A 57,671-nucleotide genomic window follows, 5' to 3' on the forward strand; every position below is an offset into this window, starting at 1 on the left:
GATCACAAGGCGCGAGCTCATCACTCAGATGCGGAACAAGGATGGCGGGGGACACGGATATGAGACGCCGCTCCAAGCCTATATCGAGGTCGCGTTGAAGAGCGCAGGCTGGAGCGCAGGCGGAACCGCGTCCAACGAAGCCACGCCACTTGGCATGCATTTCGCGATTATGCGCCACATCGCCCATGAGACACTCGTGTCCCTCGTGCCGGCGCTGCCCGATTTCCCGTCCCTGCCCTATGATCCATCACACTCCGGACTGGAGAAACAATTCGCTTACGTGCTGCCTCCCCTGCTGCCCCTGGTGGGATCCCAATCGCCGGGGAACCTATCCATGACGCTAGGCAAGGATGGCGCTTCCTCGACCTATACATTTGACTTCAAGGCCTCGACGGGCTCCTAGGGCGGGCAGCGCTCCGTGCCCCGCCAATTCCGCCGACGACACCAGCTTGGTCGGCTCGGCTCGGCTTGGCTTTAGCCTCGTCCACTTGACCCCAGTCTCACCCGCGCACGGGTCAGGCGAGGCACATGAACCCTCCCCTGTCGAACTGTCACCCGTGCCTCACACATTCGCATCAAAGCAGCCAATTTCGGTCTCGGGCCTAAAGCAACAGATATGGATCATCCCCAAGTCCCTGCTTGCTGAGGAATTTGCTTCGTGCAACGCTTCCATCTGGGAGGGGGCAGATGGGAAAATTGCCTGCGTTTGTTCGATCGGGAGAGGCTGCGCGCCTCTTCCCCGTACTCGCGGATACGTCCAAGGAAGGTCGAACGTTATCGATATTCTTGGCATGCCTGGAGAATGTCAGCGGCTTTGGCCGGGCAATGCTCGGAGGCTTGGGCGTGCGCGTCGGCTCTCGCGGGCGAATAGATACATTCACCGAAGTCATGCTCGCCAAGACCGCTAGCGACGCGAAATATCGGCCCGACGGCCTGATCGTGGTTAACACCGGCAAGTCCACATGGACAGCCCTGGTCGAAGCCAAGGTCGGGGCCGCGGAGCTTACCAACCCCCAGATCGAGGCTTATCTGTCGCTCGCGAAGCTGAACGGTATCGATGCCGTGATCACCTTGTCGAACCAGTTCACGCCGCTCCCGACCCACCACCCGCTCAGCATCAGCTCGGTGCTGACTCGCAAGGTGGAGCTGTTTCATTGGTCGTGGGGCAATGTAATCACCCAAGCGCAATTGCTGCGCGAACTTGGCGAGGTCGAGGATCGCGAGCAGCTAATCCTGCTCGCGGAGCTGCAACGTTTCCTCCTGCACCCGAGCTCGGGGGTGAAGGAGTTCGACCAGATGCCGGCGGCATGGTCGGACTTCTGCGCGAGCGTGGCAGCCGGCGGCACAATCAGCGCCAAGGATGCGAAGTCGCAGGAAGTCGTGGGCTCCTGGCATCAGGCCCTGGATCGTGTGACCACCGTGCTCAGCCGCCAGATCGGCGATCATGTGCAGATAGCTATGGGGCGCGCAGAAGCCACGGATCCGACCGAACGGATCAAGAAGGCCCTTTCGGGCTTAGCTTCCGACGCGTACCTACAGAGTGACATCCTGATCCCGAATGCCGCAGCGCCTGCGCAGATCTGCATCGACTTTCGAAAGCGCGTGGTAACTCTATCAATGCGGTTGAAGGCGCCGGCCGATCGCAAATCGACGAAAGCGCGACTGAGCTGGCTGATGCGCCAGCTCGCGGACGCCGAGACCAAGGACGTGCACGTCCGCCTACTTTGGCCCGGCCGCGCCAACGCGACTCAATATCCGCTGAGCATCCTGGTGGGCAGCCCAGAAAGCGCCACTACCGACCGCCCGAATATGGTGGCCGGAGCTTTCGAAGTGCTTCTGGTCAAGGATCTCGGAAGCAAGTTCGCCCAGCGCAAGATCATTGTCTCGGAGATCATCAACGCCGCCAGCACGTTCCACGCCAATATCGGCGAGAGGTTGACCGCATGGCAGGCAAAGCCGCCCAAGATTGCGGAGCAAAAACTCGAGCCAGCTTCCGTCAGCACCGATGCGCTGCGGCAGCAGGTCGAACAGGAAGCGCTGCAACGCACGGGGTGAATGCCTCGACCGAAGCAGGGCGAAATCGCGCCTTGATTGGAAACGAGTGGCAAGCTCTTGGAATCGAGAAAAAACAGGCGCAATCGTTGCGCCGGGGGTGGGAAAAATTGGCACATATGCTTGGGGATGCGTCCGACGATCAGGGCGCGCGTTCCGCGATTGCGAAACTGTTCAACGACACGCGCCGTCGCCTGGTGGAGACCGGCACGCGCAATCGTCTCGTTCACGTCAATCGCGCGAATACACGGGGCAATGTCCTGAGTATCGTCAACGAGAGGTCGGACGATGTTTACCCACTGTTGGCGGACAGCAAGACGATGCGTTTCCTCGCGATCGGCCGCGACAAGGACGACGCAAACGACACGATCAAGTTCGTGGACGCCGAGCATGAGACGTTCGAGGAAGGCCGCTTTACGGATGCGCAGCTCGAGACGCGTCTGGGACCTAACGCACTCCAGAAGAAGCTGCTGAAGATCGCAAGGGAAGCACAGACTGCGGAGGAAGAATCAGGGGTCAACATCTTGTACCTCGCGCTCGGCTTCCTGACCTGGTTCGAGGACAAGACCTCCAGTGTGCCGCGGGAGGCGCCGATGGTGCTCCTGCCGGTCGAGCTGATCCGCAACGCGCGCACCTCCACCTATGACGTGCGTCTACGCGAGGAAGATATCGTCACAAACCTTCCGCTCCAGCAGCGGTTGAAGGACGATTACGGGATCGACCTTCCCGAGCTGGAGATCGGCGAAAACTGGAAACCATCCGACTATTTTTCGCAAGTACAGGCGACGGTAGGACAGCGCGAACGGTGGAAGATCGACGCCGATGCAATGCAGCTCGGCTTCTTCAGTTTCAGCAAGTTGCTGATGTATCGCGATCTCGCGATGGAATCCTGGCCGAACGAAGCGCTAGCCGGCCACAACCTCACTCGGGGACTCCTTTACGAGGGGTTCGACGCGGAAGCGCCCATGTTCGGTGCCGAGGATCGGCTGGACGATGTTCTGCCCCCCGAGAAGCTGTTTCATGTCGTAGATGCCGACGCTTCTCAGGCAAAGGTCATCGAGGAAGTCCGATCAGGACGAAATCTTGTCGTGCAGGGCCCACCGGGCACCGGCAAATCCCAGACTATCACCAACATCATTGCCGCAGCTGCCAAGGATGGAAAGCGTGTCCTCTTCCTGGCGGAGAAGATGGCCGCGCTGTCGGTCGTGCATGACCGCCTGGTCAAGGTTGGGTTACGCGACGTTTGCCTGGAGCTCCATTCGCGGAGCGCGAACAAGAAGGCGGTGCTGGCCGAACTCGCGCGGACTCTTACGCAATCAAGCGCAACGCCGGCCATGCCCGGCCAACCCATCGCCCTGACCGCCGCGCGCGATAAACTGAACATTGTGGCGGAGGCTCTTCACCGACCGATCGGCGCGACGGGTGAGACTGCCTTCAGCGTTTTGGGCCGTCAGTCCCGTTTCATAGGTGGGGGTGCGCCGCCGCCCGCGCTGGAGAGCGAGGCGCTGGCCACCATGTCGCGCGAGCAGGAGAACCGCCTGGTCGAGACGATCGAGCGCTACGGAGCACTGCTCGACGCGGAAGGCGGTGGCGCGCGTCACCCGTTCGAGGGCACGCGCAATCTCGATCTCCAGCCGGTCGATCTCGCCCGACTGCGAGGGCTGCTGGAAAGAGCGCAATCCGATTGTGCGACTCTATCGGAAGCACTGCGTGCACCGATCAATATGTTGTTACCGGAGTGCGCGCAGACCCTCGCGTCGATCCGGCCGCTCGCCGAACTACTTCAGCGCCTTGATGGCCTGCCTGCAGCAGGTGCCGAGCTGGCGCCGCTGATGTTGGCCGCATCCGACATCGCCCGCCTTCGCGAAGCGCTGCAGACGGGTATGGCCTGGCGCGCGATACATGACGAGGCCGCTGCGATATTTGTCGACGCGGCGTTTCAATCCTTTGCCCCGCAACTCCGCGGTCCTTTGGTTGCCGGGACACAATCGCTTTTTACTCGTTGGGGTGGCGCCTATCGTTCAGCCTCGCGCAACCTGGCGGGTCTTCTGCGTGGTGAACTCCCCCGGTCGGCATCCGAACGGGTCGCGCTAGTCGATCAATTGTCCAGCGTGGTTTCGCTCCGGTCAGGTTGGGAGGAGGATAGCGATTATTGCACCCGCATCCTCGGTGATGCGTGGCGCGGCGAAAAAACCGATTTCGCTAAACTGCACGCGGTTGCGCAATGGTGCGAGCGAATGACGGAAGCAACGCTTTCGCCGCTTCAGCAACCCGCGCTCGACCTCGCTGCGCGCGCCGGCGCGGCCGCACGGCTGCGGCAGATGCTCCTCGATGCTGAGCCTGCGGCTCGCGCCGCGATTGGTGAAGTCATGGCACTTCTCAAGCTCGATCTTGCTCAACTGGCGGGCGACGATCTGGAGATGGGAGATCCAGCCGAATTTTCGGCCAGGTTCGCAGAGATGGCGCTTACTACCGACCGTTACGCATCCTGGGCACAGCTCGCTCGGCTCGACAAAAATCTATCCGATGCCGGATTCGGCGATCTTGTAACGCGTATGCGCGGGGGGAAGCTAGGCACCGCCGGTGCTAGCGTGGAGCTTCGTTATGCGCGCGCGGAGCGTCTCTGGAACCTTGCGCTTGCACAAGAACCTGTGCTTCGCGACATCGCACAGGAGCAGCGACACGAATTGGTCGACACCTTCGCGACCCTCGAACGCGAGCGCTTGAAAGAAAATGTAACCATTATTCTCGCCGCCCATCTTGCGCAGGTCCCGCAAGGGGCAATGGGAGAGATGAAGGTTATCCGCGGCGAGATCGGCAAGAAGCGCGGCCATATAGCATTGCGTCGGCTCTTCGAGCGAGCGGGCACCGCCGTCCAGCGCATCAAGCCAGTGCTGCTGATGAGTCCGATCTCTGTTGCCCAATTTTTGCCGCCCAGCGCACTATCGTTCGACCTGTTGGTCATCGACGAAGCGTCGCAGGTACGCCCCGAGGATGCGCTGGGCGCCATCGCGCGCGCAGACCAGATCGTGGTCGTCGGCGACAAAAAGCAGCTACCGCCATCGTCGTTCTTCGATCGTCTGTTGGCGGACGAGGAGGACGAGAGCGAGGGCGATGACGAGAATGCCGGCACCGATCTTCTCGAAGGGGCGGCCAAGCTCGGCAGTATGGAGAGCATTCTCACCCTGTGCGAAGCGCGCGGCCTGGGAGGGCGAATGCTGCAATGGCACTACCGCTCACGCGATCCGTCACTGATCGAGGTCTCAAACCGGGAATTCTACGATAATGGCCTGATCCTGCCGCCTTCGCCGCTGGAAAAGGATCCCGCTTACGGCCTGTGCTTCACGCGAATTGACGGCGTCTACGACAAAGGTGGCAAACGCGATAACCGCAAGGAAGGCGAAGCTATCGTCGCGCGTGTCGCCGAGCACGCACGGATGACGCCCTCGCTGTCCTTGGGCATAGTCACTTTCTCCTTCGCGCAGCGCAATATGATCACCGAGTTGATCGAGCTCGCGCGGCGCGGAGACGCCATACTCGACGCCTTTCTGCGCGAAGGTCAGGCCGAAGATCTGTTCGTCAAGAATATCGAAAACGTACAGGGTGACGAACGCGACGTCATCCTGGTGAGCGTCGGCTACGGACCGGTGGTCGTGGGCGGGCGGTTGACCAGCATGTCGTTTGGGCCGGTGAATGGCGAAGGCGGTGAGCGCCGCCTAAACGTGCTTTTTACCCGCGCGCGTGTGCGATGCGAGGTCTTCGCCTCTTTCGATCCCGGCGATATCGATCTCACCCGCACCGGTGGAGAAGGGCCGCGCATCCTCAAGCGCTTTCTCGAATTTGCCAAGAACGGTCGCGTCGATGAAGTCTCTATAACGGGCCTGGATGCCGACACGCCCTTCGAGGAGGACGTCGCCGAGGTCGTCCGAAGCTTCGGCTTTCTTGCGGACCCCCAAGTCGGCTCTGCCGGCTTTCGCATCGATATCGGCGTTCGCCATCCCGACAAGCCGGGCACCTATATTCTGGCGGTGGAATGCGACGGCGCAACCTATCATAGTGCGCTGTGGGCGCGTGAACGAGATCGCTTACGTCAAGACGTGCTTCAACATCTTGGCTGGCAGTTCCATCGCATCTGGAGCACCGATTGGTTCTACAACCGCCGTACTGAAATCGAACGGTTGCGCATTGCTTTGTTCGCCGCCCGCGAAATGGCAAAGCTGGGTGTACGGATCGACGGAGCGAACCGAACGCGCCCGATTGTCGTCACCTCTGAGCCCATCACTACCTTCGAGATTCCAGAGGTTGTTCAGCGGCAGATGCCGGCCTACGAACGAGCGGTGTTTCCGATCTATGGCTGGCAGGAACCACATGAAGTTCCGATTTGGACCCTGTGCGACGTCGCCAGGCGCATCGTGGATGCCGAGGGCCCCATTCACATTGAGGAAGCAGCCCGGCGCATCGCTGCCTGCTACGGCAAGGAAAAAGCGGGTTCGCGCATCCTGACCGCCACTCGGCTCGCGCTTAAGTACGCGCAGTCGAGGAACGCCGATTTGCTGTCGGACGGCACATTTTGGTTCAATCGCGCCCAAGCCGGCGCGCCACCCGTCCGCGACCGATCGTCCGAAAGCGGAGCAACCTTGAAGGCCGCATCCATTTCCATGCTCGAAATCGCAGCGGCGATTGCCATCGGGCGCGACGACAATGCTGGTGGAGATGATGCCGACATAATTAGAACTGCCGCAAGGCTGCTAGGCTTCAGGCGCGTTGGGCCCGATCTCCAAGCGCGGATCGCGGCGGCATTGTAAGTTACTTAGATTGCCTCGAATTGGGGGCTCTAGCCAACGCCGAGACGGCTAGAGCCCTTGGTCGACCGATTTTGCGGCCGCGAAAGATCAAGTGACCGCATCTTATGGTATGCTCAGATTGCGGCTGTCAGTCTTAAAGCGGTCGGCTTCAGTCGGCACGTTGCATCTGACGCAAGCGCCAGAACGCTGGCTCCGACGCGATGTCGGGGGCGGCTTCGAGTAACCGCTCAATAACTTCGCCAAGATCGCGCGGAGGTGGCGCCGAACGATCAAGAATGGAGCCGATCAACAGTAGTGAAGCCCGCGGTTGCTCTGTCAGCAGGTCCTCATCACCCTCAAGGCCAAGCCCGTAGCACAACTCGTGCCGCTGAATTGGGCAAACCAGATCAAGAACAACGGGAACGGCACGTTCAAAGGCCTTACCAGCCAGCGCAGGCAGGTGGGCGAGGTTTTCCGACACCTCGGACGTCCGCGCCGACACATCGTTTGGCCAGTAGTCACGCAAGAAGGGTAAAATCGCTGCGTCCCAATACGCCGCTTTCTCGCCGGCGTCCTTCTTGTCTCGAAGCAATGATCCAAGCTCCCACGCCATGCTCGAAAGCACCTTGTTGGGCATGCGGGTAAGGGCTTGCCGGCATTCCACACTCGTCAAATCGAAACCGCCCCGACCTTCGATGATCGCAAAGGCTGCACCGACCAACGCCCCGGAGAGATGTTCCCTGATCGCTTCGTCGGTGCGCTCATGCTCAAGCGCGTGGAAGATCGCCGCCTTCAAAAGATTGAACAGTTCAGCATATTGCGGCGCGACCGAGCGTGCGACAACGCTCATGAGGTCAATCGCGTCGTCGGTCTGTTCGAGCAAACCGGGCAGAAGGTTCGCGTCGACCCAACCCGGCGCAATCGTACGCAGAAAAGCTAGTTGCTGCAGGAGAGCGCCTCGAGCAATCAACCCGGCGCGCCCTTCTAGTCCAGCCAGGAGGTCGAAACGGCCCGCGAGTGCCTCCGCAATGCCGTCGTCTGGTGCGAGGTTCATCTCATCCAGCATACTGACAAGGCTGTCAGCAATCGTACCCAGTGGGTGCGAGAAGACCAACTCGGACAGCGGCCGATCGCGCTCGTCCTGTTCCGGCGATGCGGCAATCGGGGCCAACTGATCCCATAACGCGAGAATTTGTGGGAACAGAGGATCGTGGAGCGCACGCGCGTGGCGTTCGATGATGCGCGCAAGCTGATAGGTGACGGATGCAAGGGCGTCGCTCGGCACCTGCGCGATAACGCCCAGCACGTCGCCAAGCCGTGGGCAATCCTCCGACGCCGGCTCGGTTTCTGGAGAAGCATAGAGGCTTAGGAAAGGCTGCCACCGATACGGAGAAAACTCGCCCTTCGCTTGCGCATTCTGGAGCGCTGCAAACGCACGAACAGGTTCGCTTCGGACAAATACTCGCCACAAGTCAGCCTGCTCTATGCGATTGCCTGCTTCGAAAGCTTCGGTGCTCTCAAGCAATTGAGAATCAGTGACTTCGTCCAGCACTCGGATATCGGCTGAATAGCCCGATCCTGACCAGCTCGGATTGTAGAGATGAGCATAGATCGGCATCTCGCGCGGTAGATCGGGAAAGGCACGATAATAGTGGCTCAGTCGCCGACTTGCTTCACGTGACAGCCGCCCACCCGCTGTTCGGATGCGAGCGAGTTCGCGCGTAGTATATAGCGCGCGCGCATACGCTCGGCTCCCGCGCTGAGCGATCCGTTGGATGACTTCGGGGAGCATGCCCGCCAGGATCGCGTGTTCGACCGCCTGTCTCGTTCTTGAAGCGAGCTTATTCCAGCGTTTGCAGTAGAACCGCACGAGCTCAGGGCTATTGTCGGATTCCCAATATCGCGTTCGCGTCGTATCGCGCAGGTAGAGCTCAATCACACGGGCCGGGGCGCTGTCGCCCTCTATCGCAGTCCATGCAGCGAGCCGCTTGAAGATCAATGCATCGCGTTCAGCCCAAGCTGTCGCGATTCGCGCTGCGCGGTGAGCGTCGCGACTGACAAGTCGCCGCCACAGTCCCGTCATCGTCCGCACGAGCGGCGCGAAGTGATCGTTATGAGCGTCGGGCTGATTAAGCCGCCAATTGCCTTTGTGCCGATCGTTTGGATCAACAAGCCCTTCGTCAGGTTCTGGAGCGTGAACAAGCGCCAGGTCGAACGACATCAAATCACCGTCGGGCTGAACCAGCCCGGCATCGTACCCGACCTCGATTGCTTCACACAGGCTTCGATCAAGCGCGAGAAGCAAGCGCTCTTCGGCGCGCGCGTCCTCCGGCCAGCGTTCGAGACGTCGAAGCCAATCTCTGTCGCTGGCCTGGAAACTGAACTGTGCTAAATCGTGGACGTTGACGGGCGCGGCTAGAGGTTCATCACTCTCTCGCCAGCGAAACCTGCCCTCAACTTGCAATCGAGGTTCGATCAGACCCACAAGCTCTTGAATTCGGTTCGTGGTGACTGCGTCCCCCCCACGTATCCGCCCAAGTGCACTAGGAAGCGTTCGCAGATTAGCCTGAACGTAAAGCAGCCAATATTGCTGATAGAGTTGGGGTAGGGGTTCGTGCCGAGTGCGCAATAGAACGTCTACCGCATGCGCGATCTGCAACTTAAGGGAGCCACCAGCAGAAGCTGCATACCGCGCTGTCTCGGCCGATTGAAGCCGTTCGCGAAACCAAGCGATGAACGTCCAGCTCTCTTCGCTATCGGCCGGCAGGATCTCTTCAATCCACGCCGGATCGGCTGCATGCGCCGCGGCAACCGTGACGCTCGAGACTTCTCTGGTGAGATAGGAGAAACTTTCCTTATCTGCAGCTGCAGCTTCTTCACGGGTGTGGCCGCCAATACGAGCAAGCTGGCCCTCGGACCATTCCAGGGGTGCACGTGCCAATTGCGCCCAAACGCCCAGTGTACGGTACAACGCGCCATGATCGTGGTCAGGCGCGGGATAGACCAGAGGTTGAACTCCTTTGCCGCGCCACGCCTCGCGTAGTGTGCCCGCATCGTTTGCCGTGTCGCCGACGAGAGCGAATGCCGGCTTCAGGTCGGGAAAATTGAGGCGACCGTCCTCGGTCGCTTCGAGCATGTAGCGCATCGGGGGGTCGTCCGCAGAGTAGCCCACTAGCACGAGCGAGTATCGTCGGAGGAGGTCGTACACGAAGCGAGAAGCCCACCCGCTGCGCATATAGGCTTCGCCAAAATTCGCCGAGGTCAGCACCAGATCGGTTTCGCTCAGGCCGTAGCGACGGTCGGCGACCCTTCCGTGAAGGTGCAGAACGCCTGTGAAATCTTGTGATCCAACCGCCGGCATCCCTTGCCCAGCGCTACTGGTCAGATGCTGGTTGGTGCGCCGGCGCCAGGCCCTCTCAAACAGTGTATCGAAATTCGTAGTGATAATTCGCGGTCGACCGTCAGCGGCCCTTGATAGGTCAAGCAAGTCGGCGTGCGCCGCGATACGGGCCCTCGGGCCCGGCTGCACTAACGCCGCGACGGCTTCGCGAACGCTGTTATGAGGCTGTCGCCAATCAACGCCACGATACACCAAACGTTGTTCGAGAAGCCCGATTAGCCGGTCGTATTGCCCAGCTTGCCGTGCCTCAAACTCTGCCTGACTGGCAAGACTGCCGGGAGCGCCTGGGACCGCTTGTCCGAGGCGAGCATAGACGAGATCAGCGAGCTCGCCGAAAAGTGGAAGTCCGGCCGCCTTGGATACACCGGCGCCGACGATAAACAGCAAGTTGCCTGCCCGCTGCGCACGCAGGAGCGAGATTGGAATGTCTGGCCCGCTATCGTCGAACAACATCGCGGCACCATAGCGCCGATCTGCTCGATCGCGAGTGAATCTGGAGACGGCAATGCCGCAACATGGGTGCCACCCACAAGGACGCTTCGCGCCTCCGACAGGTGCAGTCGACCAACCCCTTGCTAACGGAAACCGGCTCGCGTGGCGCAAAGCGTCCGCGGGCGAGTTGCCAATGGATTCTCATCGCGACGCGATAAAAGGCTTCCAAAACGCAAATTTTTTGCGGGCGCGATAAGGGGCAGTCGAAACACGCGAACCTCTGCGCGCACATAAAAGGGTGGTACCCTTCGGGCCTATAGGACCGCCCTAGGAACGGCACCCAGCAGCAATCCAAAATCTCGGTGCACCGGCGCGACAGGGCGATTGCCGGCTCGGCTTACTCCTTCAGCAGTTCCCATGCTTCAACGACGAGCGCGGCACTGATCCGGGCGATGTTGTCGATCGAGACGTTGGTTTCGGCCCGCTCTACGGCTCCGATAAAGGTGCGATGGACCTGAGCCCGATCAGCCAGTTCCTCCTGGCTGATGTGCAGGCGCTTGCGCTGTTCGCGGACACGCAACGCGAAAACACGGCGAAGCTCGGATGTCGGGGCGGTCGGCACACCGCCATCGGTCGAACGATGATGCTTTTGACTCTACAGCTTATACCTAGCATTTCAGCTTTGATTGCGTCAGAAGCAGCCTTGCAAAATGGGGAGGCACAGGCTTGAAGCGCTCGACGAAGATTTGGATCGCCTTTGGTGCTTTCCTCCTGCTGGCGGCGATTGGATCCACTCTCCCTCATGGCCCCAAGCGGCAACTTACCGATCAGGAAATGATCGACGAGGCTGCAGCCCGGCTCGAGCTAGTTGACTACTGCAACAAGTACCCGACTGCGCTCCGCTGTCGTTAGTCGCGGACAACATGTGGCCAGGGTTGGCGACCTTCTGATTTCGCCAACGCTCGGCCGGTGCTCGCACATTTTGGCCCGCCATTCGCATCGTAACTAGGTTTCGATGTCCGCCGCTCGATACAGCGCGGCATTTTCTGTGCTTTTGGGGCGCTCCATTAATAAACACGGAGTTTACCCCTTGATTGCTCGCTTTTCATCTGCCGCCGCATCTGGGCTGCGTGTCTTTCCCGTAAGGCCGCGCAGCAAGATGCCCGCTCTGCCGTGGAAGCAGTTCCAAAACCGGGCACCGACCGAGGAAGAACTGCGGGCCTGGGATGGCAGTGACTTCAACATCGGGATCGTCACCGGTGCGCCGAGCGGCATCGCCGTGCTTGATCTCGATAGTCCGGAGGCCATTGCCCATGTGGAGAGCCTAGGACTGCCTCCCACCCCCACCGTGCGGACAGCCCGTGGCCTGCATCTGTACTTCCGCCTCTCGGTCGACGGCATCCGCAACTCGGTGAACGTCGGCGGGCGAAAGATGGACGTCCGCGGTGACGGCGGCTTCGTCGTAGGGGCGGGTTCGGTGCATGAGAGCGGCGCTGAATACCAATGGCTGATTTCGCCCACCGATGTCCCCTTCGCGGAGTTTCCGACCGTTCTGGCGCCGAAGCCGAAGGCGGCGTTGGTCTCATCAGCAACTGCGCGAGGTGTGCGCACCCCTGTCGAACCTGCGCCCAATGGCGTCGATCGTTACATGGCGCATGTCCTGGCAGGGGCGCTGAAGAAGTTGTCCGCAGCCGAGGAAGGCACTCGCAACGACACGCTATTCCGCGTAGCTGCAAGCGTTGCGCGCGACTGTGCTGGAGCCGGATCGGACTGGGGGATTTGTGCAGACGCCCTCGCGGAAGTTGCAGCTCAAATTGGGCTGGAGCCCATTGAGATCCAGCGCACACTCGAGAATGCACGCCAGGCTGGCGCACAGGAGCCCACTCGCTGGCTGCAGGTTGCCGCGGAGCATGTCTACCTGGGCGCACAGGACCAGTTCTTCCATCCAGCGAGCGGCAGCTATCTGAAGCGGGTCGGTTTCGACGGCCAGTTTGGCGACCTCTGCCCAGCCGAGAAGTCGTTTTCCGGCTTCCTGCTCAACAACGGTTTCATCCAGAAGGTGCACGACATCACCTACCGCCCACTCGAGCCGCAAGGCGTGATTGAGCGGGACGGCGTTGTCTGGCTCAACACGTTCAAGCCGTCGGATGTCGTCGCGGTGGAGGGGGACCCCTCTCCATTCGTGGACTTCGTCTCCCACCTAGTTCCCAATGAGGAAGAGCGCGATCATCTGCTCAAGATGATGGCGTATGTCGTCCGCAACCCCGGGCGTAAACTTGGACACGCCCTTCTGATGCGCACCCGCGAGCAGGGTGTCGGGAAGTCCATGTTGGCGTCGATTTGGTCTGCCCTGGTCGGCGAGCACAACGCACGGAAGACTACCTCGTCTGAGCTTGAGAGCGCGTATCAGGGCTTTCTGCCCGGTCACCTCCTCATCGTTTGTGAGGAGCTTAACGTCGGCAAGGGACACAAGATCTACAACGACTTGAAGGACCTCATCACCGGCGAGACGGCGCTTGTGAACGAGAAGTTTCTTCGCCAGCGGATCTGGCCGAACTACGCGACGTTCGTCTTCCTGACGAATCTCGATGTGCCCATTCTGATCGAGGACAAGGATCGCCGCTTCTTTTACATCGACTCCCCGGCGAGCCGGCGCGACCCGGGATACTATGCGGAATTTTCCGCTTGGTGGCGCAGCAACCTAGGCGTGATCCGGTATCACCTCGACCAAGTGGACTTGTTCGCCTTCGAGCCGTTCGCGCCACCACCCGTTACCGCGTCGAAGCTGCGCCTGGCCGAGAACAGCCGCTCGGAACTCACTCAGGATCTGGCACTCGCCATCAGTGATCGCGTGGGTGTGCTCGATCGAGATATCGTAACGCTTGACCAGGTGACCTATGAACTTGGCCACATCGCCCGCCTCAAGAGTCGTAAACAGCTCACCAAGGCGTTGCAGGAAGTCGGTGGGATCCCTCTGGGCCAGCAACGGACGGTCGGTAACGCGCGCGCCAGCGTGTGGGCAGTCCGTAACGGTGGCCTCTGGCCGTTTCTGACTCCGCAGGAACGGGCTGAAGAGTTTGGCCGCGCAACGGGGGCATTCGCGCAGTTCGATGCTCCGGGCATTGTCGTGGCTCATGCTGAGCACTGGGACGGCGACATGACCGGGCGCTTCGGAGCCATCCTCGTCGGCGAAATCCCCCTTCCCAATGAGAATACGCAAGGAGTGGAGGAAGACGACCCGTCTAACGTCTAACGTCTAGGTTGAAGTACAGCCCTCATCAATTCTTCGTGCATTGATGAGGTTTTTTAAAAAGTATTCTATGTAATTTGGAAAGATCCTAGACAGATAGACAAGTAGACGTACCATCTAAGATGGTTCTCAGATGAACTGTTCCCGGACTTTCGTGGCAGGGCTGTTGGTTGAATGGCCCGACCACACCGCAGACACTTGCGAGGAAGATTTCGCCGCTCGTTCTCGGAGGCAGTCGGGGCGAGGCGCATTGTGGAATTTCATCTCATAATCTGATTTCGAATGATTTTCCGGCGTGGATCTGTTGACCGCGGACTCAGCGGAACCTATTTCCCAGAGCGGACCGACCCAGCGCGCCAACGCCGAGCCGGCCCTAACCAACAACCGATCATGGAAGGATCGAGTCGATGGCTGTTGAGCCGCATAGCGCGCCGGATGGCGCGTGGAACACCCAATACGAAAACTACTTGAGCCTGACCCAGAAGCTGGACCAGGCCAAGGCGCACGAATGCGACGCGCTTGAGCGCGCGATCGCGGCGGCTCAGGATGACCTTCTCGACACTCCGTCGCCGAGCTTCACCGCGATCGCGCGGAAGCTCGAGATCCTGTTCGAGGGCGAAGTGGACGGCCTCGATCCCGACTCGGAAGCGAAGCGCCTGATCCTCGAGGATCTCACGAACCTGATCCAGGAGCAGAGCCTGCTCTTGGGCTGCCACCTCTCCGCATAAATCCAATAGATGCGCTTCCTGCTATCCGCCGCTCGCCGGCGGAGGGCGGGCGCGCGAGTCCGAAAGGTCAATCCATGCTCCCAGCCTATGCAATGCAGGAAATCGTCCGCCGTCTTTCGCCGGAACGCGCTCGCATGCTCGCCAAAAACCTCAAGTTTGAGATCGATCAGCCACTGCCCGAACTCGAGCCGCAGTTTTATGAACGCCTTGAGTTCAGTGGGAACCTTCAAATCGATCTGACGATCGTTGCGTTGGGTCAGAGCGCTTCAATGCCATGTCGGCTACATTGGACGGCGAACCTGACCACCGATGAGGACCAGGAAACGGGAGAGACGATCCGCGTCCTCGACCAGATGCAACAATCACTGTTTTGTCTAATCCCGACGGGTGAAAAAGACCCGGCGTTTGAGTGGGCGCCCATGTCCGTGCGTGTGCTGCCCGCGGCGGCCATCGCCCAGCTTGACGATCAGGTCGAGGAGCTGGCCCGAATGATGGAAGAGACTCGGAAATCGTAGGCATATCTAGGCTTCGATGCTCGTAGGACCTGTAGCCGCGCAAGTCCTGCGAATATCTGGCCCGCTCTTTGGAAACAACATGGAGCGTCAGATGCGAAACCTCCTCTACAATTCGGCTATCGGTGCGTCATTCTTCAACGCACGTGCAGACCTGCTGGTATCAGGTGGCGTCGGTCGCCCATGACGATCCACGCCGATCTAGCCGAAAGGCTGCGCAAGGCAGCTCGGAACGGCACTCGACTTCACCTCGAGCCTGCACATGTCAAGGCCCTGCTGTCACCAGGGATCTACGGCGTCATTTCCACTCTAGAAGCTGAAGAACTCAACGCCTTATGCGATCAGGACAATCAACTGGACGAAACAAGCAAGCTTCGAGCACGGCCCGACATCAGCTCGGGCCGTACTGGCTCTGGTATCGTGCCGACCGCGACGACTGGGCGATCTGTTGGCTCGATGGTCGAACAACGCGCCGCAGAAGCATTGGCATCGGAGGAGGCACTCCGGATCTGCCGCCGGAAGAAGCGCAGCACGAACTAGCGAAGCACTATCTGCAATCTCAGGCGGCTCCGACCGTCACGGTGTCTGATACTGTACGCTTACCAAGCGAAGTCCTTCTCGCCGATGTCACGAGGTTGTGGCTCAAGGCCCACGTCTCCCAGCTGGCAGCCGGCGATCGCTACGCTGACTCAGTGCTGATCCTTCAGAAGTTTTTTGACGAACGACGTGCGAAGGGCCTTCTCACAGGACCGCTCTGCATCAGAGCCGTCACACGCGATCTCGTGTCTGACTTTGTGGAGTGGCGCTCCGACCAAGGAATGAGCCCGGCGACGATTAGCCGCGATCTAGCTGCGCTTCGCGGCCCGCTCAACTGGGCTGTGAAGGAGCAGATTATCGCCTATGCCCCGCGCATCCCCGAGGTACGGGGGAAAAATCGCAGGCGCGAACTTGAGTACTGCCCAGAGCAGGTCGCTGCGATCCTGGATGCCGCATGGGCCACGCCAGAGCGCAGACATGTGCATCTCTACGCAATGATCCATCTGAGTACGCACGGCCGCTCGGAAGCGATCCTCGAACTAAACTCGGATCAGATCCGCGACGGTCGGATATACTTCAATGCGCCGGGCCGCGAGCAGACCCGCAAACGACGCTCGATCGTTCCGATCGCACCTACATTGGCGCCTTGGTTAGCCGACCGAGACGGCAAATTGATCCGCTATCGCGTGCCCACATCTGGGAAAACCAGGCGCGAGGGGGGGCCTGAATGGTTCGAGCGCGAAACCTCCGACATTGGACGCGCCTTCGAAGCGTGCCTAGTGAGCGCGCATCTCGCGAAGCCGCATCTCAATCTTGCTCAAAACGCCATTGATGGAGACGGCTCACTGATCCTACTTCCGGTTCGGAAGAAGCTTGGTGAGACAGAACCTCGACCAAAGCTAGTTGGGATCGGCACGCCCAACACCCTTCGCCATACGATCCACACCTGGCACCAGCGGCACGGCGTTCCGCAGGCGCAGATCGACGCTGCGGCAGGCCACACCAGCGAACGTGGTTCGGGCGCTAACTATACGCACCTACGCCCCGAATACCTCCGCGAGTTCATTGACTCGACAGAAGCGTTTTGGCGAGCCGTTGGAGAGCATACGGATGCGCACTTGCGATACCAGTGCGATACCAGGAGGCGGTCGCCACGCGAAGACGGATCGGCGCAGCTCGCCTAAAAGCGCGCATTTCTGCGGCTGGCGGCTGGTGGAGCTGAGGGGAATCGAACCCCTGACCTCTGCAGTGCGATTGCAGCGCTCTCCCATCTGAGCTACAGCCCCGCCACCGATCCCGGCGCGCCGGGAGGCGCACCCCTTAGCGAGACCGATGGAGCGATGCAACCGGCTTGCGCGCGCGTCGTCCAGTGGTTTTCCGATCGCGTCGAAACGCACGCGGATCGCTTGCAAATGTCGGAACTGATTGGCCGTCCGCTCGGTTGAATCCGCGGAAATCGGGCGCGCGGCCTTCGCCGCGCGCCGCCGCCAAACCAGGAGATTTGGAGATGGATGACCGCAACAGTCCCTATGGTCCGCGGGATAGCTTCAACAGCCGCAGCTCCGGCGATTATACCCAGGATTACGGCTCGGGCCGCGACTACAGCTATTCCAGCGCGCGCGAATATGCCGCCGCCGGCGAGCTCGGTTATGGCCGGAACCGCGGGTTTGGGCGCGATCGCTCGGCCTATGGCAGCGGGCGCGACTATCGCGACGAGTGGAATCGCAACCGCCCGGACCATCGCAGCGGCCCGCGCGCGGACTATGGCCAGGATCGCCAGCGCAGCTACGGTCCCGATCGGGACCGCGGCTATGACCAGGATCGCGGCTTTTTCGACCGCGCCGGCGACGAGGTCCGCTCCTGGTTCGGCGACGAGGAGGCCGAGCGCCGCCGCGAGCGCGACCAGCGCTATGACGAGGGGGTCGTCCGCAGCGGGCGCGGTGCGCATCCCGACGATCACTATTCCGCCTGGCGCCGCAGTCGCATCGCCGAGCTCGACCGCGACTATGACGAATATCGCCACGAGAATGCCCAGCGCTTCGAGAATGAATTCAACGCCTGGCGCAGCGACCGCCTGGGCCAGCGCGACAGCCTGAACCGGGTGCGCGAGCATATGGAGGTCCTCGGATCGGACGGCGAGCATGTCGGCACCGTCGACAAGGTCCGCGGCGACCGCATCCTCCTGACCAAAAGCGACAGCGACGCGGGCGGCCATCACCATTCGATCCCGTCGCGCTGGATCGCCTCGGTCGACGACAAGGTGAAGCTGCGCAAGACCGCCGACGAGGCCCAGGCGCACTGGAAGGACGAGGAGCGCTCGGGCGCATTGTTCGGATCGGAGCACGATGATCAGTCGTCGTGGCGGACCGATCACAACCTCAACCGGAGCTTCTCCGGCACCTATTGAGTTTAATCATAAAGAACGTGAGCAAACTGGGCCCCGGGGTTACCCCTCGCCGGGGCCCTTTTGTGTCACTTTGCGGCGAAGGCGAGCAGCGCCGCCTTGAACGCCTCGGGCTGGTCGAGCATCGCGAAATGGCCGCTGTCGCCGATGCCCTTGAAGCTGATGTTCGGCGTGCCGGCATATTCGGCCTTGTAGAACGCCAGCGTCGGCTCCTCGCCGCCCCGCGCCGCGGTCCAGGGCACGATCACAGTGATCGGCGTCGCGATCGATTTCATCTCTCCGCGCAGGTCGATCAGCATGTCCTCGTACATCGCCTGGCCGGCCACCCGCATGTCCGCCGCCGCGGACCAGGCCGCGACCTGCGTCTGCGATTCCGGCTTCAATGCGTTGCGCTGGGCGATTGCCTGCCCCACCGCTGCCGGAAATGGCTTGCCGTACAGGCCCGCCATCTGCGCTCGCGCGCCCTCGGCGAAGGGCTTGATCGTCTCCGCCGTCGATCCCGGCACGAACGCGCTGCCGACAAAGGGAAGCGCGTCGACGATCAGCGCCTTGCCGACATCGCCGGGATGCGCTTTGGCGAGCATCAGCGCCGCCAGCCCGCCCATCGAATGGCCGACCACCGCCGCACCCTGCAGCTTGTGATCAACGATCAGCTTGTGCAGCTCGTCGATCATCCCCGGCAGGATCCCCGGCTGCAGATTGCCGCGCGGATCCTCGCCGCCGAAACCATTGACCTGTACCAGATAGACGGTGTGGTTCTTCGCCAGGTCGGGCGCGACGCCGTCCCACACCGCGCGGGGGCTCGAGAGGCCGGGGATCAGGATTACCGGGCTGCCCTTGCCCATCACCTGCACCGAGATGTGCTCCATCTGAATGGCGGGCGAGGCGGCGACGGCAGGCGCCGTCTGCGCATGGGCGTGGGTCGCGGAGCCGATAGCGGCGCAGAGGGCAACGGCGATGGCGATCCACCGAAGCGGCGTGTCGCGGCAATCGGCGAAGGGAAGCAGGCGACGGATCATTGCAAATTCTCCTTGGACGGGTTCATGAAAATGGCTTCGATTGGCATGTCGAATAGGTCGGCGATCTTGAAGGCGAGCGGCAGCGACGGGTCGTAGCGGCCGGTCTCGATCGCGTTCACGCTCTGGCGCGAGACTTCGAGGCGTTCGGCCAGGTCCTGCTGGCTCCAGGCGCGCTCGGCACGCAGCACTCTCAGGCGGTTGTTCATTCCCCGCCTCCCCGCGTACGCGCCGAATACCAAGTCTGGGTGAAGCCCATCCCCATGCACCATAGGATATAGGCCCAATAGGCCGGCATGTGCGGTAGCTGGCCGGCTTCCTCGAGAAAGCCCCAGACGGTGGTTATGACGAGCATGAACCCCGTGCCTCCCAGCGACGCGATCGCCAGCCGGTGGCGCAGATACTCGTCCTTCTCCTCGATGAAATAGAGACCCATCACCGCGATCGAGACGACCAGCGCGAGCGCCGGCAGCAGCGCCAGCACGATCAGCGTCACGCCTTGCGGGTGGTAATGATTGTCGATCCAGTTCGTGCCGAGGATCAGCACCACATAAGCGAGCATCGTCGGAATGAAGCGCTTCGTGTAGCGCTGGCCCGCAGCGGTATGGCTCCACTGTCCTTGCATCATGTCAAGCTCCCTTTCGAATCAGTAAAGGGAGCTTTACGTGCGTCGCGCGGTTATGTCAACTCTACTTTCCACAAAGAAAAGCGAGCCATACTAAACGTCGGCCTCGCTTTCCTTAGATGGGGTTAATTGCCGAGCCGCGTCGACCTCAGGATCTGTGATGATCGGCGCGCGCCGATTGGCTTCAACCTATACCGGCCGACCAGGCCGGTAGGCTCGCCTCCTCGTGCTGCGATCCTGCTGCGATGGATGCTCAAGCCGGGCGCGCCTGATCCGCAGACCGATGAACAGCACTGTCGGCCAGAACACGGTGTTGACCACATCGCTGAACGTGTCCGGCATCCACTGCCCGTGATTGACGCGATCGAGTATCTCGTTCGCCAGTTCGGCCAGATAGACGCAGCCGAGCGGAATGGGTGTTGCGAGCGAGCGGCGGCTGACGACGCGCGCGACGAACAGCACCGCCATGCCGGCATGGATGTGGAGGACCGTGTCCGGAGCGCCGGTCCCGTCGCCCACCCAATGGATCAGGCGACCATATAGCTCGATTGGATTCATTCGGTGCCCTTAGCGCATAATCTCCCAACCTCGCCAGAACACGCTATCGGCTCACCCGCTTCGATCCATCGCGTTGCCGATTCCCTCCACTGATCGCAACACGAGCAATATCATCCGCCGCGCCCACTTTTCTCTGCGCCGCGGGGGGCGGGCTGGTTGTCGACACGCCAACCGTCGAACGTGCGGATCATGGGTGTGCCGCAGCCGACGCATTGCGAGCGGAAGCTCGTGCCGTCGCTATGGGCAAGCCTGCTGTTTCGAAGGTGCTTGCCGCGCACGCATCCCAGAAGCTGAAATATTTTCACGCATCCCCCACACGCCGTGAGTCGGCGTTGACGTCATGGTGGCGGCGCTTGAAGACAATCCCATTATCACGGGGCAATGTTTGCGAATAAATGCAGACGCAGCCTAACTGCCGAGCCGCTCCAGCATGTCCTGGGCGAGCAGGCTCAGCGTATCGTCGCGCGCGCCCATCACCACGATCCGATCGCCGGCACGCGCCTCGGCCACAAGATGCGCGGCGGCGGCGGCGCGTTCGGGGATATGCAGTGCGCTCCGTCCGGTCGCCGCGATATCCGCGACGATATCGGCGCTGGTCACCTCGCGCGTCACCGTGCCGCCCTGATAGACCGGATCGGGCAGCACCAGCAGATCGTCGACCCCAAGCTTCTCGGCGAACATCGCGACCAGCTCGCGCCGCATCACCCTGAGCGGGCCATAACCGTGCGGCTGGAACAGCAGCAGCAACCGGCCCGGAAAGGCGTGGAGCGTGTCGAGCGTCGCCGCGATCTTGTCCGGATTGTGCCCGAAATCGTCGATCACCGCGACACCGCCGGCGTCGCCGACCAGCTCGAAACGCCGCTTGAGCCCCTCAAACCCTTCGATCGCGCGCGCCGCATCCTCGATCGTCACGCCCGCCGCCTTTGCCGCGCCGATTGCTGCAAGCGCATTGGAGACATTGTGCCGCCCGGGCACCCTGAGCGTTACGCGGTGCCGCGCCCCGCCGCGCTCGACCAGGTCGAACGCCGCGCCGAAGCGCCGCGCCTCGATATTTTCCGCCGCTAGGTTCGCGTCACGCTCGATCGCGAAGGTCAGCAGCCGCTCGGCCGGCAGCGTCATCGCCAGCGCCGCGCCTTCGCCATTGTCGAGATTGACCACCGCGGTTGCCGCCTTGGCGATGAACCCGCCGAACAGGTCGCGCAGCTCCTCGAGCGACTTGTGATCGAGGCTGACATTGTTGAGCACCGCGACCTTGGGCCAATAGAGCGCGATCGAGCCGTCGCTCTCGTCGACTTCGCTGACGAACGCATCGCCCTCGCCCACCAGCGCGCTCGCGAACGGCGTGTCGGGCGTGGCGAAATTCTTCATCACCGCGCCGTTCATCACCGTCGGATCGCGGCCGAGCGCATGGAGGATCCAGCCGATCATGCCGGTCACGGTCGATTTGCCGCTGGTCCCGGCCACCCCAACCGACAGCGGCGCCGCGTTGAACAGGCCGGCGAGAAGCTCGGCCCGGCTCATCCGCTCGCTGCCCAGTTCGGCCGCCTTCATCATGTCCGGCACGGTCAATTCGATCGCCGCGGAGGCGACCACGATCTGCTCGGGCGCGACGATCCCGCTGCCGTCCTGCGGGAACAGCGCGACCCCCATCCGCTTGAGATAGTCGAACTTGGCCGGTAGCCGCCCCGAATCGAGGCTGCGGTCCGATCCGGCGACGGTGGCGCCCTGCCCCGCCAGGATCATTGCCAGGGGCATCATGCCCGATCCGCCGATGCCGACGAAGAAGTAGGGTTTGCGGTGATGCATGGCCCCGCGCTATCGGCAATTCACGGTCAAGGGGCAAGTGTATGCGGATTGGAGTGGTGGCACCGGCACGAACGGTCAGCAGGGAGTCCGCGCTGCGGCTCTCGGCGTTCATGGCGCTCACCTATCCCGACCATGAGATCGTGTTCCATCCGCAATGCTTCATGGAGCTCGGCCATTTCGCCGGCCCCGACGAAGTCCGCGCCCGGGCATTCCTCGAATTCGCCAACGATCCCGGCTTCGACGCGATCTGGTTCGCGCGCGGCGGCTATGGCTCGAATCGCATCCTCGAGCACGTCATGCCCCAGCTCAACGTCTCGGCCGGGCACAAGACCTATATCGGCTTCTCCGACATGGGCTTCATGCTCGGCGCGCTCTATGCGCGGCGGATCGGGCGCCAGGCGCACGGATCGATGGCGTCGAGCCTGGGCAAGAACGACAAGGGCGATGCGGCCGGCTGGGTGCTCGGCTGGCTGATCGACGGCGACAAGCGCGGGCTGGAGCCCAGCCTGGCCGACGGCCGCCCCGCCGCTGCCTTCAACCTCTCGATCCTCGATGCGATCATCGGCACCAAATGGCTGCCCGACCTCACCGACCACGTGCTGATGATCGAGGAGGTCGACGAGCCACTCTATCGGATCGATCGCATGCTCTTCAACATGGCGCATGCGACCCAGCTCAAGGGCATCGCCGGGGTGCGCCTGGGCGCGGTCACCTCGGTGGTCGATAATGGCGAGAAGGACGGCAATTATGGTTTCGGCGAGACGATCGACCAGATGATCGTCCGCTGGTGCCGCGAGATGGGGGTGCCTTATCTCGGCCGCGCCGAGATCGGGCATATAGAGTTGAACAAGGTCGTGCCGTTCGGAGTCGGGTGATGCCCGATGCCGCCGCACTCCGCACCCGCTTCGGCGCTGTTTCGCTGTTCACGCAGCCCTCGCCGATCGAACGGCTGGAACGGCTGGAACAGGCGCTCGGCACCCGGGTGCGCATCCATGTGAAGCGCGACGATATCGCCGGCATCGGCGGCGGCGGCAACAAGCTGCGGAAACTCGAATTCCTGCTCGGCGACGCGATAGCCCAGGGCTGCGACACCTTCGTCACGACGGGCGGCATCCAGTCCAACCATGCCCGCCTTAGCGCCGCCGCGTCGGCACGCATGGGCCTCGCCTGCGAGCTGGTGCTCGCCGATCTCGTCCCCCGCCACGACCCGGACTATCGCACCAACGGCAATGTCCTGCTCGACGGGCTGTTCGGCGCGAAGGTCCATCTGGTTTCGGGTGACACCGATGCGTTCGCCACCGCGCATGCCCGCGCCGACCAGCTCCGCGCGGAAGGCAAGCGCCCCTATGTCGTCGGCGCGGGCGGCTCCTCGCCAGTCGGAGCGCTTGGTTATGCCGCCTGCGCCTGGGAGATCCTCGGACAGGAACGCGCGCTCGGCGTCTGCTTTGCCCGCATCCTGATCCCCAATGGCAGCGCCGGCACCCATGCCGGCCTCGCCGCGGGCATGGCGGCCGCCGGCGAAGATCCGGCGCGCGTCAAATCCTTCACCGTGCTCGCCACCACCGAAGCGGCACACCCCGCCACCGTCGCCCTCGCGCGCGCCGTGCTCGAACAAGGCGGCCTCGAAGGCAGCCTCGACGACGCTGCGATCCGTATCGACGGCAGCCAGCGCGGTCCCGGCTACGGCATCCCCACCGATGCGATGCTCGAAGCCGTCCGCCTGCTCGCCCGCACCGAAGGGCTGCTGCTCGACCCGGTCTATAGCGGCAAGGCGTTCGCCGGCCTGATCGCCGCGATCCGCGCGGGCGAATATGCCCCGGGCGAGTCGGTGCTCTACGTCATGACCGGCGGGGTGCCGGGCCTGTTCGCCTATCGCGAGGCGTTCTAGCCCGCGTTCACCCCCGCGTCGGATCGATCAGATATTTCTCGCCGGTCGCCTTGCGCTCATAGGCGCGCAGCACTTCGGGATCGAGCGCCTCGGCCAGGCCGATCGTGTGGCTATAATGGCTGGCGAAGGTCGTGGTCAGCGCATCGGCCACGCGCTGGCGAAGCCGCATTGCGGTTTCCTGCCCGGCCTTCATCAGGAACGGCGTCAGCAGCCAGCCCGATACGCTCCATTGGAAGCCGAAGGCGAGCCGGTTGAGCGACGTCGGCGCGAGATCCAGCGCGCCATAGATATAGAGCTGCTTGAAGCTGTTCGAGCCGTAGCGGCTATATTCGGTCATGCTGCGGGCCGCGCCCTGCTCCATCGCCTGCATGATGTCGCTGCCCAGCGATCCGCCGCCGATCGCGTCGAAGGCGATCGTCGCGCCGGTCTCGGCGATCGCGTCCACCAGCTTCGCCCGGAAATCCGGGTCGCGGCTGTTCAGGACGTGCGTCGCCCCGATCGCGCGCAGGATCGCCGCCTGCTCGTCGGAGCGCACAACGTTCACCAACGGTACGCCGTCCTCCAGGCAGAGCTTCTGGAGCATCTGGCCCAGATTCGAGGCGGCGGCGGTGTGGACGATCGCCTTGTGCCCCTCGGTCCGCATCGTCTCGACAAAGCCAAGTGCGGTCAGCGGATTGACGAACATCGACGCGCCGTCCACCGCGCTCGCGCCCTCGGGCAACAGCACGACGTCGCGCGCCTTGAGCTTGCGATAGTCGGCATACATCGCGCCGCCGATCATGCCCACGCGCCGACCCAGCAGCGCCGCGGCGTCCGGCCCCGCCGCGATCACCGTGCCCGCGCCCTCATTGCCGACCGGCAGCGACTGGCCGAGCCGTCCCCTCACCGCGGCAAGGCGCGCCGCCGGCACGTCGAAGGTCAGGATCGGCCGCTCGCTGGTGCCGCTCGCGCGGAGCGACGCGACATCGGCCGGGCCGAGCAGCAGCCCCAGGTCGCTCGGATTGATCGGCGCGGCTTCCACCCGCACGATCACCTCGTCGGCGGCCGGATCGCCGAGCGTGACATCCTCGAGCGTAAGCACGAGCGCCCCGTCCTCGCGCACCATCGATCGCAATTCCCGCCCGCTCACCATCCTCGCCTCCATCGTCATTTTGACCTGCAGGGATGGAACGCAGGGGTCGGCGGGTCAATCGCTCTCGACCAGCTCGACAATGTCGAAATCATAGCACTCCCAGCCGCGCTGACCGGCGGCATCGGCCGCGGCCGTCTTCTTCTTTCGCGCCTCGGCGAGCGACTTGGTGTGGCCCCAGAACACCTCGGTCCGCCCGCCGCCGAGATGCGCGACGATCCGCCAGTAATGGGTGAAAGCCGTCGAGGTCGGCCCGATCGTCTTGACGTAACCGTCGGGCAGGGTCGCGGTGAGGAAGCGCTTCTTCTTCGCCATCGTCTCAGCCTCCCGCCGGCCTGCACCAGAGATGGTACATCCCCGCAAAGAGCAGCGGATGCTCGGCTTCCACCGCATCCCAGGCATCGAGATCGAGTGGATCGCCGCGAAACAACGCCACGGCGTCGCTCGGCGCATCGAACCGCGCCAGTTCCAGCCCCGCGTCGCGCAGCATCGCCGCGATCTGTGGCAAGCGATACCAATGCTCGTGCGCGTGGAAGCACAGGTCGCGGCATCCGCTCAGCGTGTAGAAATCGTCGCTTTCGCGAAGCCGCGCCAGCGGCGCCTCCGCCGGAAGCGCCAGCACATGCGCTCGGAACGCGCGGATGCCCTCCGCCGTCGCCTGCCAGCTTCGCTCGGCGATCAGCTGATGCGCCGTGCGCACCCATTCGCGCGCGCGTTCGCTGTAGAGCGCGATCCGCAGGATACCGCCCGGCTTGAGCACGCCCGCGAGCGCCGCCAGCCCCTCCTCCGGCCGCGCCATATGGTGCAACACGCCGGTGCTGCTCACCAGGTCGAACGCCTTGCCCAGCTCCGCCACGTCGAGAATATCGCCCTGGACGAAGCGCACATTGGCGACGTCCAGCATCTCCGCCATCCGCCGCCCATAGGCCAGGCTCGCCCGGCTCAGATCGAGCGCGGTGATCGACAGCGAAGGATCGGTCCGCGCCAGGTCGATCGGCTCGTACCCGGTCCCGCATCCCGCGATCAGCACTTCGGCCGGATCGTCGGGCCTGCCGCCCAGGCCGCGCAGCAATTCGCGCACCGCTGCCGCCCGTGGCGCGGGCGGCGCCCGCCAGCGCGGATAGGGATTGACCTCATATTGCGCGCGCACCGCGGCCGAGACGCCGTCCCGTTCGTCCCCGATGCCCGGCAGCGTCTGCGCCAGCGCATGTTCTGCGGTCAGTTCGGCTGCGGTGCGCTCCGACAGCCCCAGCCACTCGCCGCCCCAGATATATTCGCTGGCAAAGGCCTGCTCCGCCAGGGCCTCGCGCAGCACGCCGGGCGCCTCCGCCACGCGCGCCAGCCGCGCCTCCATCTCCGGATCCACATTGATGCAGCGAGTCAGAAAGGCTCGCCAGAGCGGATCGTCTCGCACCGGCGTTGCCGCGTCCGGAAATTTGAGCAGCAGCAGCCGCGCCGTCACCCGCGCCAGCACCTGCGAATCGACGCTGTCCGCCGCCAGGCACACGCGCAGGTCGCTGTCGAGCTTGGCGAAATAGCCCTTGGGCCGGATCTGCGAGACCAGCGCGGCATAGGGCGCCGCCGCAGCCCCCGGTGCCAAATCGAGCGCGCGGCTCAGCGCCTGCAGCGCCCGCCCGTCGTCACCCGCCCGGGCAAGCCGCCGCGCATGCCCGATCAGCCGCTCCGCCTCGCCGTTCAAGCCGGGGACCGTCCGATAGGCGCCGGCACGCCTTTGCATGGCAGGATTGCAGTGACGCGATATGCAATGGTCATACGGCTTGCCTATATTATGCGTGCGAAGGCATAAGCCGCGCTCTTCCAAGTCCAAACCAGAAAGTCTGATCCCGTGTCCGAGATGTTCCGCATTACGCTGCCCGACGGTTCCGTCCGTGAGGTAGCCCCGGGGACTACCCCGGCGGACGTCGCCGCGGCGATCGGTCCGGGCCTGGCCAAGGCAGCGCTGGCCGCGCGAATCAACGGCGAAGTGCGCGACATCATGCGCCCGTTCGAAGGCGACACACAGCTCGCGCTGATCACGTCGAGGGACGAGGCCGACGCGCTCGAGCTCGTGCGCCACGATTACGCGCATATCCTCGCCGAGGCGGTGCAGAACCTGTTCCCCAGCACGCAGATCACCTTCGGCCCATCGACCGATGACGGCTTCTATTACGACTTCGCGCCGAAGGACCGGCCCTTCACCGAGGAAGACCTCCCGGCGATCGAAGCGGAGATGCGCAGGATCATCGCCGCCAACGAGCCGCTAATCCGCGAAGTTTGGAGCCGTGAGGACCTGATTTCGCGCTGGAAGGCGCAGGGCGAGAGCTTCAAGGCCGAATGGGCCGCCGAGCTTCCCGAAGGCGAGGAGCTGACCGTCTATCGCGCCGGCAAAGGCGACGACGCATGGCTCGACATGTGCCGCGGGCCGCACCTTGCCTCCACCGGCAAGGTCGATCCCAACGCCTTCAAGCTGACGCGCGTCTCGGGCGCCTATTGGCGCGGCGACCAGAACAACCCGCAGCTCTCGCGCATCTACGGCACGGGCTGGCTCAACAAGAAGCAGCTCGACGAGCATCTCGTCCGTCTCGAGGAAGCCGCCAAGCGCGATCACCGCAAGATCGGCCAGGAGATGGACCTGTTCCACCTCCAGTCCGAGGCGCAGGGCTCGGTCTTCTGGCATCCCAAGGGCTTCATCCTGTGGCGCCAGCTCGAGGCCTATATGCGCCGCCGGCTCGACGCCGCGGGCTATCAGGAAGTGAAGACGCCGCAGCTCATGGACGCGCGCCAATGGGAGCAGTCCGGCCATTGGGGCAAGTATCGCGAGAACATGTTCGTCGTGCCCGACGAGATTCCGGGCACCGAGGAGGAAGGGCCGATCCTGTCGGGCAAGAGCGACCTGATGGCGCTCAAGCCGATGAACTGCCCCGCGCACGTCCTGATCTTCCGCCAGGGCATCAAGTCGTATCGCGACCTGCCGATCCGCATGGCCGAGTTCGGCTGCTGTCATCGCAACGAGCCGCACGGCGCGCTGCACGGCATCATGCGCGTCCGCCAGTTCACCCAGGACGACGCGCATATCTTCGTGCGCGAGGACCAGCTGATCGAGGAGGTCCGCCAGTTCTGCGACCTACTCGACACGGTCTACAGGGATCTCGGCTTCGACAAATATGCGATCAAGCTCGCGCTGCGCCCCGATAATCGCTTCGGCTCCGACGAAATGTGGGACCAGGCCGAGCAGTATCTGCGCGACGCCGTGAAGGCCGCCGGACGCGACACCGAGGAATATGGCTGGGAGGAACTCCCCGGCGAAGGCGCCTTCTATGCGCCCAAGCTCGAGTTCCACCTCAAGGACGCGATCGGCCGCACCTGGCAGGTCGGCACGATCCAGGCCGACGAGGTCCTGCCCGATCGCCTGGATGCAAGCTATGTGGGCGAAGACGGCAACCGCCACCGCCCGGTGATGCTCCACCGCGCGATCCTCGGCACGTTCGAGCGCTTCATCGGCATCCTGATCGAGCATCACGCGGGCCGCTTCCCGCTCTGGCTCTCGCCGGTGCAGGCGGTGGTTGCGACGATCGTCTCGGACGCGGACGATTATGCCGAGCAAGTCGCCACGAAGCTGAAGGCGGCGGGCCTGCGCGTCGAGACCGATCTTCGCAACGAGAAGATCAACTACAAGGTCCGCGAGCATTCGGTGGCCAAGGTCCCCAATTTGCTCGTCGTCGGCAAGCGCGAGGCCGATGAGGGCACCGTCGCGCTCCGCGTCCTGGGCAGCCAGGGCCAGCAGATGCTGACCCTCGACGAGGCGGTGGCGAAGCTCGTGGCCGAGGCAACCCCGCCCGATCTGCGCTGACCGATCTCCCGCGGACTTTCACCAGTCCGCGGGCAGGACTCCGCAGTCCGCGGCCACCAATCCCGACGGATGGCCCTATCCGCTCGTCCATTTGCGCTATAGGGGGCCGGTGCCGCTTTCAAATCGGGCGCAGGACGCCTATATTGGCAAGCTGTAACAAGAATGATTCAGGAGCAAGTCTTATACGTCCTCCCATGACCAGGCGCCCGATGACGCCACAGACACCGCTAAATGGTCCGCGGTTCAACGAATTCATCCAGTCGCCCAAGGTTCGGGTGATTGATCAGGACGGCGAGAATCTCGGCGTGATGTACACGCGCGAGGCGATGGAGCAGGCGCAGTCGGTCGGGCTCGACCTTGTCGAAGTGTCGCCCAACGCCGATCCGCCCGTCGCCAAGTTCCTCGACGTCGGCAAGTTCAAGTACGAGGCGCAGAAAAAGGCGAACCTCGCCCGCAAATCGCAGAAGACGCAGGAGATCAAGGAGATCAAGATGCGTCCGAACATCGACGATCATGACTATGATACGAAGATGAAGGCGATCCACAAGTTCATCGGCGAAGGTGACAAGGTGAAGGTCACCCTGCGCTTCCGCGGCCGCGAGCTTTCGCACGGCCAGCTCGGCATGCTCCTCCTCCAGCGCGTTCAGGGCGACACCGCCGAGATCGCGAAGATCGAGAGCTATCCGCGCATGGAAGGCCGCCAAATGCTGATGGTGATCTCGCCCAAATGACCTGCATGCGGGGGTTGCTGCTGGCGGCCCCCGCCGCATTGCTGCCGCTCGCCGCGGCCGCCCAGACGATCCAGGCTCCTATGTCCACCGCCGCCGCCGACGAGCCGATGGCGGTGCCGCCGGGCTATACCCGGGTCTGGGCCGACGAGTTCGACCGGCCCGGCCTGCCCGATCCCACGCGCTGGGCCTATGACACCTCCCGCAACAAGGAGGGGTGGTGGAACAACGAACTTCAATATTATGCCGCCGCCCGGCGCGAGAATGTCCGCGTCGCCGGCGGCCATCTGATCATCGAAGCGCGCCACGAGCAGCTCAAGGACCGCGCCGATCATGGCGGGCAGGACTATAGCTCGGCCAAGATCTACACCCGCGGCATCGCCGACTGGACCTATGGCTTTGTCGAGGTCCGCGCGAAGCTCGCCTGCGGCAAGGGGATGTGGCCGGCGATCTGGATGCTCGGCTCGGACGAACGCGCCGATTGGCCGGGGCTCGGCGAGATCGACATCATGGAGCATGTCGGCTGGGATCCCGGCCGCGTCCACGGCTCGATCCACACCAAGGCCTATAACCACGTCATCAAGACGCAGAAGACCGCGCAGGCGATGGTTTCCGATGCCTGCACCGCCTTCCACACCTACCAGCTCGACTGGAACGCCGATCGGATGCTGATCGGCGTCGACGGCCGCGCCTTTCTCCGCTTCGACAACGACCATAAGGGCAACCACGACACTTGGCCCTTCGCCAGTCCGCAATATCTGATCCTCAACGTCGCGGTCGGCGGCTGGGGCGGCGACAAGGGCATCGACGCCAACGCCTTTCCGGCGCGGATGGAGGTGGATTATGTGCGGGTCTGGCAGAAGAAGTAGCGCCGCTCAGCCGCGATAGCGCAGCGCCTCCAGCAGCACCGTGAAGGCCGGCGATGCCTGGCGCCGGGTCGGATAATAGAGGTGATAGCCCGAAAACGGTTCGCACCAGTCGTCCAGCACCCGCATCAGGCTGCCGTTCGCTATTCCGTCGCGCACCTTGTCCTCCATCACCATCGCCAGCCCGAACCCGGCCGCCGCCGCCGTCACTATCATCGAGGTGCTGCTGAAGACGAGCTGGCCGTCGACCCGGACGTTGAGCTCGCGGCCGCCCTTGCTGAACTCCCAGACATACAGGCCGCCAAAGGTCGGCAGGCGCAGGTTGATGCAGCGATGCTCGGCAAGGTCCTGCGGCACCCGCGGTATCGCCCGATCGGCGAAATAGGCAGGTGCGCCGACGACCGCCGCGCGCACGTCCGGCCCGATCCGAGCGGCGATCATGTCCTTGGCGACCTGCTCGCCCAGCCGGATACCGGCATCGAAGCGTTCCTCGACGATGTCGGTCAGCCCCTGGTTGATGCTGATCTCGACCCTGAGATCGGGATAGTCGGGCAGAAGCCGCTCCAGTACCGGCCACAGGATCGTGCGCGCGGCATGTTCCCCCGTCGTGATCCGGACGGTGCCCGCCGGCTTTTCCCGCAGCTCGCCCAGCGCGGCGAGCTCCGCATCGATCTCGTCGAGCGCCGGCCCCAGCGTGCGGAGCAACCGCTCGCCCGCCTCGGTCGGCATCACGTTGCGCGTGGTCCGGGAGAGCAGCCGGATGCCCAGCCGCGTCTCCAGCCGGCGCACGACATGGCTCAGCGCCGATTGCGAGGTACCCAGCTTCGCCGCCGCGCGCGTGAAGCTGCGCTCTTCCGCCACCGCCAGGAACGCGTTCAGATCGACCAGGTCGTCGCGCTGCATTCATGAATATCCGATATGACTACATGCACGTTTAGCCGTCTAATCGCTGGAAGTCATCGGGCCCATATGCGTTCCCGGACAATGCCCGCGTGGCGGGCGAAGGAGGATTTATGCAGAAGCGGATATTGGGAACCAGCGGCCTCGAGGTTTCGGCGCTCGGGCTCGGATGCATGGGGATGAGCACTTCCTATGGCCCGCCCAAGGACAAGGCCGAGATGATCGCGGTACTTCGCGGCGCGGTCGAGCGCGGGGTCAATTTTTTCGACACCGCCGAAGTCTATGGCCCCTTCACCAACGAGGAACTGCTCGGCGAGGGCCTGGCGCCGGTGCGCGACCAGGTCGTCATCGCCACTAAGTTCGGCTTCGACACCGGCACCGATCCGCGCGGCGCGCCGGACCTGAACAGCCGACCCGAGCATATCCGGGCAGTCGCGGACGCTTCGCTCAAGCGGCTCAAGACCGATGTGATCGATCTCTTCTACCAGCACCGCGTCGATCCCGACGTGCCGATCGAAGAGGTGGCCGGCACGGTCAAGGACCTGATCGCCGAGGGCAAGGTGCGGCATTTCGGCCTGTCCGAGGCGGGCGTCGAGACGATCCGCCGCGCGCACGCCGTCCAGCCGGTCGCCGCGCTGCAGAGCGAATATTCGCTCTGGTGGCGGCCGCTGGAAGCCGTGATCCCGACGCTCGAGGAATTGGGCATCGGCCTGGTGCCGTACAGCCCGCTCGGCCGCGGCTTCCTCACCGGCAAGCTCGATGCGACGACCAGCTTCGCCAGCGACGATTTCCGCAGCAAGCTGCCGCGCTTCCAGCCCGATGCGATGCAGGCCAACCAGGCGATGGTCGATCTCCTCGGCCGGATCGCCGCCGCCAAGCAGGCGACACCCGGGCAGATCGCGCTCGCCTGGCTGCTCGCGCAGAAGCCCTGGATCGTGCCCATCCCCGGCACGACCAGGCTCAGCCGCCTTGAGGAGAATATCGCTGCCGTCGATGTCGTGCTGACGCCGGAAGATCTCCGCGAGATCGGGGATGCCGCCGCGGAGATCGCCGTCGAGGGCAATCGTTACCCCGAGCGGCTGGAGCAGATGACCGGGCGCTGACACAGCTAGGGCGGCCGCCCCGCGAGGAGCGGCCGCCCTTGGCTCGGCTGGCGGCCGTCAGGCCGCCGACGCGATCCAGTTGCCGTGGAAACCCGGCGGGATGCGGTGCGGCAGGTGGACCACCGCCTGCGGCTCGCCCTCGAAGCGCGTGGTGTCGAGGATGACGAGATCGGTCCGCTCGGAAAGCGTGTCGATCACCAGCCCGACCAGCCAGCCCTCTTCCTCGGCGCTGTCCGGCCCCTTGGGCACGAACACGAACTCGCCGGGCACCCGGCCCACGCCGAAGTCATGCACCTGCCGCGCGCCGGTCTCCAGGTCGTGCCGGTAGAGCTTGCTCTCGCCGAGGAACCGCGCCGCGGGTTCGGCGGGCAGCGCCATCGTATAGGCATAGCGATAGGCCTGGCCGAAGCGCCGCTCGTCGAGCCGCGGAAATTCCTGCGGCGAAGCGTCGATCGTGCGCACCGCGACGCTCCGCGTCTCGGGATCGACCGTCCAGCGCTCCAGCCCGCGCGACCGCGCATCCGGACCATGCGCGCCGTCCGAGAACATCGAGTCATAGACGCACAGGTCGATCACCACCTTGCCGTCGGCACGGTCGTACGCATTGACAACGTGGAAGGCGAAGCCGGGCTCGACCGGGCACCAGAGGATGTCCTGCTGGCTGCCGCCGCGCGGCATCAGCCCGATCCGCGCCGGCTGGGCCGGGTTCCAGTTATAGGGGAAGGTGCTGCCGTTGCTCAGCGCCGCCACCGAGAAGGTGACGGGGAAATCGAGCACGACGACGAAGCGCTCGGTGATCGCGCTATCATGGATCATCGGCGCGTGCGGCAGCGCGATCGGCTCCTCGCGTACCACCTTGCCGCTGCTGTCGACCACGACATGGCTCAGCTTGCCCGGCTCGAAGCCCTCATAGCAGATCGCGTGCATCTCGCCGGTCCTGGGATCGAGATGCGGGTGCGCGCTGAACGCGCCGGCCAGCGTGCCGTCGAACGGGTTGGACGCCTGCTCTTCCATGTCCTGGGACAGCTCGACCGGATAGCCCCCAGCCTCGACCAGTGCCCAGATGCGCCCGCCGATGCCGACGACATTGGTGTTGACCGTATCGAAGCTGTGCCGCGGCCCGGGCGCCGCCTCGACGCCGCGCGCCTTGGCCACCGCTTCCGAGCGGATCCAGCGGTTGCGGTACCAGAGCGCCTTGCCCTCGGCGATCGCCAGCCCATGGACCATGCCATCGCCGGTGAACCAGTGATAGCGCTCGGCGTCGGGCGCCGCCGCCGGATTGGGCCCGATCCGCATATAGCGTCCGTCGAACCCGGCCGGGATCTCACCGGTCACCGCGAGTTCGGTAAGCTCGAGCTCGTCAGTCATCGGCGTGTGGATGCCGTCCAGGAATGGGTTCGCCGACTTAATTTCGGCCGCAACAAGGGCCGCTGCGTCCGCCTTGGTTTCGAGGATAGTAACGTCTTGCATGTCTGCCTCCAATGTTTACACTGTTAATATGAACTCCGATGGTAACAGTGTCAACATTGAAAAAAAGCCCTATCATCATGGAGATCTGCGCGCTGCGTTGATCGAGGAAGGATTGCGATTGCTCACCGAGCGCGATGCCGAGTCGTTTTCGCTGCGCGAGGTCGCCCGCAACACCGGAGTCAGCGCGACCTCGGTCTATCGCCACTTTCCCGACAAGGACGCGCTGATGACGGCGCTCGCGCGCGAAGGCCTGGCGCAGCTCGGCGCGGCGCAGCTCGAGGCGGCGGAGAAAGCGGGAGGCGGCCTGGCTTCCTTCGCGGCGACGGGACGCACCTATGTCCGCTTCGCGCTCGCCAATCCCGCGCTGTTCCGGCTGATCTTCGCATCGCCCGCGCTTGACGGCGAACACTATGATGCGTGCAACGAGGCGGATCCGATGACCTTCCTGCGCCGTAACGCCGCCGCCGCGGGCAATGCGTCGACCGACGATCCTGCCACGGCGATCCGCGTGACGCGTGCCTGGTCGCTAGTACATGGCCTCGCGATGCTGATCCTCGACGGCCAGATTCGCGCCGACGATGCGCTGATCGATCAGGTCATCTCCGCCGATATCGTGTGACGGGCGGGCGCTCGGCGCACCCGCGCAATTCCGTCAACCGATCCGCGTCAGCTCGCCGGCGGCTCCCACAATTCGATCGGATTGCCCTCGGGATCATGGATCCGCGCGAACCGTCCGGTCTCGGGCGTATCCCATTCGTCCTTGGTGATGATGTCGATGCCCAGCGCGTTGAGCTGCTCGAGCAATCCGTCCAGATCGCGCACGCGCAGGTTGAGCATCACCTGCTTGTCCGCGGCGAAATAGTCGCTGTCGGCCTTGAACGGCTCGAACACGATCGGGCCCGGTTCGGGATGCCAGAACCATTCGCTCGACTCGCCGGTCTCGTCCTTGCCGCAGCCGCCGCCCACGCCCAGCGTCTCGCGATACCAGCTCTTCAGCCCTTCGGGGTCCTTCGCACGGAAGAAATAGCCGCCCAATCCGATTACCGGCATGCAAGCTCCTTTCGTCTCAGGCGGCCTGGGCAACCTCCTCGCCCGCGGCGGCCTCGAGCAGGCGCCGCTCGATCGTCTTCAGTCGCGACGCCGAGGTGATCTTATCACCGATCAGATCGGTCAGGTAGAAGGTGTCGACCGCGCGCTCGCCATAGGTCGCGACATGCGCCGAATGGATCGTCACCTTCGACTGGAACAGCGCATGCGCCAGCCCGTAGAGCAATGCCGGCCGGTCGCGCGCATTGACTTCGATCACGGTAAATCGGTTCGACGCCTTGTTGTCGATGAACACATTTGGTTCGATGGCAAAGGCGTCGGAACGCAGCCGCGGCGCCGCCTTGGTCTTGAGCCGCTCGGAAAGCCGTGCGCGGTTTGCCAGCGCGTCGGCAATGCCGGTCTTGAGCCGGTTGAGCCGCGACTCCTCGTCGAACGGGCGGCCGAGCGGGTCCTGGACCAGGAAATTGTCGAGCGCCATGCCGTCGCGGGTCGTGTGGATGCGCGCGTCGATGATGTTGCCGCCCGCGACATGGATCGCGCCGGCGATCCGGTAGAACAGCCCCGGATGGTCCGACGCATAGACTGTCACCAGGGTCGCGCCGCGATCGGGATAGACCTGTGCCTCGATCGAGAGCTGCGAGTTCCCCGCCGCGTCGACCAGCCGGGCGTTGCGCTCCAGCACGTCGAGCGGCTCGGCGATCCAATAGGGCTCGGTCATCCGCTTCTTGAGCGCCGCCATCCGCGGTTCGTTCCAGCCGAGCGCCTGCGCAAGCGCCTCCTGCTTTGCGGCGATCCGCTCGTTCCGCCCCTTCTGCTTGTGCCCCAGTCGCAGCACTTCCTCGGCCGATTCGAACAAATTGCCAAGCAGCTGCCGCTTCCAGCTGTTCCATACGCCCGGCCCCACCGCGCGGATGTCGACGATCGTTAGGATCAGCAGCATGCGCAGCCGCTCGGCGCTCTGCACCTGCTCGGCGAAGTCGAGGATCGTCTTGAAATCCGACAGGTCACGCTTGAACGCGGTCGCCGACATCAGCAGGTGCCAGCGCACCAGCCAGGCGACATTCTCGGTCTCGGCCGGCGTCATTCCCAGCCGTGGGCACAGCCGCTCGGCGACTTCGGCGCCCAGGATCGAATGGTCGCCGCCGCGTCCCTTGGCGATGTCGTGGAGCAGCACCGCGACATAGAGCGCGCGCCTGGACGCGACATGTTCGAAGATGACGGAGGCGAGCGGATGATCATCCTTCAGCTCGCCCTTCTCGATCGCGTTGAGCAGCCCGATCGCGCGGATCGAATGCTCGTCCACCGTGTAATGGTGGTACATGTCGAACTGCATCTGGGCGACGACGCGGCCGAAGTCCGGCACGAACCGCCCGAACACCCCCGCCTCGTTCATCCAGCGCAGCACCGTCTCGGGATCGCGCTTCGAGGTCAGCACGTCGAGGAACAAGGCGTTGGCGCGCGGATCGTCGCGGACATCGTCGACCAGCTTGGCGTCGCGATTGGCCGTGCGCATCGCCAGCGGATGGATCTCCAGCTCGTGCAGGTCGGCGAGCTGGAACAATTCAACCAGCCGCACCGGATCGTCCCGGAAGAAATGGTCGTTCGGCAGCGCCAGCCGACCGCGATCGAGCACGAAGCCCTTGAGCTTGCGCTGTCCCCGCCACAAGGCCGGCAGCCCGAAGCGACGCCCACGCGCGGCGAACTTCTCGTCCAGATGCGCGAGAAACACACCGGTCAGGTCGCCCACCACCTTCGCCTGGAGGAAGTAGAAGCGCATGAAGCGCTCGACCTTCGACATGCCCGGCCGGTCCGAATAGCGCATCCGCTCGGCGATCTCGCGCTGGACGTCGAAGGTCAGCCGGTCCTCGGCGCGGCCGGTGATCTGGTGGAGCTGGCAGCGCACCGCCCACAGGAAATTCTCGGCGCGGCGGAACTGGCGGAATTCGAGCTTGGTCAGCAGCCCCGCCTCGACCAGTTCGGCCGGCTCGCGGACATTGTACGCGTACTTGCCGATCCAGAAGAGCGTGTGGAGGTCGCGCAGCCCGCCCTTGCCCTCCTTGATGTTGGGCTCGACGACATAGCGGCTGTCGCCCATGCGCTTGTGCCGCGCGTTCCGCTCGTCGAGCTTCTGCGCGATGAAGCCGCGCGCGGTGTCGACCTGGACCTCCGCTTTGAAGCGCTTCGCCGCCTCGTCATACAGATCGGTGTCGCCCCAGACGTAGCGCGCCTCAAGCAAGGCGGTGCACACCGTCACATCCGCCTTGGCCTGGCGCACCATCTCGTCGAGCGAGCGCGACGAATGCCCCACCTTCAGCTGCATGTCCCACAGCGAATAGAGCATCGATTCGATCACCTGCTCGCACCAGCCGGTGACCTTCCACGGGGTGAGGAAGCCGATATCGATGTCCGAATGCGGCGCCATCTCGCCGCGCCCGTATCCGCCCACCGCGATCAGCACCATGCGCTCGCCGGACGAGGGATTGGAGTTGCGGTGCAGCCGCTCGACGGTGAAGTCCCACAGCAAGCGCAATATCTGGTCGGTCAGGAATGCGCCCGCTGCGGCGATCTCGATCCCGCGCGAAGGATGCTCCTGCAGCCGCCGCTCGATCTCGGCGCGCCCGGCATCGAGCGCGATCCTGAGCTCCGCGGTCGCCGCCTTGCGCAGCGCCGCGGTATCCTTGCCCTTCACCGCCGCCAGCCGCTCGGCGACGCCTCGCCGGTCGATCAGCAAACGGCGATTGGGAACGGAATCGAAGCGACCGGACATAGTGGGGCAGATAGGGAGAAGCGGTTAACGGCGCCACTATCTTCGGCGCTCGCTACCCCTCTATCCGTCATCCCCGCGAAAGCGGGGATCCAGAGTCACGGGGGACTGTCCTGTTTGGCCCTGGATCCCCGCTTTCGCGGGGATGACGACCAAGTTCAATCCGGCTTCTTCGCCACCGCCACCAGCGCGGGACGTAACAGCCGGTCGCGGATCATATAGCCCGTCTGGATTTCCTGGACGACGGTGCCTGGCTCAGCATCCGCCGAGGGCATCTCCATCATCGCCTGGTGGCGATTGGGATCGAGCGGCTCGCCGACCGCGACGATCTTCGAGATGCCATGGCGGCCAAACACCGATTCGATCTCGCGCCCGGTCGCCTCGAGGCCGGTCACCAGGCCCTTGAGCTTCTCGTCGGCGCGCAGCTCGGCGGGGATCGCCGCCAGCGCACGGCTGAGATTGTCGGCCACCGACAATATGTCGCGGGCGAAGCTGGTCGCGGCATAGTTGCGCGCGTCCTGCGCTTCCTTCTCGGCGCGGCGGCGGACATTCTGGAGGTCGGCCTGGGCATAGAGCACGGCGGCCTGCGCGTCGGCGAGCTGCGCTTCCAATTCGCCCAGGCGATCATGTTCCGCCACTTCGGGCGCTGCTTCCGCGGTTTCCTCGCGGAGGTCGTTGTCCGCGTTCTCGACGTCCATCTTCTTATCTTCCGACATGTTCTTCCAAAGTATTCAGGCCAGCAGTCGGGCCAATGTTGCAGCGGTGAAATCCACCATGGGCACGACACGCGCATAGTTCAACCGCGTGGGGCCGATCACCCCCACCACGCCCACGACCCGCCCGTCCAGTGCCCGCACGGGCTTCGCGATCACCGACGAACCGGACAACGCAAAAAGCTTGTTTTCCGATCCGATGAATATTCGCGTCGCCTCGCCTTCACGCGCGCTGTCGAGCAGGCGGGCGATCTCTTCTTTCCCTTCGAGTTCGTCAAGCAGCTGGCGCACGCGGTCGAGATCCTCGGTCGCGGCGGCGTCGATCAGCCGCGCCTGGCCGCGCACGATCAACACCGGGCGGTGCCCGTCCTCGCTCCACACCGCCAGCCCGCGCTCGACCAAAGTCCGCGCCGCGCTGTCGAGCGCCGCGCGCTCGTCGCGGATCTCGCGCTCGATCCGCCGGCGTGCCTCGCTTAAGGTCGAGCCCGCGAGCGTCGCGCTCAGATAATTGGCCGCCTGTTGCAGCGATGCCGGGTCCATCCCCAGCGGCAGCTCGACCACGCGGTTCTCGACCGAGCCGTCGTCGCCCACCAGCACCGCCAGCGCGCGATCACCGCCCAGCGGCACGAAGCCGAACTGGCGCAGCACCGGCTCGCGCTTGGGCACCAGCACCAGCCCCGCACAGGCCGAAAGCCCTGAAAGCGCCAGCGTGGTGCTCGCCAGCGCCTCCTCGATCGGCCCTGCCTGGCCCGCGCGCTCCTCGATCGCCGCGCGTTCCTCGGCACTCGGCGCGCTCGCCTGCATCATCCCGTCGACGAACAGGCGCAGCCCCGTCTCGGTCGGCATCCGCCCCGCGCTGGTATGCGGCGCGGCGAGCAGGCCCAGTTCCTCCAGGTCCTGCATCACGTTGCGGATCGACGCCGGCGACAGATTGAGCCCGGAGATCTGCGCGATCGTCCGCGATCCCACCGGCACGCCCGTCTCCAGATAGGAATCGACCACGATCCGGAACACGTCCCGCGCGCGGTCGGTCAGCTCGTGGATGGGGGGCGTGGTCATGCCACGCTTATGTAACGCTTGGCGGCCCAGCGCCAACCTTCCCCGCGTCCCTCACCCCGGTGAAGGAATTATGGCCGCGCCCCGATCAGCTCCGCGATCGGCAGCGCGTCGGGCGCATGCCCCAGTGCATCCCGCATTCCGGGATTGGCCGTTCGGCCACAGCCGAAATAGAAATACAGGTGTTGGCTGTCGCCGATCGCGCGCGTCCAGGTCACGTCGACGCTGGGCATATCGGTCGGAGCGTTCTGGCAGTTCGGCTCGCCTGGCGCATAGCGCACGCCGCCGCTCGCAGGGCGATAGGGCGCCAGCTGCCCGGCGAAGGCGTCATATTGCGCCCGCGTCAGCGTGAAGCCTCGCTCCCCGGTCACTGCCGTGAAACGCTTGCCGGTGAACACGCCGCTGCCGTCGGGCCGCACCGTCACCGAATAGACCGGGCAGGCGCCGAAGCACGGCCCCGTCTCATAGGTAATCGAATCGCCCTCGATCGGCACCGGCCCGCCCGGCGCCTGCGGCCGCCCCGGCGGAATGCATCCGCCCAGCGCCACTGCCACCACCCCCATCAACACCCATTGCCGCATGTCACACTCCCCGAGGATCGCCCGCCAAGGCTGGCTTGTTTGGTTACCACCGTCTACGTCGCTGGACCGACCTTACAGGAGACTGAAGCAGATGCGCCCATCCGGCCGCGCCCCCGACGAAATGCGCACCGTCACGATCGAGCCCCATTTCACCCGCCATGCGGAGGGCTCCGTCCTGATCGGCTTCGGCGACACGCGCGTGCTCGTCACCGCCAGCGTCGAGGAGCGCCTGCCGCCCTGGCTACGCGGCAAGGGCGAGGGCTGGGTCACCGCCGAATATGGCATGCTCCCCCGCGCCACCCACACGCGCGGCCAGCGCGAGGCGGCCAAGGGCAAGCAGTCGGGCCGCACCCAGGAGATCCAACGCCTGATCGGCCGCAGCCTGCGCGCCGTCACCGATCTCAAGCTGCTCGGCGAGCGCCAGATCACCCTCGATTGCGACGTGATCCAGGCCGATGGCGGCACCCGCACCGCGGCGATCTCGGGCGCCTGGGTGGCGCTGCGTATCGCGGTCAACAAGCTGATTGCCGAGGGCAAGCTCGAGCAGGATCCGATCCGGCAGCAGGTCGCGGCGGTCAGCTGCGGCATCTATCAGGGCAATCCGGTGCTCGACCTCGACTATGACGAGGATTCGAACGCCGATGCCGATGCGAACTTCGTCCTGCTCTCCGACGGCAAGATCGCCGAGGCCCAGGCCACGGCCGAAGGCGCCTGCTACGACGAGGAAGGCCTGCTCCGTTTGCTCCGCCTCGCGCGCATCGGATGCAACCGGATCTTCGAAGCGCAGTTAAAGGCTGTGCAATGAGCGATCCGGACGAAGGCATCGGTGGCGACACCCCCCAGGCGATCCGCAAGCTCGCCCCCGGCAGGCTGGTGATCGCCAGCCATAATGAAGGCAAGGTGCGCGAGATCCGCGCGTTGCTCGGGCCCTATGGCATCGAACCCGTCTCCGCTGCCGAGCTCGACCTGCCCGAGCCCGACGAGACCGGCACCACCTTTGTCGCCAATGCCGAATTGAAGGCGCTCCAGGCCGCCGATCTCTCCGGCCTGCCCGCGCTCGCCGACGATTCCGGCCTGTGCGTCGAGGCGCTCAACCTCGACCCCGGCATCTTCTCCGCGCGCTGGGGGCTGCCGAATCCCGGCCTTCCGGGCATTGAGCCAAGCGATGGTCCCGGCTTCGACGGCCGGGACTTCGGCCTCGCCATGCACCGCGTGAACGAGAAGCTCGAGGCGCTTCCCCCCGAGACCGGCCGCGGCGCGCATTTCGTCTGCGCGCTCGCGCTCGCCTGGCCCGACGGCCATGTCGAATGGTTCGAGGGCCGCGTCGACGGCACGCTGGTCTGGCCGCCGCGCGGCGACAAGGGGTTCGGCTATGATCCGATGTTCGTGCCGATCGGACATGACCAGAGCTTCGGCGAGATGGATCCCGAGGCCAAGCACGCGATGAGCCACCGGGCGGATGCCTTCCGGCAGCTGGTCGCCACCGTATTGTAACGCAAAGATAACGAACGCGCCGTTTACCCCCTATCTTCGTTGCATCGGCCGCCCGGACATAGTTTTGCACCCGCTCTCTAGGGGAGGGGCAGCTTTATGCAGACGAGACCGGGCAGACAAATCAGGGCTCGGCGCCGCGCGCCGGCCATCGGCGCGGCGTGATCGGCATTCGAACCGGCGCGATGCGGATTCGCGCGGCTCGTTTCGTCTTGGCAGTGGAATGCGCCAGAACGATCCGGGGCACCCAGCAATCTATTGATCTGAGGGGGAATGTCCCGTTACGGTACAACTGGAGCAATCGCGAACGGATCCGGCCCACAAGCCAATGTCCGTTTCGAACTGCCTCTCTTGTCTTGAGAAGTGACGTGGCACGCACCCTTACCTCGATCTGGGCCGGATGCGCGCCTTACCTTCACTCCTGAAATGGAGGAACGAGTGGGAAACCACCGGCCCGATCTACAACATGAATTCGACGAGCGACTGACCGATATCAAGCGGCTGTTCTCGGAAGTCGCGGGCAGGTCGGCGGCTTCGTCGGCGATCACGATCGCGCCCGGGCTGACGCCGCTGGAACTCGCCCGGCTGATCCTCTGGGCGCGCGGGCTGCTGGAAATCCAGCTCAATCCGGAACTGTTCGCCAATCCCGCGCTCAACATCCTGCTCGATCTCTACGTGAATCGTGCCGAGGGTCACCGCGTATCCACCTCGGCGGCCTGCACCGCCTCGGGCGTGCCGACCACCACGGCGCTGCGCTGGATCAATGCGCTGGCCAAGCGCGGCATGGTCGTGAAGCACGGCATGCCCAGCGACAAGCGCTTCACCTTCCTCGAGTTGAGCGAGGAAACCGCTCAGTCGCTCGACAAGCTGCTCGGAGTCATTCTGGCACGGCTTGCGGACCCAGCGGCGAACTGACTTCGTATTTCGAAGTCAGTCGCTCGAGCGACAGGGACAGGTTCGCCGCTTCCATATCTTCACCGGCACGATCAAGAAGCGCTATGGCCTCCGCCAGATGCCTGCAGACGGTCTCGATGCCGTCTCCACTATTGCTCATCGCCCGGTTCACTCGTGTTTCAATATATCCACAATGGATTATTTACCCCGGTGTAAACAAGTCCGGAAAACACCGGGGTAAGGAAATTTACGTGTCTGCATCATTACGCAGACGCAACTAATTGAGGATTGCCTAGGTATATCCATTCTGGATATGACCCGCCGCTCATGCAAGGGAGCAGGGAGACCTAGTGACGCCGCTCGCCATTCTTTTGGAACGCGCCGAAGTGGCGATGCTCATGCACGGTCCGGCTGCCCAGGGTGAAATGCTGCGGCAGATCGAGGCCGCGGTCCGCAATGGCGACGACCCCGGAAAGGTCCGCGATCTCGATCACGTCCTCCAGCTTGTCGAATATCGCGAGCGCATCGCAAGCGCGAGGCTCGCCGGCGGGCTGCATGGACTTGGCTTCCCGCTATCCGGTCTTGGAGCGAAGCCTCCCGGCTGCTGAGTTGGCGGAGAGTCCGCCTGGGCGGATGGTGGACGGAGCTGGGTCGGAGAGCCACCCAGCAATGCGGTCACCACGGGCCGGCTGTCGCGGTTCTTCCCGATTGCGCGCCCTGATCTCGTTCACTGAAGAAGTGCGCCTCAAGAACCTCTCCGACCAGATGGTTCCCATATCCTCGGCGATATTCGTCCTTTGAAGTCACGTCCCTGTGCCTCGGTTACGAACATGTGCCTTCTTGCAGCACGGTTCGGAGCGACCGATCTCACCCACAGCACAAATTATAAGTGAATGGGAACTCTTCGATGGCACATAGCTTCGCCGACGCTGCGGCATCGCCAGTCGATACCGCTGCGCGCAAGATCATGCACCGCACTCGCGGTCGCCGGCACGGTCCGATCACGAGGTTGATGAGTCCCTCCGATCTGGGCGAGCTTTTGAAGCCGTTCGTGTTTCTCGACCTGATCGAGCATGAGGGCCAGGCCTTTGAGGGGAGCCTTCACCCGCACTCGGGAATCGCCACGTTGACCTATATCGGCGAAGGCAGGATCACTTATATCGATCCCGACAATTTCACGGGCCAGCTGCCGGCAGGCGGCGTTGAGTGGATGCAGGCGGGCGGCGGAATGTGGCATGGCGGCGGCGTCGAGGCCGGGCGTACACGCGGGTTCCAGCTTTGGATCGCGCTCCCGCCCGAACTGGAGCTGGGCCCGACCCACAGCCTTTACCAGGCGCCCGAGGACGTCGCGCTGGCCAGACCCGCGCGCGTGCTGTTGGGAAAGCATGGCGGAGTCGAAAGCCCGATCGCGGCGCCGTCGCCGATCACCTATCTCGCGGTCACGCTGCGCGCCGGCGAGCGGTGGCGCTTCGAGCCGCCTGCCGGACAGACGGTGTTGTGGACCGCTATCGCCAAGGGAAGAGTCGCGGTGCCTGAGCGTCTCGAACATGGCGACATGGCGGTTTTCGAGCGCTCGGAGACAGGCGTGGAGTTCGAGGCGATCGAAGACGCGGAGTTCATGGTGGGAGCCGCTGCGCCGCATGAGCATGATCTCGCCCTGGGCTATTATTCCGTCCATACCAGCCGCGATGCGTTACGCGCGGGCGAGGCGCGCATCTCGGAGATCCAAAAGGAGCTTATCGCGGAAGGGCGCCTCTGAAATTCCGGAGCGTCAGAGGCTCTACCGTAGTTGCAGAAATTGCGCGTGCTTGCGTGCAGAGGCGCTAAGTCTTGCTTCCGACGGCAGTGCGTAACGCCGGCATAGGACACCCGGCGATATCGCGCTTCGTCGGAGCAAACAGCCTTGGGCCGCGCTGGCGGAGATCACATCGAGGCGTCGTCGTCCAGATGAACTGGCGCGCCATTCCATTCCGTTCTGGACCCAGGCTACGGCCAAATGCCTCAGGCGGATGTCATACTGGCGCGCGAATTCGAGATGCAGTCCTGCGGGTGTCAATTGCCCCCAACATGCGAATAGGGGTCGGTCTGCCCGGCAAGCCAGGGATCGTGTGTGGCGGCGCGCATCGCCTGCAGCCGCGCGCGCAGCGTCCGCAGCACGCCTGCATAACTTGGATCGGCGGCTACGTTCACTAGCTCGTCCGGGTCGCGCGTCAGGTCGTACAGCTCTTCCGCGGGGCGCCGCAGATAGGCCGCCTGCGTGCGCTTGCCGAGCCGGATCGCCGGGTCGGCGCTGATCGCCTGCCAGCTCGGCGACCCCGCCACGTCACCTGCGATCGGATAATCGAGCGGGTGGGCGAGATTGAGGATGTAGCTGTGCGTCCGCGTGCGCACGCTGCGCATCGGATAATATTGATTGATCTCGTGGAAATCGTGGCTTGCGAACACGGCATCCCGCGCCGGATCGCCCCGCCGTCCGAGCAGCGGCATCAGCGACGTGCCCGAGAACTTGGTGGCCGGGGGCGCGACACCGGTCCAATCGAGCACGGTCGGCGCGATATCGACCCAGCTCACCATCGCGTCATTGACCGCGGCAGCTGCGCCGGGCGCGCATATGATGAGCGGCAGGTGCAGTCCGGGATCATAGAGATTGGTCTTGGCGCCCGGGAAAGGCCGGCCATTGTCGCTCAGGAAAATAACGAGCGTGTCCTTGGCCCGACCCGTCGCGGCGAGTTCATCGAGGATCATCCCGACGCCGGCATCAAGACGGCTGAGCGACTCATAATATTCGGCAAGGTCGGCGCGGACTGCCGGCAGATCGGGCAAGTGCGACGGCAGCGCCACCTTGCGCGGATCATAGCGGACAGGCGGAACGCCCGGCCATGCGCGATCATTGCCATAATCGGTCGCCGCGCGATGCGGATCGCTATAGCCAATTGTCACGAGGAAGGGCCGGTCGTCGCTCGAGCGGATGAAGCTCGCCGCGGCGATCGCAAGTTCGCGGACATCGCGGATGCCCGAGCGCTCCGGGACCAGCTCGGCCTCATAGGGAAATGCGGCGTCCGGCCCGACATGCTTCTTCCCGACCAGCGCCGTCGCATAGCCCGCGCGGCGCAGCATCGCCGGCAGCGTCTCGATCCCGTCGAGCAGCGACTGGTGATGGACGTCGTGCTGGAGGCCGTACATCCCGTTCTGATGGGTAAATAGGCCAGTGTTGATTACCGCCCGGCTCGGGCTGCACGAAGAGACCGCCGCGAAGCCCTGGGTGAAGCGCGTCCCCTCTCCCGCCAGTCGGTCGATCCGCGGCGTGCGGATCGGCACGCCGTAGCAGCCGAGATCGAGGCCCTGGTCGTCGGAGATCAGCAGCAGGACGTTGCGTTTGGGCGAAGGCGCCGCCCGCAGCGGCACCGCCGAGGCCGCCGCAGCCACGCCCACTGCCCCTTTCAGAACCGTGCGGCGATCCATCGTCAAGCCTCCATCAACGCCCGTCGAAACCGCCCCGAACGAGACACTCCTGCCAGGGGGCGGGCAGGAGTGCCAGTTCGGGAGAACCTAGAAGCTGAACGCCGCGCTGAACCGGAACGACCGCCCGAGGATCGGGCGCGCGAGGATCGGTCCCGTGCCCTGCGAGCCGATGATCCGCGGATTGCCCTCGGTGAGACCGATCTCGTTGGTCAGGTTGTTGCCGGTCACCTGCAGCTTGATCCGCTCGGCGATATCGACCGACACACCCGCATCGAGCTGATAGAAATTCGGCAGCAATTGGTTGTTCTCCACGTCCGAGAACCGGTCGCCAGTATATTGCAGCGTCGCGAAGACCGAGGGCTTCACGCTGCCGAGGTCGACCTCATAGGCCGGCGTCACGCGCCACGCCCAGCGCGGCTGGCGCTGGACGCGGTTGCCTGTGTTGTCGATCGTGCCGCCGCCGGTGAAGAAATCCACATAGGTCGCGTCGAGCCAGGTGCCCGCTGCCGACAGGCTGAAGCCGCGGAACGGTCGGATCGCGCCCTCGAGCTCGACACCCGTCGCCTTCGCGCCGCCGATCTGGCTCAGCGGCACGTTGTTGACGAGCTGCGTGGTCGCGAGCCCGTCGAACTTGTTGTGGAACACCGTGGCGTAGAGGTTGAGCCACGGCATCGACACCTTGAGTCCGCCCTCATAGGTCTCGACTTCGGCGGTGACGGCAAGGCCGGTGTTGTTCGCGATGTCCGCGTTCGATGCGTCACGAAGATTGTCGAACTGCGGGAAGCTGTTGCCACGGCTGTAGCGCGCGAAGACGCCGATCTCGCGCGTGACGTCATAGTTGGCGCCGACAGTCCACGACCAGGCCGAATCCGAATAGTCGATCAGGCGCGGGCCGCCGAATACCGAGACCGAATTGTCGTAGAGCGTGTTGGGGTTGCCATCGACATTGACCGTTCCGCCCGGCGTGCGGATCGTCGCGTCGACCGTGTGCCGCTGCCAGCGCGCGCCGCCGTCGACGCGCAGTTCGGGTGTGATCTGGAACTCATCGACCGCGTAGAAGGCGTAGTCGCTGCCGTCATAATGGCCATCGACGATGAAGCCCGGCCCGCTGGTGAATCCGTTGGACGTCGCGATCCGCCCGCCGTCCAGCGTCAGGTTGAGCAGCCGCGCATTGGGCGTACCGGTGAGCAGCACCTGGTTGCCGAGCGACCAGCTGTCGCGGGAAGTATAATTGGCATAGTAGAAGCCGCCCGTCAGCTTGTTCGGGCCGGCCTCCCATTCGAAGCCCGTGTCGGCGACGAAGGAGGAGATCTTCTTGCGAACCTCCCAGATACCGGCGCGCATGACCGGTGTGGTTGCGGCGAGCGCGCCGCCGCCATTGGCATAGCTGAGGCTTGTGACCGTCGAGCCCGCGCCGCCCAGTCTCACCGCCATGTCCGAAGCGGCGATCGGCGCTTCGGCCGGGACCAGGCCTACCGTGTCGGCATTGCCGCCGAGATAGCTGACGCGCTCGCGCAGCCGGAAGCCGTCGGCGACCTCATAGTCGAAGTTGATGCCGGTGTTGAACACATCGGCACCGCGCCCGTCGGCGAGGTCGACCCTTCGGCCAGCCAGATTGGTCGTGATGCGCGTCTCGCGCCCGGGAAGCGCGCCGGTGCCGGCATCGAAGCCCGGATAGGCACTGATCTTGCTGCCGTTCTGGACGATCGGGATCGGCAGCAGCCACTGGCCGTGGTCGTTGAGGTAGCGCGCATAGATCTCGACCGAGCCGCGATTGCCGAAATCGTGATGGATGTTGGCGGTGACCTGCCCGCCCTTTTCGGCGCGGTACTGCGGATCGCGCACGCCATTGCCCTGCGCGTAATAGCCGCCGACCATGAAGCCGGTGTCGTCGTTGAGCGGGCCCGATACCCAGGCGTCGCCGCGGACCTCGCCGAAATCGGTATAGGAGACCTTGCCGGATCCGTGGAATTCGGCGCCGCCGATGCGCGGCACGACGTTCACGGTCAGGCCGGGCTGGCCATTTGAGAAGAGCGAGCCGGTTCCGCCGCGCACTGCCTCGACGCGCTGCACCGTCTCGTCGAGGCGGATCAGCTGCGAATTTTCGAGGAAGGAGAGCGTTGGCGGCGGGAAGATCGGCACGCCGGCGAGCTGGAAGGTCACGAACTGCGCATCGCCGCCCGAGGGATAGCCGCGCACGAAGATGTTGGCGCCATTCTGGCCGCCCGAGCTTTCAGCCATCACGCCCGGCACGGTGCGCAACAGATCGGCGGTACTGTTCGGGGCCGCGCGCTCGATGGCATCGTTGTTGAGGGTGGTGACGGCGAAGGCGGCATCCTGGCGTCGCGTGCCGCCGCCGGAGGTGCCGACCACGACTATGTCGTCGCCGCTCGTCGTCTGATCGGCGACATCGGGGGATCCGACCTCGGCGCGCTGGCCTGAATCCGCCGCCTGGGCGGCGCCCGAGTCGGACGGTGTCGTTTGGGCATGGGCGGTGGCGGCAACCAGCGCAAGCGGCGCGGCGCCCAGCATGAAAACTGTGGTGCGAAGCATAATACCTCCCCTTCACGACGGGCACGCTTGCCTCGCCGAAGGGGATTTTATGGAATTATGAAATGCTTTTCAAGACTGCCCAGCAATGGCCGTTGCACGGTCCTTGATGTAGGTGCCGCCATTGCCCTACCAAGCCCGTTATGGGTGGGAAACGCGAGAGAGGCGCCGACGGGTCTGCAGAGGCTGGCGGCAGACGGCTGACGATGCTGGACATTGCCCGCCTCGCGAACGTGTCGACGCCGACCGTTTCGCGCGTGCTCAATGGCAGTGCTCTCGTGAACGAAGAGACGCGCGAGCGCGTGCTAAGGACGGCCTGGGCGCACGGCTATGCCGTCAACCGGAACGCACAAAAGCTCCGTCACGCCCGCGCCAACACGGTCGCGGTGATGCTCGACTTCGGGTCGCATCGCCACGGAGCGATCGGGGATCCGTTCATTTTCGAATTGCTCGCCGGCGTGTCCGAGGCGTTGTCGGTTCGCAACCAGGACCTGCTGCTCTCTCCTCCCGGACTGGAAGATGCCCGTGCCTTCCGGGATCTTTATCGCGCGCAGGGCGCGGACGGCTTCATCGTGCTCGGCCAGGGAACGCGCGACGAGATGCTGCGGGCGCTCGCAAAGTATGACGTTCCCCTCGTAGTCTGGGGAGCTGTCCCTGAAGATGCCGGTTATTGTGCAATCGGCAGCGACAATCTTGCAGGCGGACGACTGGCTGGAGAGCATTTCCTCGCGCATCATCGGCAGCACTGGCTGTTCGTCGGCGATATCCGCCACGAGGAGTTTCGGCTGCGCTATGAGGGGCTGCGGCTGGCTTCGCTGGGGTCGCCCGATATCACGCTCGACCTGTTACCGATCGCATCCATGGCGTTCACGGTCACTGCCGAGACCGTCGCGCGCTATCTCGGGACCGCCGCGCATCCGGACGCCGTCTTCGCCTTTTCGGATACCGCGGCAATGGCGGTGGCGGGCGTATTTCGAGACCGGGGTCTCACGGCGCCCCGCGACTATTCTTTGGTCGGTTACAATAACATACCTCCCGCGGCGCACTTCAGCCCGGCAATCACCACCATCGACCAGAAGACCGATGTCGCCGGCGCGCTTCTGGTCGAGAAGCTGATGCAGCAGATCGAGGGCGATCGGCCGGAATCGGTGATGCTGCCGACGCGGATGGTGAAACGCGAGACCTGAGGCCTCCGGACCGGCAACCAATTCTGCGCAAAAAATTGCTGAAATCGTTATCAGGCTACCGGTTCTGGCAAATGATCTCCATTCAAGGGATCCGCAAATGTCAGCGCCAGCCCAATGCCGGCGCCACGTATTTGAGGATGCTTTCCATGACATGGGCGTTGTACGCCACGCCGAGCTGGTTCGGCACGGTGAGCAGCAAGGTGTCGGCCTCGGCGATGGCCTCGTCCGCCCTTAACTCATCGATCAGGCGCTCCGGCTCGGCGGCGTAGGAACGGCCGAATATCGCGCGCAGATCGTGGATGTTGCCGATCTGGTCGCTGCTGCCGCCGTGCCCGAAATAGGCGCGGTCGCGATCGTCTATCAGCGCGAAGATCGAGCGCGACACCGAGACGCGCGGCGCGTGCGCGTGCCCGGCGGCCTGCCACGCCTCGCGATAGATCCGGATCTGCTTGGCCTGCTGGATGTGGAACGGCTCGCCCGATTCGTCGGCCTTGAGGGTCGAGCTTTGCAGATTCATGCCCATCTGTGCTGCCCAGACCGCGGTGGCGTTCGAGGCCGATCCCCACCAGATCCGCTCGCGCAAGCCCGGCGAATGCGGCTCCAGGCGGAGCAATCCGGGCGGATTGGGGAACATCGGGCGCGGGTTGGGCTGGGCAAAGCCTTCGCCCTTGAGCAGGTCGAGGAACACTTCGGCGTGCCGCCGGCCCATCTCGACGTCGTCCTGGCCCCCGGCCGGCGCATAGCCGAAATAGCGCCATCCCTCGATCACCTGCTCGGGCGAGCCGCGGCTGATCCCCAGCTGCAGGCGCCCGCCGCTGATCAGGTCGGCCGCGCCGGCATCCTCGACCATGTAGAAGGGGTTTTCGTAGCGCATGTCGATCACGCCGGTGCCGATTTCGATGCGGCGGGTCCGCGCGCCCACCGCGGCGAGCAGCGGGAACGGCGACGCGAGCTGCTGCGCGAAATGGTGGACGCGGAAATAAGCGCCATCCGCGCCCAGTTCCTCGGCCGCGACGGCGAGGTCGATTGACTGCAACAGCACGTCGCTGGCCGAGCGGGTCGCCGATTGCGACGAGGCGGACCAGTGTCCGAACGACAAGAAGCCAATCTTTTTCATGCGAACTTTCCATACGAATGCCGATGAGGGGAGCTGGCGTCGCGCGGTGCGGGCGACAAGGCCCGCATCGGAACCCCATGGTTTCCATTTGCGCGAGAATTGGAATCGCGAGCGCCAGCAGGCGCGCGTGCTCGGCGCCACACACGCCTATCTCGCCCCGGTGCGCAGCGTGGTCTCGGTGAACGGCGCCTGACCCTTTGGCGACGGAATCGCCGGCAAGCGCGCCGCCATCGGTCCCACCAACGCGATGATCGCGGCGGTCGGCTTGCCCGTCCCACCGCTGGCTCCGGCGGTCGCGGTCGCGGTCGAACTGGGCGGCGGTCTGCCGCTCATTCTTGGTGATCGCGCGCGGATCGTTGCGCTAGCCATGGCGATTTTCGCGATCACGACGCGGGCATCAGCGCTAATCGAGCGTTGAGTTGCACCGGCGGCGAGGGGCGCAGCACGATCAGCCGGCACGACGGACGGGCGGTGCCCGTCCACGTCCCCTTTTCTCAGAAGTTGAGGTTGGCGTTCACGCCGACGTAACGGCTGTTGTCACGTGGTACGAAGCGCGAGACGCCTGCGACCGCGCCATAGGCGATTGCCGGCGAGTAATGCTGGTTGGCGATATTCTTGATGACGGCGCGTACTTCCCAGCCCTTGCCGGCGTCGCTCACCAGCCCGACCGAAGCGTTCCAGATGCCGTAGGCGGGCTGGATCGTGTCGGGCGTCTGCGTGATCGAATATTGGGTGTCGTCCTTCCAGCTGAAATCGGACTGAAGATCGACGCCCAGCGTGTCGGTGATCGGCACGTGGTAATTGCCGTCGACATGGAATTTCCACTTCGGCGCGAAGGGCAGCGGCCGTCCGTCGACATTGGCGCATGCCCCGCCGGCGGAGGCCGGGCAGAGGAAGCTGTCGATATGCGCGTCGTTATAGGCGAAGGCGCCGCTGAGAGTCAGGTTGCGGATCGGCCGAACCGTGATGTCGCCTTCGACGCCGCGGGAGGAAACGTCGCCCGCATTGATCAGGCGCGTGACGAGCGTACCGAGATAGGTGTCCTGGAAGTTCGCCTGGAAGCCGTGAAACTTGGTGAGGAACGCCGCCAGGCTGTAGGTTAGCGTGCCATTGCCGGCGCTGCCCTTCAGGCCCGCCTCGAAACTGTCGGAGGTCTCGGGGGCGAGCGGGTTCACGTCGAACGCCTGCATGTTGAAGAACACGTTGTAAGCCGGGCCCTTATAGCCGCGGGAATAGGTGGCATAGAGGTTGATCCGGGCGCTCACGTCATATTGGAGGCCGGCGCGCAGGCTATAGTCGGTCCGCTTCGTGCTGCCCGCGCTCGCAAAGGACGGACGGATGCCGGCGACACCCGTCGCGGTGGTGGCGACGCGGCTGTGCTCATATGCAAGATCGTCATGGATCAGCCGGCCGCCGAGGATCGCGCGGAACTGCGGCGTGAAGTTGATATTGGCCTCGCCGAACACCGAATAATTGTCGAGATCAGTGCGGTAGTTGGCCACGCCCAGATCGGAGACCGGCGCGCCGCCCACGAGCCGCGTCACGCTACGCTGGTAGCGCTCGCGCGCGACCGTGTGGAAATAATAGAGGCCAACGACATAATCGATCAGCTTGCCCTTGGGCGAGGTGAGCCGCAGTTCCTGCGAGAATTGATCGGAATCGACTTTTCCGATGTCTTCGCCCGATGCGGTGGCAGCGGTCAGCGTCCCGGTCGAATCCCAATCCTGGTGCTGGCGGTTCCTCCATTTGCGATAGGCGGTGATCGACGTGAGCGTATGATCCCCCAGGCCGATCTCGGCGGTGAACGATCCGCCGAAATTCTTGTCGCGCACATCCGCGTCGAAGCTCGGCGCGACCTTGGTGTTGTCGGCGTTCGCGACGATGCCCGAGGCGGCGAGGATCGCGGCGAGGTCCGCATTGGGGGTTACCGCGCCGGTAGGAAAGGCGACGCGCGATGTCGCGACAAACACGCCGGTAGGCACATTCTCGTAGGTAAAGACATAGTCGCCCGCGAGCGTGAACTTCAGGTTGTCCGCCGGCTGATAGACAAGCTTGCCGCGCCCGCCGAGGCGGTCATAACCGTTGACCCAGTCGCCGGTGGTGACATTGCGGACATTGCCCTTGAAGCCGCCGAACAGCCCGGTGACCGCGAAGCCCCAGTCATCGCCGATCGGGCCCGACGCGCCCAGGCGGACGCGATACTCGCCGCCTTCATAAGCGCCGAGCTGGGCGTTGAACCCGAGTTCCTTGGCCGGTTCCTTCGATACGATGTTGATCACGCCGGCCGAAGCATTCTTGCCGAACAACGTGCCCTGCGGCCCGCGCAGGATCTCGATGCGTTCGATGTCGAGCAGATCGAGCGTCGACTGGCCGGGCCGGGCTAGGACCACCCCATCGATCACCGTGGCGACCGAGGGCTCGACGCCCGGCGAGGTGGTGATCGTGCCGATGCCGCGGATGAAGGTCGAGCGGTCCTTGTTCGACGAACCCGCGCGGAAGTCGACCGTGGGGACCGTTTGCGCGATATCCTGCAGCGTGTTGAGGTTCCGCGACGCGAGCGTGTCGCCCTTGAGCGCGGTGATCGCGATCGGCACGTCGGTCAGCGATTCCTCGCGAAAGCGGGCGGTGACGACGATCTCGCCATTGTCCTGCACGACTTGCGGATCGCTCGCGGGCGCCTCCTGGGCATAGGCCGGCGCAATGCCCGCCAGCGCGGCACCGGCGAGTGCGGACAGGCGTAGCGCGTAGGCACGGCCCTTTGATTCTCTTTGCATGGTCACTCCCTGGATTTTCGAGAGCAGAATATCCTATCAAACCAGTAGGAGAATAAACTTTTGCTTCATCGCGGGCACGCCCTAGCTTCTGTCGGAAGCCGGCTCGTCCAACCGGTCACGACCGCGGGGGCCGCAGGAAGCGCGTCGGGAACGGTGCGCCCGCAGGCCCCTTGGGATCGCGCAGCTCATTGCGTTGGCCCGCGTCCGGGCTGAGCGGGATCTGCATTCCTTCGGTTTCTTCGAGGAGCGCGAACAGGCGCTTGCTCATCTGCTCCGCCAGCGCTTCATGGCCTGGACGCGCCAGGAGATTGTTCGTCTCGTGCGGATCGGCTTCGAGATCATAGAGCTCGTCGAGATCCCAGATCCCGTGGAAATGCATGTATTTGTAGCGGTCCTCGCGCAGCGCGTGGACAGTCGGGGTCTGGGGAAAGTTGCGCTCCCAATAATATTCGTAGAGCAACTCGCTCCGCCACGGGACCGTCTCTCCGCGCGCCAGCGGGAGCATGTCGGCGCCCGCCATGCCGGCAGGTGCCTTGAGGCCGGCGGCGGCAAGCATGGTCGGCGCCACATCGATATTGGCGACCACCGCATCAACTTGGCGCGATCCGAACAATGCGGGGCAGCGCGCGATCATCGGCACGCGCATCGATTCCTCATAGGCCGTTCGCTTGTCGATGAGACCGTGCTCGCCGAATTGGAAGCCGTTGTCGCCCATGTAGAGGATCAGCGTGTCGTCGAGCTCGCCGCGGCGCTCGAGCAGGTCCAGGATGCGTGCGAGCCCCTCATCGACCGCGAGCAAGGTCTCCATGTAGCGCTTGTAATAATCGGCGACATCGAGCGTGCCGTGATAGGGATAGGCGACGCCATGCCAGCTGTTGCGCTGGTTCTCGACCCACGTCGGCCGCCCCGGCGCGTTTGCCTGCATCGTCGCGGGATAGCGGAACGTCTCCTTCGCGTAGCGCCCGGCGTGCCGCGGCGCCGGAATGAATTCCGAATGCACCGCCTTGTGCGCGAGATGCATCATCCAGGGCCGCTTGCGGTCGCGCTTGCCGATCCAGTCGAGCGCGTAATCGGTCAATTCGTCGGTGATATAGCCCTTTTGTGGGACCTTGCGGCCATTCACGTTGAGGCCGTTGGCATCGGGCAGATAGCTGCCCTGGCCCTTGAAGCTCACCCAATGATCGAAGCCCGGCTGCGGCGTGTCGGTCTCCTCGCCCATGTGCCACTTGCCGATGAACGCGGTCTCATAGCCGGCTCGCCGGAGATATTCGGGGTAATAAGTGAGGCCCGGCGGGATCGGATGGTTGTTGTCGACCACCCGATGCTGGTGTGCGTAGAGGCCGGTGAAGATGGAGGCGCGCGAGGGCGAGCAGAGCGCGGTGGTCACGAAGGCGTTGCGGAAATGCACGCCTTCGCGCGCCAGTCGGTCGAGCGTGGGCGTGTCGCCGAAATCCTGCGCCTTCATGAAGCCCATCGCGTCGTAGCGATGGTCGTCGGTCAGCACGACGAGGATGTTGCGCGGCCGTGCGCCGGGGATGCGCTTGAGCTCCAGCCGCTTGGACTTCACGTCCTGCGCCGCGGCGGCCCAGGAATAGAGGCCGAACGCGCCGCCGCTCCCTGCCAGCAGCACGCCGCGACGATCGAATTTGTCGGTCATGTTCGCCTCAATGCCCTGCTACTATTGCTTCGAATTCGCCGGGATCCTCGGCTCGCCGGATGCGCGGCAGCAGCAGGTGGATCCAGCCCAGCGCGAGCAGGTACGAAACGCTGGCGAACAGGAACAGCGGCAAATAACCGAGCCCGGCCGCCAGCACCGCACCTGCCACCTTGACGATCACCATCCCGCCGACATTGCCGCAGAACGCGCCGAACGCGGTCACTCGACCGACCTTGGCGCGTGGAGTGACGTCGGCGATCGTCGCGAACAGGGTGGTCGAAAAGGCCTGGTGCCCCGCCATGGTCAGCGCGAGGATCAATGTCGCCTGCCACAATTCGCCGGTATAGAGCGCCAGCGGCACCGGCAGCACCGCCAGGCCCGAGATCAGCATCGCGCCCTTGCGGACCCGGTCGAGCTCCCGGCCGCGCACCAGCAGCCGGCTGGCGACAGTGCCCGCGATGATCGCGCCGAGCGCTGAACCGGTATAGGCGATCGCCAGCGGCGGACCGAGCGCCGCTCCTTCCAGGCCGAACTGGCGATGGAAGAAATCGGGCATCCAGAACAGCATCAGCCACCAGGTCGAATCCGACAGGACCTTGGCAAACGCGATCGCCCAGGTCCGCCGTTCCCTGAGGATCGGGCCGTAGACCGGCGAGTCCGCCGCGGCGACAGGCGCAGGTCCATCCTCGAACTTCACGCCGCGGACCGCCAGCAGCCAGGCGCCTGCCCAGACCAGGCCGACCAGTCCCGCGAACACGAACGCCGCGCGCCAGCCATAGCCGGCGGCGAGCAGCGGGATCAGCAGGGGCGCGACAATCCCGCCGAAGCTGTTGATCCCGTTGCCAATGCCATAGCCGGTCGAGCGCAGATGCGGCGGGAAGATCGTCGCGATCGTCTTGATTCCGCTGGGCGTGCCCATCGCTTCGGTCGCGCCCAGCGCAGCGCGAACGAAGGCGAACTGGCCCATCGTCGCTGCCCAGGCGTGGCCGATTGCCGCAAGGCTCCAGGCTGCAACGCCGAGCGGGTTTGCCCATTTGACGCCGGCCTTGTCGACGATCCAGCCGGTGAACAGGAAGGCCACCGCCGCCGACCCCTGGAACCACGCCGCGAGCGTGCCATAGTCGTTGTCGCTCCAGCCGAGATCGGCGGAGATCACCGGCTTGAGCACCGAGATGATCTGGCGATCGACCAGGTTGAGGATGCCCGCCACCAGCAGCAACGCGAACAGCGCCCATCGGCGCCCGGGCGACAGCGTCATGCGAAAGTTACCTGCCGTCCACCCTGGACGAGCGGGATCGCGTTGCGGCGGAGTTGCCGCGTCCCCGGGTTGAGCATCGCCTCCGCCGTATATTGGGCGAGATAGACGCGGCGCGGTCGGTCGGTGCGATTGGCGCCGGTGGCATGCAGCGTCCGGCTGGAAAAGGCGACGATGCTGCCCGCGGGCACTTCGATCGCGACACTGTCGGCCTCATCGACCTCGACGGCGAGGTCGTTGCTGCCTTCGTGCTTCACATGGGGGAGCACGCCGCCGAGATGACTGCCGGGCACCACGCGCACCGTGCCATTGTCGAGCGTCGCATCATCAAGCGGGCACCAGCAGGTGAGATAGGGTGCATGGTCCAAAGGCCCGCCATAAGCGACAACATAGCCCGAATCCTGGTGCCAGCTGAACGGCAGCCCGCCCTCGGGGCCTTTGACGACATATTGGTCGAAGAAGAAATACGCGGTGTCGCCGATCGTCGCACGGCAGACATCCGCCATTACCGGGCTGAACAGCATGCGACGAAGCTCCGGCTGCTCGCGCTGACATTCATTGGCGAAATAGCGCTTGCCGCGATGGCTGATCCCGAGCGTGTCGGAGCCCGCCGCGTCCATTCGCGCGTCCTCGCGCGCGACAAAGGCGTCGCACTGACTACGCAGCAGTGTCAGCAGATCGCCATTGAGCGCATGATCGAACACCGCATAGCCCTGCTCGGCGAACTGTGCCTTCTGCTCTTCGAACCCCATGGCCGTTTCCTTCCGCCCCAGGCTAGGTCGAGCCCGGGTGCGGTGCCGACGAAGAAAAACTATCAACTCCCACTAAATCGATGGGAATGATCTTAACCGAGCGGACCATGCTCCAGCCGCGGCAGCACATGGCGCGCGAACAGATCGGCCTCGGCCGCGTGCGGATAGCCCGAGAGGATGAACGCCTCGATCCCTTCTGCGCGATAGGCGTCGAGCTTGGCGAGCACCTGGTCCGGGTCGCCCACGATCGCCGCGCCGCAGCCCGAACGCGCGCGGCCGATCCCGGTCCAGAGATTGTCCTCGACATATTCGCCGCCCGCCGCCTCGCGCAGC

The 57,671-nt window shown here is 64.3% G+C and carries 49 protein-coding genes and 1 tRNA gene (2 of these 50 only partly in view); 24 read left to right on the top strand and 26 right to left on the bottom strand.

All coding sequences use genetic code 11. The annotated features are described in order from the left end of the window. The 3 genes from IAG41_RS11440 to IAG41_RS11450 form a co-directional block, all read left to right on the top strand. Positions 1–403 carry the 3' portion of a hypothetical protein gene (locus IAG41_RS11440; RefSeq protein ID WP_187728776.1) on the top strand. 392 nt of this gene lie to the left of the window's left edge, so 403 of the gene's 795 nt are visible here — the last part of the coding sequence; the start codon falls outside the window, past its left edge; it ends in the stop codon at positions 401–403. Between the two features lie 284 nt (positions 404–687). Then, positions 688–2,055 carry a hypothetical protein gene (locus tag IAG41_RS11445; protein WP_187728777.1) on the top strand — a complete coding sequence of 456 codons (1,368 nt, stop codon included), beginning with the start codon at positions 688–690 and terminating at the stop codon, positions 2,053–2,055. Next, the gene (locus IAG41_RS11450; RefSeq protein WP_262408622.1) at positions 1,944–6,857 is read left to right on the top strand and encodes a DUF3320 domain-containing protein; all 4,914 of its coding nucleotides are present in this window, start codon (positions 1,944–1,946) and stop codon (positions 6,855–6,857) included. Before IAG41_RS11445 ends, IAG41_RS11450 begins: the two co-directional genes overlap by 112 nt. Before the next feature lie 148 nt (positions 6,858–7,005). Here the strand turns inward: IAG41_RS11450 and IAG41_RS11455 are convergent, their stop codons facing one another. Together IAG41_RS11455 and IAG41_RS11460 are read right to left on the bottom strand one after the other, a co-directional pair. Then, positions 7,006–10,689 carry an SIR2 family protein gene (locus tag IAG41_RS11455; RefSeq protein WP_187728778.1) on the bottom strand — a complete coding sequence of 1,228 codons (3,684 nt, stop codon included), beginning with the start codon at positions 10,687–10,689 and terminating at the stop codon, positions 7,006–7,008. Between the two features lie 376 nt (positions 10,690–11,065). Beyond that, complete coding sequence (locus tag IAG41_RS11460; RefSeq protein ID WP_187728779.1) at positions 11,066–11,290, bottom strand: helix-turn-helix domain-containing protein; 225 nt, start codon at positions 11,288–11,290, stop codon at positions 11,066–11,068. 393 nt (positions 11,291–11,683) lie between these two features. On the opposite strand from IAG41_RS11460, the gene IAG41_RS11465 reads away from it, so the two are divergent. From IAG41_RS11465 to IAG41_RS11485, 5 genes are all read left to right on the top strand, one after another. Beyond that, the gene (locus IAG41_RS11465) at positions 11,684–13,921 is read left to right on the top strand and encodes a bifunctional DNA primase/polymerase (protein ID WP_187728780.1); all 2,238 of its coding nucleotides are present in this window, start codon (positions 11,684–11,686) and stop codon (positions 13,919–13,921) included. Between the two features lie 404 nt (positions 13,922–14,325). Then, a complete protein-coding gene (locus IAG41_RS11470; protein ID WP_187728781.1) occupies positions 14,326–14,646 on the top strand; it encodes a hypothetical protein in 321 nt (106 codons plus the stop codon). A gap of 92 nt (positions 14,647–14,738) precedes the next feature. Continuing rightward, positions 14,739–15,161: a hypothetical protein gene (locus IAG41_RS11475; RefSeq protein WP_222950661.1), complete on the top strand. Its 423-nt coding sequence runs from the start codon at positions 14,739–14,741 to the stop codon at positions 15,159–15,161. Between the two features lie 180 nt (positions 15,162–15,341). Then, positions 15,342–15,698: a hypothetical protein gene (locus tag IAG41_RS11480; RefSeq protein WP_187728783.1), complete on the top strand. Its 357-nt coding sequence runs from the start codon at positions 15,342–15,344 to the stop codon at positions 15,696–15,698. Positions 15,699–15,850: 152 nt separating this feature from the next. Then, positions 15,851–16,879, top strand: a complete 1,029-nt coding sequence (locus IAG41_RS11485; RefSeq protein WP_187728784.1) for a tyrosine-type recombinase/integrase — start codon at positions 15,851–15,853, stop codon at positions 16,877–16,879. Positions 16,880–16,905: 26 nt separating this feature from the next. Here the strand turns inward: IAG41_RS11485 and IAG41_RS11490 are convergent. Beyond that, positions 16,906–16,981, bottom strand: a tRNA-Ala gene (locus IAG41_RS11490). A gap of 221 nt (positions 16,982–17,202) precedes the next feature. On the opposite strand from IAG41_RS11490, the gene IAG41_RS11495 reads away from it, so the two are divergent. After that, the gene (locus tag IAG41_RS11495) at positions 17,203–18,102 is read left to right on the top strand and encodes a DUF2171 domain-containing protein (protein ID WP_187728785.1); all 900 of its coding nucleotides are present in this window, start codon (positions 17,203–17,205) and stop codon (positions 18,100–18,102) included. Between the two features lie 65 nt (positions 18,103–18,167). Here the strand turns inward: IAG41_RS11495 and IAG41_RS11500 are convergent, their stop codons facing one another. The 5 genes from IAG41_RS11500 to IAG41_RS11520 all read right to left on the bottom strand — a co-directional run bounded on the left by IAG41_RS11500 (position 18,168) and on the right by IAG41_RS11520 (position 22,104). Next, positions 18,168–19,118 (bottom strand): alpha/beta fold hydrolase, encoded by a 951-nt coding sequence (locus tag IAG41_RS11500; RefSeq protein ID WP_262408623.1) that lies wholly within the window; start codon positions 19,116–19,118, stop codon positions 18,168–18,170. Further along, entirely contained in the window at positions 19,115–19,324 is a 210-nt protein-coding gene (locus IAG41_RS11505) for a helix-turn-helix transcriptional regulator (RefSeq protein ID WP_187728786.1), read from the bottom strand. Before IAG41_RS11505 ends, IAG41_RS11500 begins: the two co-directional genes overlap by 4 nt. Continuing rightward, positions 19,321–19,743 carry a hypothetical protein gene (locus IAG41_RS11510; protein WP_187728787.1) on the bottom strand — a complete coding sequence of 141 codons (423 nt, stop codon included), beginning with the start codon at positions 19,741–19,743 and terminating at the stop codon, positions 19,321–19,323. The genes IAG41_RS11505 and IAG41_RS11510 overlap by 4 nt, the downstream gene beginning before the upstream one ends. 186 nt (positions 19,744–19,929) lie before the next feature. Further along, a complete protein-coding gene (locus IAG41_RS11515) occupies positions 19,930–20,298 on the bottom strand; it encodes a hypothetical protein (protein ID WP_187728788.1) in 369 nt (122 codons plus the stop codon). A gap of 408 nt (positions 20,299–20,706) precedes the next feature. Further along, positions 20,707–22,104: a glutamate ligase domain-containing protein gene (locus IAG41_RS11520; protein WP_187728789.1), complete on the bottom strand. Its 1,398-nt coding sequence runs from the start codon at positions 22,102–22,104 to the stop codon at positions 20,707–20,709. A 41-nt stretch (positions 22,105–22,145) separates the two neighbouring features. Here IAG41_RS11520 and IAG41_RS11525 point away from each other — a divergent pair, with 41 nt between their 5' ends. Both IAG41_RS11525 and IAG41_RS11530 read left to right on the top strand, forming a co-directional pair. After that, entirely contained in the window at positions 22,146–22,979 is an 834-nt protein-coding gene (locus IAG41_RS11525; RefSeq protein WP_187728790.1) for an LD-carboxypeptidase, read from the top strand. Beyond that, a complete protein-coding gene (locus IAG41_RS11530) occupies positions 22,979–23,992 on the top strand; it encodes a D-cysteine desulfhydrase family protein (protein WP_187728791.1) in 1,014 nt (337 codons plus the stop codon). The genes IAG41_RS11525 and IAG41_RS11530 overlap by 1 nt, the downstream gene beginning before the upstream one ends. Before the next feature lie 7 nt (positions 23,993–23,999). Here the strand turns inward: IAG41_RS11530 and IAG41_RS11535 are convergent, their stop codons facing one another. From IAG41_RS11535 to IAG41_RS11545, 3 genes are read right to left on the bottom strand one after another with little or no spacing between them, the layout of a single operon-like run. After that, positions 24,000–25,124, bottom strand: a complete 1,125-nt coding sequence (locus IAG41_RS11535) for a zinc-binding dehydrogenase (RefSeq protein WP_187728792.1) — start codon at positions 25,122–25,124, stop codon at positions 24,000–24,002. A gap of 54 nt (positions 25,125–25,178) precedes the next feature. Then, entirely contained in the window at positions 25,179–25,436 is a 258-nt protein-coding gene (locus IAG41_RS11540) for a hypothetical protein (RefSeq protein ID WP_187728793.1), read from the bottom strand. A gap of 4 nt (positions 25,437–25,440) precedes the next feature. Then, positions 25,441–26,859, bottom strand: a complete 1,419-nt coding sequence (locus tag IAG41_RS11545; protein WP_187728794.1) for a class I SAM-dependent methyltransferase — start codon at positions 26,857–26,859, stop codon at positions 25,441–25,443. A 108-nt stretch (positions 26,860–26,967) separates the two neighbouring features. Between IAG41_RS11545 and thrS the strand changes: the two genes are divergently transcribed. The 3 genes from thrS (at position 26,968) to IAG41_RS11560 (ending at position 30,568) form a co-directional block, all read left to right on the top strand. Then, a complete protein-coding gene (thrS, locus tag IAG41_RS11550) occupies positions 26,968–28,971 on the top strand; it encodes a threonine--tRNA ligase (protein ID WP_187728795.1) in 2,004 nt (667 codons plus the stop codon). 194 nt (positions 28,972–29,165) lie between these two features. Beyond that, positions 29,166–29,702, top strand: coding sequence for a translation initiation factor IF-3 (infC, locus tag IAG41_RS11555; RefSeq protein ID WP_187728796.1), 537 nt, complete (start codon positions 29,166–29,168; stop codon positions 29,700–29,702). Positions 29,703–29,707: 5 nt separating this feature from the next. Continuing rightward, complete coding sequence (locus IAG41_RS11560) at positions 29,708–30,568, top strand: family 16 glycosylhydrolase (protein ID WP_187728797.1); 861 nt, start codon at positions 29,708–29,710, stop codon at positions 30,566–30,568. Between the two features lie 6 nt (positions 30,569–30,574). Here IAG41_RS11560 and IAG41_RS11565 read toward each other — a convergent pair whose 3' ends face one another. Beyond that, positions 30,575–31,468: a LysR family transcriptional regulator gene (locus IAG41_RS11565; RefSeq protein ID WP_187728798.1), complete on the bottom strand. Its 894-nt coding sequence runs from the start codon at positions 31,466–31,468 to the stop codon at positions 30,575–30,577. Between the two features lie 110 nt (positions 31,469–31,578). Here IAG41_RS11565 and IAG41_RS11570 point away from each other — a divergent pair, with 110 nt between their 5' ends. Next, the gene (locus tag IAG41_RS11570; protein WP_187728799.1) at positions 31,579–32,568 is read left to right on the top strand and encodes an aldo/keto reductase; all 990 of its coding nucleotides are present in this window, start codon (positions 31,579–31,581) and stop codon (positions 32,566–32,568) included. A gap of 57 nt (positions 32,569–32,625) precedes the next feature. On the opposite strand, the gene IAG41_RS11575 is transcribed toward IAG41_RS11570, so the two are convergent. Continuing rightward, the gene (locus tag IAG41_RS11575; RefSeq protein WP_187728800.1) at positions 32,626–34,038 is read right to left on the bottom strand and encodes a carotenoid oxygenase family protein; all 1,413 of its coding nucleotides are present in this window, start codon (positions 34,036–34,038) and stop codon (positions 32,626–32,628) included. A gap of 112 nt (positions 34,039–34,150) precedes the next feature. Between IAG41_RS11575 and IAG41_RS11580 the strand changes: the two genes are divergently transcribed. Continuing rightward, positions 34,151–34,657 (top strand): TetR/AcrR family transcriptional regulator, encoded by a 507-nt coding sequence (locus IAG41_RS11580; RefSeq protein WP_410468086.1) that lies wholly within the window; start codon positions 34,151–34,153, stop codon positions 34,655–34,657. Between the two features lie 47 nt (positions 34,658–34,704). Here IAG41_RS11580 and IAG41_RS11585 read toward each other — a convergent pair whose 3' ends face one another. From IAG41_RS11585 to IAG41_RS11605, 5 genes are all read right to left on the bottom strand, one after another. After that, the gene (locus tag IAG41_RS11585) at positions 34,705–35,088 is read right to left on the bottom strand and encodes a VOC family protein (protein WP_187728802.1); all 384 of its coding nucleotides are present in this window, start codon (positions 35,086–35,088) and stop codon (positions 34,705–34,707) included. A 16-nt stretch (positions 35,089–35,104) separates the two neighbouring features. Continuing rightward, a complete protein-coding gene (locus IAG41_RS11590) occupies positions 35,105–37,852 on the bottom strand; it encodes a [protein-PII] uridylyltransferase (protein ID WP_187728803.1) in 2,748 nt (915 codons plus the stop codon). Between the two features lie 155 nt (positions 37,853–38,007). After that, positions 38,008–38,565 (bottom strand): nucleotide exchange factor GrpE, encoded by a 558-nt coding sequence (gene grpE, locus IAG41_RS11595; RefSeq protein ID WP_187728804.1) that lies wholly within the window; start codon positions 38,563–38,565, stop codon positions 38,008–38,010. Positions 38,566–38,580: 15 nt separating this feature from the next. Further along, entirely contained in the window at positions 38,581–39,621 is a 1,041-nt protein-coding gene (gene hrcA, locus IAG41_RS11600) for a heat-inducible transcriptional repressor HrcA (RefSeq protein ID WP_187728805.1), read from the bottom strand. Positions 39,622–39,689: 68 nt separating this feature from the next. Next, positions 39,690–40,199: a DUF6438 domain-containing protein gene (locus tag IAG41_RS11605; RefSeq protein ID WP_187728806.1), complete on the bottom strand. Its 510-nt coding sequence runs from the start codon at positions 40,197–40,199 to the stop codon at positions 39,690–39,692. A gap of 91 nt (positions 40,200–40,290) precedes the next feature. On the opposite strand from IAG41_RS11605, the gene rph reads away from it, so the two are divergent. The 5 genes from rph (at position 40,291) to IAG41_RS11630 (ending at position 44,343) form a co-directional block, all read left to right on the top strand. After that, a complete protein-coding gene (rph, locus tag IAG41_RS11610) occupies positions 40,291–41,004 on the top strand; it encodes a ribonuclease PH (protein ID WP_187728807.1) in 714 nt (237 codons plus the stop codon). After that, on the top strand, positions 41,001–41,693 hold the full coding sequence (gene rdgB, locus IAG41_RS11615) for an RdgB/HAM1 family non-canonical purine NTP pyrophosphatase (RefSeq protein WP_187728808.1): 693 nt from the start codon (positions 41,001–41,003) through the stop codon (positions 41,691–41,693). Before rph ends, rdgB begins: the two co-directional genes overlap by 4 nt. A 435-nt stretch (positions 41,694–42,128) precedes the next feature. Next, positions 42,129–42,605 carry a transcriptional regulator gene (locus tag IAG41_RS11620; protein ID WP_316251143.1) on the top strand — a complete coding sequence of 159 codons (477 nt, stop codon included), beginning with the start codon at positions 42,129–42,131 and terminating at the stop codon, positions 42,603–42,605. A gap of 329 nt (positions 42,606–42,934) precedes the next feature. Beyond that, on the top strand, positions 42,935–43,192 hold the full coding sequence (locus IAG41_RS11625) for a hypothetical protein (protein ID WP_187728810.1): 258 nt from the start codon (positions 42,935–42,937) through the stop codon (positions 43,190–43,192). A gap of 299 nt (positions 43,193–43,491) precedes the next feature. Next, positions 43,492–44,343, top strand: a complete 852-nt coding sequence (locus IAG41_RS11630; RefSeq protein WP_187728811.1) for a pirin family protein — start codon at positions 43,492–43,494, stop codon at positions 44,341–44,343. 293 nt (positions 44,344–44,636) lie between these two features. Here the strand turns inward: IAG41_RS11630 and IAG41_RS11635 are convergent, their stop codons facing one another. Continuing rightward, positions 44,637–46,046, bottom strand: coding sequence for a sulfatase (locus IAG41_RS11635; RefSeq protein ID WP_222950662.1), 1,410 nt, complete (start codon positions 46,044–46,046; stop codon positions 44,637–44,639). 87 nt (positions 46,047–46,133) lie between these two features. Continuing rightward, positions 46,134–48,599, bottom strand: a complete 2,466-nt coding sequence (locus tag IAG41_RS11640) for a TonB-dependent receptor (RefSeq protein ID WP_187728813.1) — start codon at positions 48,597–48,599, stop codon at positions 46,134–46,136. A 203-nt stretch (positions 48,600–48,802) separates the two neighbouring features. Between IAG41_RS11640 and IAG41_RS11645 the strand changes: the two genes are divergently transcribed. Beyond that, positions 48,803–49,783 carry a LacI family DNA-binding transcriptional regulator gene (locus tag IAG41_RS11645; RefSeq protein WP_262408625.1) on the top strand — a complete coding sequence of 327 codons (981 nt, stop codon included), beginning with the start codon at positions 48,803–48,805 and terminating at the stop codon, positions 49,781–49,783. A gap of 100 nt (positions 49,784–49,883) precedes the next feature. On the opposite strand, the gene IAG41_RS11650 is transcribed toward IAG41_RS11645, so the two are convergent. Continuing rightward, positions 49,884–50,900: an LLM class flavin-dependent oxidoreductase gene (locus IAG41_RS11650; protein WP_187728815.1), complete on the bottom strand. Its 1,017-nt coding sequence runs from the start codon at positions 50,898–50,900 to the stop codon at positions 49,884–49,886. Here IAG41_RS11650 and IAG41_RS11655 point away from each other — a divergent pair. Next, the gene (locus tag IAG41_RS11655; RefSeq protein ID WP_187728816.1) at positions 50,899–51,093 is read left to right on the top strand and encodes a hypothetical protein; all 195 of its coding nucleotides are present in this window, start codon (positions 50,899–50,901) and stop codon (positions 51,091–51,093) included. The genes IAG41_RS11650 and IAG41_RS11655 overlap by 2 nt on opposite strands. Before the next feature lie 36 nt (positions 51,094–51,129). After that, positions 51,130–51,318, top strand: coding sequence for a DoxX family membrane protein (locus IAG41_RS11660; RefSeq protein WP_410468089.1), 189 nt, complete (start codon positions 51,130–51,132; stop codon positions 51,316–51,318). 76 nt (positions 51,319–51,394) lie between these two features. Here the strand turns inward: IAG41_RS11660 and IAG41_RS11665 are convergent, their stop codons facing one another. From IAG41_RS11665 to IAG41_RS11685, 5 genes are all read right to left on the bottom strand, one after another. After that, positions 51,395–53,674 carry a TonB-dependent receptor gene (locus IAG41_RS11665; RefSeq protein WP_187728818.1) on the bottom strand — a complete coding sequence of 760 codons (2,280 nt, stop codon included), beginning with the start codon at positions 53,672–53,674 and terminating at the stop codon, positions 51,395–51,397. 115 nt (positions 53,675–53,789) lie between these two features. Then, on the bottom strand, positions 53,790–55,331 hold the full coding sequence (locus tag IAG41_RS11670) for a sulfatase (RefSeq protein WP_187728819.1): 1,542 nt from the start codon (positions 55,329–55,331) through the stop codon (positions 53,790–53,792). Positions 55,332–55,338: 7 nt separating this feature from the next. Further along, entirely contained in the window at positions 55,339–56,589 is a 1,251-nt protein-coding gene (locus tag IAG41_RS11675; protein WP_187728820.1) for an MFS transporter, read from the bottom strand. Then, positions 56,586–57,338, bottom strand: coding sequence for a phytanoyl-CoA dioxygenase family protein (locus IAG41_RS11680; protein ID WP_187728821.1), 753 nt, complete (start codon positions 57,336–57,338; stop codon positions 56,586–56,588). Before IAG41_RS11680 ends, IAG41_RS11675 begins: the two co-directional genes overlap by 4 nt. Before the next feature lie 92 nt (positions 57,339–57,430). Continuing rightward, positions 57,431–57,671, bottom strand: partial view of an LLM class flavin-dependent oxidoreductase gene (locus IAG41_RS11685; RefSeq protein ID WP_187728822.1) — the final stretch only. The gene runs 821 nt beyond the window's last position; the window shows 241 of its 1,062 coding nt (coding positions 822–1,062); the start codon falls outside the window, past its right edge; its stop codon occupies positions 57,431–57,433.

The sequence above is a fragment of the Sphingomonas sp. JC676 genome, assembly GCF_014489075.1.
In the GTDB taxonomy this organism is placed as follows: domain Bacteria; phylum Pseudomonadota; class Alphaproteobacteria; order Sphingomonadales; family Sphingomonadaceae; genus Sphingomonas.

Excerpts from the sequence above, each read along its gene's own strand:
- IAG41_RS11525 (WP_187728790.1), top strand. The coding sequence starts at position 22,146 with ATGCGGATTGGAGTGGTGGCACCGGCACGAACGGTCAGCAGGGAGTCC.
- IAG41_RS11475 (WP_222950661.1), top strand. The coding sequence starts at position 14,739 with ATGCAGGAAATCGTCCGCCGTCTTTCGCCGGAACGCGCTCGCATGCTC.
- IAG41_RS11480 (WP_187728783.1), top strand. The coding sequence starts at position 15,342 with ATGACGATCCACGCCGATCTAGCCGAAAGGCTGCGCAAGGCAGCTCGG.
- IAG41_RS11570 (WP_187728799.1), top strand. The coding sequence starts at position 31,579 with ATGCAGAAGCGGATATTGGGAACCAGCGGCCTCGAGGTTTCGGCGCTC.
- IAG41_RS11515 (WP_187728788.1), bottom strand. The coding sequence starts at position 20,298 with ATGAATCCAATCGAGCTATATGGTCGCCTGATCCATTGGGTGGGCGAC.
- IAG41_RS11655 (WP_187728816.1), top strand. The coding sequence starts at position 50,899 with ATGCGAACTTTCCATACGAATGCCGATGAGGGGAGCTGGCGTCGCGCG.
- IAG41_RS11680 (WP_187728821.1), bottom strand. The coding sequence starts at position 57,338 with ATGGGGTTCGAAGAGCAGAAGGCACAGTTCGCCGAGCAGGGCTATGCG.
- IAG41_RS11630 (WP_187728811.1), top strand. The coding sequence starts at position 43,492 with ATGGCACATAGCTTCGCCGACGCTGCGGCATCGCCAGTCGATACCGCT.
- IAG41_RS11640 (WP_187728813.1), bottom strand. The coding sequence starts at position 48,599 with ATGCTTCGCACCACAGTTTTCATGCTGGGCGCCGCGCCGCTTGCGCTG.
- IAG41_RS11540 (WP_187728793.1), bottom strand. The coding sequence starts at position 25,436 with ATGGCGAAGAAGAAGCGCTTCCTCACCGCGACCCTGCCCGACGGTTAC.
- IAG41_RS11645 (WP_262408625.1), top strand. The coding sequence starts at position 48,803 with ATGCTGGACATTGCCCGCCTCGCGAACGTGTCGACGCCGACCGTTTCG.
- IAG41_RS11650 (WP_187728815.1), bottom strand. The coding sequence starts at position 50,900 with ATGAAAAAGATTGGCTTCTTGTCGTTCGGACACTGGTCCGCCTCGTCG.
- IAG41_RS11675 (WP_187728820.1), bottom strand. The coding sequence starts at position 56,589 with ATGACGCTGTCGCCCGGGCGCCGATGGGCGCTGTTCGCGTTGCTGCTG.
- IAG41_RS11575 (WP_187728800.1), bottom strand. The coding sequence starts at position 34,038 with ATGCAAGACGTTACTATCCTCGAAACCAAGGCGGACGCAGCGGCCCTT.
- IAG41_RS11665 (WP_187728818.1), bottom strand. The coding sequence starts at position 53,674 with ATGCAAAGAGAATCAAAGGGCCGTGCCTACGCGCTACGCCTGTCCGCA.
- IAG41_RS11520 (WP_187728789.1), bottom strand. The coding sequence starts at position 22,104 with ATGCATCACCGCAAACCCTACTTCTTCGTCGGCATCGGCGGATCGGGC.
- IAG41_RS11505 (WP_187728786.1), bottom strand. The coding sequence starts at position 19,324 with ATGAACAACCGCCTGAGAGTGCTGCGTGCCGAGCGCGCCTGGAGCCAG.
- IAG41_RS11670 (WP_187728819.1), bottom strand. The coding sequence starts at position 55,331 with ATGACCGACAAATTCGATCGTCGCGGCGTGCTGCTGGCAGGGAGCGGC.
- rdgB (WP_187728808.1), top strand. The coding sequence starts at position 41,001 with ATGAGCGATCCGGACGAAGGCATCGGTGGCGACACCCCCCAGGCGATC.
- IAG41_RS11590 (WP_187728803.1), bottom strand. The coding sequence starts at position 37,852 with ATGTCCGGTCGCTTCGATTCCGTTCCCAATCGCCGTTTGCTGATCGAC.
- IAG41_RS11500 (WP_262408623.1), bottom strand. The coding sequence starts at position 19,118 with ATGATCCGTCGCCTGCTTCCCTTCGCCGATTGCCGCGACACGCCGCTT.
- IAG41_RS11450 (WP_262408622.1), top strand. The coding sequence starts at position 1,944 with ATGGCAGGCAAAGCCGCCCAAGATTGCGGAGCAAAAACTCGAGCCAGC.
- IAG41_RS11465 (WP_187728780.1), top strand. The coding sequence starts at position 11,684 with ATGTCCGCCGCTCGATACAGCGCGGCATTTTCTGTGCTTTTGGGGCGC.
- IAG41_RS11635 (WP_222950662.1), bottom strand. The coding sequence starts at position 46,046 with ATGGATCGCCGCACGGTTCTGAAAGGGGCAGTGGGCGTGGCTGCGGCG.
- infC (WP_187728796.1), top strand. The coding sequence starts at position 29,166 with ATGACCAGGCGCCCGATGACGCCACAGACACCGCTAAATGGTCCGCGG.
- IAG41_RS11565 (WP_187728798.1), bottom strand. The coding sequence starts at position 31,468 with ATGCAGCGCGACGACCTGGTCGATCTGAACGCGTTCCTGGCGGTGGCG.
- IAG41_RS11605 (WP_187728806.1), bottom strand. The coding sequence starts at position 40,199 with ATGCGGCAATGGGTGTTGATGGGGGTGGTGGCAGTGGCGCTGGGCGGA.
- IAG41_RS11560 (WP_187728797.1), top strand. The coding sequence starts at position 29,708 with ATGCGGGGGTTGCTGCTGGCGGCCCCCGCCGCATTGCTGCCGCTCGCC.
- hrcA (WP_187728805.1), bottom strand. The coding sequence starts at position 39,621 with ATGACCACGCCCCCCATCCACGAGCTGACCGACCGCGCGCGGGACGTG.
- IAG41_RS11545 (WP_187728794.1), bottom strand. The coding sequence starts at position 26,859 with ATGCAAAGGCGTGCCGGCGCCTATCGGACGGTCCCCGGCTTGAACGGC.
- IAG41_RS11470 (WP_187728781.1), top strand. The coding sequence starts at position 14,326 with ATGGCTGTTGAGCCGCATAGCGCGCCGGATGGCGCGTGGAACACCCAA.
- IAG41_RS11495 (WP_187728785.1), top strand. The coding sequence starts at position 17,203 with ATGGATGACCGCAACAGTCCCTATGGTCCGCGGGATAGCTTCAACAGC.
- IAG41_RS11530 (WP_187728791.1), top strand. The coding sequence starts at position 22,979 with ATGCCCGATGCCGCCGCACTCCGCACCCGCTTCGGCGCTGTTTCGCTG.
- IAG41_RS11535 (WP_187728792.1), bottom strand. The coding sequence starts at position 25,124 with ATGGTGAGCGGGCGGGAATTGCGATCGATGGTGCGCGAGGACGGGGCG.
- IAG41_RS11455 (WP_187728778.1), bottom strand. The coding sequence starts at position 10,689 with ATGTTGTTCGACGATAGCGGGCCAGACATTCCAATCTCGCTCCTGCGT.
- rph (WP_187728807.1), top strand. The coding sequence starts at position 40,291 with ATGCGCCCATCCGGCCGCGCCCCCGACGAAATGCGCACCGTCACGATC.
- IAG41_RS11585 (WP_187728802.1), bottom strand. The coding sequence starts at position 35,088 with ATGCCGGTAATCGGATTGGGCGGCTATTTCTTCCGTGCGAAGGACCCC.
- grpE (WP_187728804.1), bottom strand. The coding sequence starts at position 38,565 with ATGTCGGAAGATAAGAAGATGGACGTCGAGAACGCGGACAACGACCTC.
- IAG41_RS11445 (WP_187728777.1), top strand. The coding sequence starts at position 688 with ATGGGAAAATTGCCTGCGTTTGTTCGATCGGGAGAGGCTGCGCGCCTC.
- IAG41_RS11510 (WP_187728787.1), bottom strand. The coding sequence starts at position 19,743 with ATGATGCAAGGACAGTGGAGCCATACCGCTGCGGGCCAGCGCTACACG.